This window comes from Candidatus Frackibacter sp. WG13, assembly GCF_900114655.1.
Lineage (GTDB): Bacteria > Bacillota > Halanaerobiia > Halobacteroidales > Acetohalobiaceae > Frackibacter.
Window position 1 is genome coordinate 1 of sequence record NZ_FOTT01000024.1, and the last position, 49557, is coordinate 49557.

General features: G+C 34.2%; 46 protein-coding genes, 7 tRNA genes and 1 other annotated feature. Of the genes, 52 read left to right on the plus strand and 1 reads right to left on the minus strand.

The window, feature by feature from the left end; translation table 11 throughout:
- From BM077_RS11335 to BM077_RS11355, 5 genes are all read left to right on the plus strand, one after another.
- On the plus strand, nucleotides 1-272 hold a 272-nt coding region (locus tag BM077_RS11335; RefSeq protein WP_143079002.1), incomplete at its 5' end, for an IS30 family transposase.
- Nucleotides 273-431: 159 nt separating this feature from the next.
- Nucleotides 432-953 (plus strand): YqeG family HAD IIIA-type phosphatase, encoded by a 522-nt coding sequence (locus tag BM077_RS11340; RefSeq protein ID WP_089750443.1) that lies wholly within the window; start codon nucleotides 432-434, stop codon nucleotides 951-953.
- A gap of 17 nt (nucleotides 954-970) precedes the next feature.
- The gene (locus BM077_RS11345; RefSeq protein WP_089750445.1) at nucleotides 971-1675 is read left to right on the plus strand and encodes a cell wall hydrolase; all 705 of its coding nucleotides are present in this window, start codon (nucleotides 971-973) and stop codon (nucleotides 1673-1675) included.
- A gap of 184 nt (nucleotides 1676-1859) precedes the next feature.
- A complete protein-coding gene (locus tag BM077_RS11350) occupies nucleotides 1860-2270 on the plus strand; it encodes a NusG domain II-containing protein (protein WP_089750447.1) in 411 nt (136 codons plus the stop codon).
- A 24-nt stretch (nucleotides 2271-2294) separates the two neighbouring features.
- Nucleotides 2295-3425 carry a geranylgeranyl reductase family protein gene (locus BM077_RS11355; protein ID WP_089750449.1) on the plus strand — a complete coding sequence of 377 codons (1131 nt, stop codon included), beginning with the start codon at nucleotides 2295-2297 and terminating at the stop codon, nucleotides 3423-3425.
- A gap of 61 nt (nucleotides 3426-3486) precedes the next feature.
- Here the strand turns inward: BM077_RS11355 and BM077_RS11360 are convergent, their stop codons facing one another.
- Nucleotides 3487-3744 (minus strand): AbrB/MazE/SpoVT family DNA-binding domain-containing protein, encoded by a 258-nt coding sequence (locus BM077_RS11360; protein ID WP_089750451.1) that lies wholly within the window; start codon nucleotides 3742-3744, stop codon nucleotides 3487-3489.
- Nucleotides 3745-4257: 513 nt separating this feature from the next.
- On the opposite strand from BM077_RS11360, the gene BM077_RS11365 reads away from it, so the two are divergent.
- From BM077_RS11365 to ltrA, 47 genes are all read left to right on the plus strand, one after another.
- A complete protein-coding gene (locus BM077_RS11365) occupies nucleotides 4258-5211 on the plus strand; it encodes an ABC transporter substrate-binding protein (RefSeq protein WP_089750452.1) in 954 nt (317 codons plus the stop codon).
- Between the two features lie 76 nt (nucleotides 5212-5287).
- Entirely contained in the window at nucleotides 5288-6118 is an 831-nt protein-coding gene (locus tag BM077_RS11370) for an ABC transporter permease (RefSeq protein ID WP_089750454.1), read from the plus strand.
- Nucleotides 6119-6176: 58 nt separating this feature from the next.
- The gene (locus tag BM077_RS11375; RefSeq protein WP_089750456.1) at nucleotides 6177-7358 is read left to right on the plus strand and encodes a quaternary amine ABC transporter ATP-binding protein; all 1182 of its coding nucleotides are present in this window, start codon (nucleotides 6177-6179) and stop codon (nucleotides 7356-7358) included.
- 78 nt (nucleotides 7359-7436) lie between these two features.
- Nucleotides 7437-7512: transfer RNA gene (locus tag BM077_RS11380), tRNA-Cys, on the plus strand.
- A 281-nt stretch (nucleotides 7513-7793) separates the two neighbouring features.
- Complete coding sequence (locus BM077_RS11385) at nucleotides 7794-8573, plus strand: helix-turn-helix transcriptional regulator (protein WP_089750458.1); 780 nt, start codon at nucleotides 7794-7796, stop codon at nucleotides 8571-8573.
- 353 nt (nucleotides 8574-8926) lie between these two features.
- Nucleotides 8927-9337: a methylaspartate mutase subunit S gene (glmS, locus tag BM077_RS11390; protein ID WP_089750461.1), complete on the plus strand. Its 411-nt coding sequence runs from the start codon at nucleotides 8927-8929 to the stop codon at nucleotides 9335-9337.
- Between the two features lie 41 nt (nucleotides 9338-9378).
- Nucleotides 9379-10794, plus strand: a complete 1416-nt coding sequence (gene glmL / locus BM077_RS11395) for a methylaspartate mutase accessory protein GlmL (protein WP_089750463.1) — start codon at nucleotides 9379-9381, stop codon at nucleotides 10792-10794.
- Entirely contained in the window at nucleotides 10778-12226 is a 1449-nt protein-coding gene (locus tag BM077_RS11400; RefSeq protein WP_089750465.1) for a methylaspartate mutase subunit E, read from the plus strand. Before glmL ends, BM077_RS11400 begins: the two co-directional genes overlap by 17 nt.
- 10 nt (nucleotides 12227-12236) lie before the next feature.
- The gene (locus BM077_RS14075) at nucleotides 12237-12365 is read left to right on the plus strand and encodes a hypothetical protein (protein WP_255364349.1); all 129 of its coding nucleotides are present in this window, start codon (nucleotides 12237-12239) and stop codon (nucleotides 12363-12365) included.
- A 232-nt stretch (nucleotides 12366-12597) separates the two neighbouring features.
- Nucleotides 12598-13842, plus strand: a complete 1245-nt coding sequence (locus BM077_RS11405) for a methylaspartate ammonia-lyase (RefSeq protein WP_089750467.1) — start codon at nucleotides 12598-12600, stop codon at nucleotides 13840-13842.
- 96 nt (nucleotides 13843-13938) lie between these two features.
- The gene (locus tag BM077_RS11410) at nucleotides 13939-15300 is read left to right on the plus strand and encodes an acyclic terpene utilization AtuA family protein (protein WP_089750469.1); all 1362 of its coding nucleotides are present in this window, start codon (nucleotides 13939-13941) and stop codon (nucleotides 15298-15300) included.
- A 53-nt stretch (nucleotides 15301-15353) separates the two neighbouring features.
- The gene (locus BM077_RS11415; protein ID WP_089750471.1) at nucleotides 15354-15701 is read left to right on the plus strand and encodes a DUF4387 domain-containing protein; all 348 of its coding nucleotides are present in this window, start codon (nucleotides 15354-15356) and stop codon (nucleotides 15699-15701) included.
- Nucleotides 15688-16656, plus strand: coding sequence for an asparaginase (locus BM077_RS11420; RefSeq protein ID WP_089750473.1), 969 nt, complete (start codon nucleotides 15688-15690; stop codon nucleotides 16654-16656). The genes BM077_RS11415 and BM077_RS11420 overlap by 14 nt, the downstream gene beginning before the upstream one ends.
- A gap of 90 nt (nucleotides 16657-16746) precedes the next feature.
- Nucleotides 16747-17643 carry an alanyl-tRNA editing protein gene (locus BM077_RS11425; protein ID WP_089750475.1) on the plus strand — a complete coding sequence of 299 codons (897 nt, stop codon included), beginning with the start codon at nucleotides 16747-16749 and terminating at the stop codon, nucleotides 17641-17643.
- 19 nt (nucleotides 17644-17662) lie between these two features.
- Nucleotides 17663-18421, plus strand: coding sequence for a ribonuclease PH (rph, locus tag BM077_RS11430; protein WP_089750477.1), 759 nt, complete (start codon nucleotides 17663-17665; stop codon nucleotides 18419-18421).
- Nucleotides 18414-19007 carry an XTP/dITP diphosphatase gene (locus BM077_RS11435; protein ID WP_089750523.1) on the plus strand — a complete coding sequence of 198 codons (594 nt, stop codon included), beginning with the start codon at nucleotides 18414-18416 and terminating at the stop codon, nucleotides 19005-19007. Before rph ends, BM077_RS11435 begins: the two co-directional genes overlap by 8 nt.
- 40 nt (nucleotides 19008-19047) lie before the next feature.
- A complete protein-coding gene (locus BM077_RS11440) occupies nucleotides 19048-19512 on the plus strand; it encodes a YfcE family phosphodiesterase (protein WP_089750479.1) in 465 nt (154 codons plus the stop codon).
- A gap of 164 nt (nucleotides 19513-19676) precedes the next feature.
- Nucleotides 19677-19753: transfer RNA gene (locus BM077_RS11445), tRNA-Gly, on the plus strand.
- A 9-nt stretch (nucleotides 19754-19762) separates the two neighbouring features.
- A tRNA-Arg gene (locus tag BM077_RS11450) sits at nucleotides 19763-19839 on the plus strand.
- A gap of 10 nt (nucleotides 19840-19849) precedes the next feature.
- Nucleotides 19850-19926, plus strand: a tRNA-His gene (locus BM077_RS11455).
- A 3-nt stretch (nucleotides 19927-19929) separates the two neighbouring features.
- Nucleotides 19930-20006: transfer RNA gene (locus BM077_RS11460), tRNA-Arg, on the plus strand.
- A 9-nt stretch (nucleotides 20007-20015) separates the two neighbouring features.
- Nucleotides 20016-20091: transfer RNA gene (locus BM077_RS11465), tRNA-Lys, on the plus strand.
- A 20-nt stretch (nucleotides 20092-20111) separates the two neighbouring features.
- Nucleotides 20112-20186: transfer RNA gene (locus tag BM077_RS11470), tRNA-Gly, on the plus strand.
- 248 nt (nucleotides 20187-20434) lie between these two features.
- Nucleotides 20435-21715, plus strand: a complete 1281-nt coding sequence (tig, locus tag BM077_RS11475) for a trigger factor (protein ID WP_089750481.1) — start codon at nucleotides 20435-20437, stop codon at nucleotides 21713-21715.
- A gap of 70 nt (nucleotides 21716-21785) precedes the next feature.
- Entirely contained in the window at nucleotides 21786-22385 is a 600-nt protein-coding gene (gene clpP / locus BM077_RS11480) for an ATP-dependent Clp endopeptidase proteolytic subunit ClpP (RefSeq protein ID WP_089750483.1), read from the plus strand.
- A 20-nt stretch (nucleotides 22386-22405) separates the two neighbouring features.
- Nucleotides 22406-23659, plus strand: a complete 1254-nt coding sequence (gene clpX / locus BM077_RS11485; RefSeq protein WP_090003542.1) for an ATP-dependent protease ATP-binding subunit ClpX — start codon at nucleotides 22406-22408, stop codon at nucleotides 23657-23659.
- Nucleotides 23660-23761: 102 nt separating this feature from the next.
- Nucleotides 23762-25438 (plus strand): ATP-dependent protease LonB, encoded by a 1677-nt coding sequence (gene lonB, locus BM077_RS11490; protein WP_089750484.1) that lies wholly within the window; start codon nucleotides 23762-23764, stop codon nucleotides 25436-25438.
- Nucleotides 25439-25557: 119 nt separating this feature from the next.
- The gene (lon, locus tag BM077_RS11495; RefSeq protein WP_089750486.1) at nucleotides 25558-27894 is read left to right on the plus strand and encodes an endopeptidase La; all 2337 of its coding nucleotides are present in this window, start codon (nucleotides 25558-25560) and stop codon (nucleotides 27892-27894) included.
- A gap of 5 nt (nucleotides 27895-27899) precedes the next feature.
- Nucleotides 27900-28481, plus strand: coding sequence for a ribosome biogenesis GTP-binding protein YihA/YsxC (gene yihA / locus BM077_RS11500; RefSeq protein WP_089750488.1), 582 nt, complete (start codon nucleotides 27900-27902; stop codon nucleotides 28479-28481).
- A gap of 135 nt (nucleotides 28482-28616) precedes the next feature.
- Entirely contained in the window at nucleotides 28617-29117 is a 501-nt protein-coding gene (locus BM077_RS11505; protein ID WP_177175537.1) for a flavin reductase family protein, read from the plus strand.
- Nucleotides 29118-29299: 182 nt separating this feature from the next.
- Nucleotides 29300-30751 carry a menaquinone biosynthesis decarboxylase gene (locus BM077_RS11510; RefSeq protein ID WP_089750492.1) on the plus strand — a complete coding sequence of 484 codons (1452 nt, stop codon included), beginning with the start codon at nucleotides 29300-29302 and terminating at the stop codon, nucleotides 30749-30751.
- The gene (locus BM077_RS11515; protein ID WP_176941717.1) at nucleotides 30735-31586 is read left to right on the plus strand and encodes a UbiA-like polyprenyltransferase; all 852 of its coding nucleotides are present in this window, start codon (nucleotides 30735-30737) and stop codon (nucleotides 31584-31586) included. The genes BM077_RS11510 and BM077_RS11515 overlap by 17 nt, the downstream gene beginning before the upstream one ends.
- 361 nt (nucleotides 31587-31947) lie before the next feature.
- Nucleotides 31948-33045 (plus strand): aminofutalosine synthase MqnE, encoded by a 1098-nt coding sequence (gene mqnE / locus BM077_RS11520; protein ID WP_089750496.1) that lies wholly within the window; start codon nucleotides 31948-31950, stop codon nucleotides 33043-33045.
- Nucleotides 33045-33887, plus strand: coding sequence for a menaquinone biosynthetic enzyme MqnA/MqnD family protein (locus tag BM077_RS11525; RefSeq protein ID WP_089750498.1), 843 nt, complete (start codon nucleotides 33045-33047; stop codon nucleotides 33885-33887). Before mqnE ends, BM077_RS11525 begins: the two co-directional genes overlap by 1 nt.
- Nucleotides 33880-34959, plus strand: coding sequence for a cyclic dehypoxanthinyl futalosine synthase (mqnC, locus tag BM077_RS11530; protein WP_176941718.1), 1080 nt, complete (start codon nucleotides 33880-33882; stop codon nucleotides 34957-34959). Before BM077_RS11525 ends, mqnC begins: the two co-directional genes overlap by 8 nt.
- 245 nt (nucleotides 34960-35204) lie before the next feature.
- Nucleotides 35205-36545, plus strand: a complete 1341-nt coding sequence (locus BM077_RS11535; RefSeq protein ID WP_089750501.1) for an amidohydrolase family protein — start codon at nucleotides 35205-35207, stop codon at nucleotides 36543-36545.
- A gap of 21 nt (nucleotides 36546-36566) precedes the next feature.
- Nucleotides 36567-37169, plus strand: a complete 603-nt coding sequence (locus tag BM077_RS11540; protein ID WP_089750503.1) for a UbiX family flavin prenyltransferase — start codon at nucleotides 36567-36569, stop codon at nucleotides 37167-37169.
- Between the two features lie 55 nt (nucleotides 37170-37224).
- Nucleotides 37225-37452: a binding site (T-box leader), on the plus strand.
- A gap of 43 nt (nucleotides 37453-37495) precedes the next feature.
- A complete protein-coding gene (locus BM077_RS11545) occupies nucleotides 37496-40147 on the plus strand; it encodes a valine--tRNA ligase (RefSeq protein ID WP_089750505.1) in 2652 nt (883 codons plus the stop codon).
- 391 nt (nucleotides 40148-40538) lie between these two features.
- The gene (gene xerA, locus BM077_RS11550; protein WP_089750507.1) at nucleotides 40539-41621 is read left to right on the plus strand and encodes a site-specific tyrosine recombinase/integron integrase; all 1083 of its coding nucleotides are present in this window, start codon (nucleotides 40539-40541) and stop codon (nucleotides 41619-41621) included.
- 154 nt (nucleotides 41622-41775) lie between these two features.
- Nucleotides 41776-42579, plus strand: a complete 804-nt coding sequence (locus tag BM077_RS11555) for a toll/interleukin-1 receptor domain-containing protein (RefSeq protein WP_089750510.1) — start codon at nucleotides 41776-41778, stop codon at nucleotides 42577-42579.
- 73 nt (nucleotides 42580-42652) lie between these two features.
- Nucleotides 42653-43300: a YecA family protein gene (locus tag BM077_RS13910; RefSeq protein WP_089750511.1), complete on the plus strand. Its 648-nt coding sequence runs from the start codon at nucleotides 42653-42655 to the stop codon at nucleotides 43298-43300.
- 233 nt (nucleotides 43301-43533) lie between these two features.
- On the plus strand, nucleotides 43534-43917 hold the full coding sequence (locus tag BM077_RS11565; RefSeq protein ID WP_089750513.1) for a helix-turn-helix domain-containing protein: 384 nt from the start codon (nucleotides 43534-43536) through the stop codon (nucleotides 43915-43917).
- Nucleotides 43910-44737 carry an HNH endonuclease gene (locus tag BM077_RS11570; protein WP_089750515.1) on the plus strand — a complete coding sequence of 276 codons (828 nt, stop codon included), beginning with the start codon at nucleotides 43910-43912 and terminating at the stop codon, nucleotides 44735-44737. The genes BM077_RS11565 and BM077_RS11570 overlap by 8 nt, the downstream gene beginning before the upstream one ends.
- Nucleotides 44738-44930: 193 nt before the next feature.
- A complete protein-coding gene (locus BM077_RS11575; protein WP_089750517.1) occupies nucleotides 44931-45941 on the plus strand; it encodes a hypothetical protein in 1011 nt (336 codons plus the stop codon).
- A 201-nt stretch (nucleotides 45942-46142) separates the two neighbouring features.
- The gene (locus tag BM077_RS11580; RefSeq protein WP_089750519.1) at nucleotides 46143-47174 is read left to right on the plus strand and encodes a hypothetical protein; all 1032 of its coding nucleotides are present in this window, start codon (nucleotides 46143-46145) and stop codon (nucleotides 47172-47174) included.
- Between the two features lie 13 nt (nucleotides 47175-47187).
- The gene (locus tag BM077_RS11585; protein WP_089750521.1) at nucleotides 47188-47610 is read left to right on the plus strand and encodes a hypothetical protein; all 423 of its coding nucleotides are present in this window, start codon (nucleotides 47188-47190) and stop codon (nucleotides 47608-47610) included.
- 840 nt (nucleotides 47611-48450) lie between these two features.
- On the plus strand, nucleotides 48451-49557 hold a 1107-nt coding region (ltrA, locus tag BM077_RS11590), incomplete at its 3' end, for a group II intron reverse transcriptase/maturase (protein ID WP_090095251.1).

The window sequence follows — 49557 nt, forward strand, 5'->3', positions numbered from 1 at the left end:
GGGATTATAAAAGTGTAGAAACTTCGATTACAAAAAGTAGTATTCCTAGGACAAAACATTACTATGCAGATGCTTACTGCTCATGGCAGAGAGGTAGTAATGAAAATCTTAATAAAATGATAAGAAGGTTTATTCCTAAAGGAAGAAGTTTTAAAGAATATAGCAGAAATGAAATAAAGCGGATACAAAAGTGGATGAATAACTATCCTAGAAAGATATTTGATTTTAAGACTTCAAATGATGTTTATGAAAAGAAATTAGAAGCAGCTTAGAAAGCAATTATATATGTAGGTATAATTTTTCAAAAAACCGTGCATTTAACCTTGCAATTAATAGACTTGTGAAAAAATAAATTTGCAATTTATAGAATTGATGTTATAATTTACAGTGAATAGGTCTATTATTTTTGGAAATGAATAGAGGTAGATAAGATGAGATGGGAAAGATTTATCCTTAAGTATCTATGCCCTGATTTTTATCATACTAATATTTGTGAAATTAATTTAAGATATCTTAAGAAGATAGGAATTAGAGGAATAATCTGTGATTTGGATAATACTTTATTAGCTTGGGATAATCATGAGGTGAGACCAGAATTCAAAGAGTGGATATTAAAAGCTAAAAGACTTGGGATTTCTATCTGTATTTTATCAAATAGCTTACAAGAAAGAGTTAATAGAATAGCAAGAAAATTAGAAGTACCAGCTATTTCTAAAGCTCTAAAACCGAGAAAGAAAGCTTTTAAGTTAGCAATTAATAGATTGGATCTTATTCCTAATAAAGTAGCAGTAGTTGGAGATCAATTATTTACAGATATCTATGGTGGCAATAGATTAAGGTTATTAACTATTTTAGTAGAGCCTATGGGTAAAAAGGAATTCATAAGCACGCAAGTAATCAGGTTAATTGAAAAGAAAGTAAAGAAATATTTAAAAAGTAAGAGTTTAATTTGAAAGGAGCGTGAAATAAAATGAAACAAGCTTCTAAATACAATAAGCTATTATTAATTTTAGTATTAGTATTGTTGTTTTCATTATTTGTAGAGGAAGATCAGGCACAAGCTAATGAAAAATATAATCTTGAGTTAGGAGCTAGAACTTTAAGATATGGTGATGAAGGAGTAGATGTAGCATTCTTGCAGATTCAATTAAAAGTTTTAGGTTTATATCATGGAGAGATTGATGGACTTTTTGGTAGGGCGACATTAAAAGCAGTTAGATTCTTTCAAGCCCGAAACGGTTTGAAACCTGATGGTATTGTAGGAGAAGGTACTTTGCAATATCTTCAAACTGGTAATTATGCTAATTTAAACACCTTTTCGCGAAAGTTAGTTCTAACTTTAGCCCGCGCTATTAATGGCGAAGCCAGGGGTGAGTCATTTAGGGGACAGGTTGCTGTTGGTGCTGTAATTTTAAATAGAGTATTGAGTCATAAATTTCCTAATACCGTTAGAAAAGTAATTTATCAAAAAGGACAATTTACCTCTGTTGCTGATGGACAAGTTAATTTATATCCTACTAAATCTTCAATTATAGCAGCTAAGGCTGCTTTATTAGGATATGACCCAACAGGACATGCTTTATTCTTCTATAATCCGAGAATCGCGACTAAGACAAAATGGATCTCTTCAAGACCGGTGGTAGTTAAGATTGATAACCATATATTTGCTAATTAAAAGGGCCTAATATTGGGCTCTTTTTATTGTGCTAAGAATAAGATTGTCCTTTGTGATAGAATAGATTTTGTAATTTTTTCATTTTGAATCATTAAATAACATATATAAGACTTGCAGGGAAGGCAAATTAATATTACAATATATATAGTGTAATAGAGATATTGTAATAGATAAGGATGGTAATATGTTAAAAACCTTAAGAAATATGCTAACTATCTATGATAAAGGATTAATTGTTTTGATTATACTAATTACTTTAAGTGGTATTGGTTGGTCATTTTTGCATTTTGTTAATTCTGATGCTAAATATGTAGTAATTGAGCATAATAATCAAGTAGTAAGTAAGATTAGATTAGTTGATGGTTTAGAAAAGAAGATACCCTTAGACTTATCTTCAGGCAAGGCGGAGATAGTAATTAAAGAAGGTAAAGTGAGAATTTTAGAGATGCCAAAAGAGGTTTGTCCATTAGGAATATGTTCTGATACAGGATGGATTAGTAGAGCTGGAGAGATGGTTGTTTGTATGCCTAACAAAATAGTGGTTGCTATTAAGAGTAAAGGTGTTTCTCAAGAACCTGATGCTGTGGTTTATTAAATTAATAAGGTGGTGGCGATAGACTTGAAATTTGATGTAATAGTAGTAGGAGCCGGTCCAAGTGGTGCATTTACTGCTTATAATTTAGCAAAGAATGATTATCAAGTATTATTATTAGAAAAGGAGTCTTTACCTAGGTATAAATCATGTGGAGGAGCAGTGTCGTTAAAGGTAAAGGAGATTATAGGAGATATTGATTTAAATAATATAATTGAAGATGAGGTTACTAAAGTAGTCTTTACTCATAACTTCCAGCAACCAATTGATATTGATTTTTATAAGCCTTTTACCTATATGGCAATGCGAGATAAATTCGATAATTTTTTAGTTAAGAAGGCTAAAAAAGCAGGAGCTAAAGTAATAGATAGTAGCCAAGTAGTTGACCTAACAAGGTATGATAATCAGTATCGAGTTAAGACTGAACAAGAAATTTTTACTACAGAATATATTGTAGGTGCCGATGGAGTTAAGAGCCTTATAGCTAAAAAATTAGGTTTGATGAATGATTTAGAGTATGGAGTAGCTTATGAGAAAGAATTAAAGGCTGGTGAAGAAAGGTTAGTAATGCAGCGGGGTATTATTCATTTAGATTATGGTATGATTGCTGATGGTTATGGTTGGGTATTTCCGAAGGGGAATAATTTATCAGTAGGAGTAGGTACTTTTAAAGATGGAATTAGTTTAAAAAAGAAGTTAGATGTATATATAAAAGAAGAGGGTTTAAGTGATAGCCAAGTGATAAGAGCCAAAGGTCATCTCTTACCTATTGGTGGTGACAAACGACAGCTAAATACTGAGCTTGGCTTAGTAGTTGGCGATGCTGCTGGGTTAGTAGATCCATTATCTGGTGAGGGGATATTTTATGCTTTAAAGAGTGGTCTTTTAGCTAGTCAAGTATTAGATTCAGTTCTATCAGGAAGAGGTTCGTTAGATGAATATACTGAATTGGTTAATCAACAGATTTTAACAGAGTTAAAGAAGGCCAAGTTAGTTAGTAAGATATTCTTTCCATTTACAAAGGTTGCTCATAAGCTGTTTAGTAAAAAAGAATGGATTTTGAAGCAGTTAATAAAAATAATTTACGGTGAAGAGAGTTATGATGATTTATATAGTAGTTTTAAAGCAGAGTTGCCATTTTTACGTTTTAAAAGTTAATAAATAAAAAAGTCAGACTTAGGAATCCACCTAAGTCTGACTTACTTAAATAAGTACTTATTTATGCAGATTTCTCTTCTACTTCTTGCATGTTTTCTAAGCATTCAGAACAGATAGTTTTATTTTTAAATTCGATAGTATCTTCTGCACTACCGCAGAAAATGCAAGCCGGTTCATACTTTTTAAAGATAATTTTATCGTTATCTACATAAATTTCTAATGCATCTTTAGTTTCAATTCCTAAAGTTCTACGAAGTTCTACTGGAATTACCATTCTACCTAGATCATCTACTTTTCTAACAATACCTGTTGACTTCATTGTGTTCTTTCCCTCCTTTTACATCTTTCGACAAGATTTCTGTTTTTCTAATATAATTATATATAATATTTTTAAAGCTGTCAAGGAATTTGCCAAATTTTTTCAAGATAATATTGTAATTCTTTTCATTAAAATGTTTTGGATTGATTAAAATATCTAAGTCATCAAGAGTTATGAATCAAATTTCAAATAAAGTTTGACAAACTGACATAAATGTTGTATTATTTATAACGGTTTCAAGGTGTTAGATTGAGAAATTAAGAGTAAACAGATGGAAATTAATAATATTTTAAGCAGAAGTTATTATTTAAATCTTTGAAATGAAAATTAATTTTCTTTCAAAGATTTTTTTATTGAATAATAAAGATAATTAGAGTCAAATTTTATATATTCTAGAGGAGGGGATATTTTAGAATATATGAGGGCATATTTATAATAGTACATATGGTTACTTGATTTGATTAAAAAATGAACTTAATTATTATTAACCTAAAATCAAGGAGGTATTCATTAATGTTTAAAAAGAAAAGTATCTTGTTATTAATTAGTTTTGCGTTAATACTTACTTTAGGAGTAGGTTGTAGTGGACAACCTGAGAATAAGCAGAATTCTACACAGAAAAAAGAGGTTACATTTGGACATGTGAATTGGCCTGGTGTTACTGTTAAGACGGAGGTGGCTAAACAAGTATTAGAAGCTTTAGGTTATAAAGTAAATAAAAAAGCGTTGACCCAAACAGTTTTATTTGAAGGTATGAAGAATGATGAAATAGACGCTTTCTTAGGTAATTGGATGCCGACTATGAAGGTTAACTTTAAGCCTTATAATGAAGAGGGTGTAATAGAAAATGTAACAGTTAACTTAGAAAAAGCTCTCTATCAAACTGCTGTGCCAAAGTATGTTTGGGAAGCAGGGGTAAAATCTATGGCTGATTTGAATAAGTATGCTGATAAATTTGATCACAAAATTATTGGAATTGAACCGGGTAATGATGGTAATCAAATTATTCAAAATGCTATAGAGAATAATAATTATAACTTAAAAGATTGGAAGTTAGTAAGCGGAAGTACAGCGGCGATGTTATCGGCTGTAGGTAGAGCTACTAAAACTAAAGAGTGGATTGCTTTTAATGGCTGGAAGCCTCATTGGATGAATGTTAAGTATGATATTAAGTATTTAGATGACCCTGAAGGCATTTGGGGAGGAAATGATAAAGTTTATACTGCTGCAAGGCCAGAACTTAAGAAAGAAATGCCTAATTTCTATAAATTTTTAGAGCAATTTAAAGTTAATGCTCAAATTCAAAGTAAATGGATTTTAGAGTATCAGAAGAAAGGGCGTCCTGCAGAGGAAGTTGCTCAAGAATGGATTAAGAATAATATAGATTTAGTTAAGAAATGGGTATCAGGTATAAAGACAGTAGATGAAAAAGATGCAGTAGAAGTTATAGAACAAAGATTTAAATAGGACTATTAACGACATTCCATATTTTTTGGAATGTCGTTAAGTTTCTTTTAATTGAATATAGGGAGGTAAAAAGTTGATGTATTTAGTTGATATTTTAACTACTAAGATTCCTTTAGGTAATTGGATAGAAGCTGTAGTTAACTTTATAATTGCCAATTTTAGTGGGCCATTAAATACTTTCTCAGAAATTATTAGTTCGATGATTAGTGGATTTGAGTTTGTTTTAGCTTATGGACACCCACTAGTATTAATCGGTATTCTTACTTTGATAGCTTGGAAGCTTAAAGGTAAAAACTTAGCCGTCTTTGTAGCTTTAGGTTTGCTGTTAGTTTTAAATCTTAGAATGTGGGAACCTTTATTAACTACTATGGCTTCAATTATTACTTCAGTATTAATCTGTCTTGTAATTGGTATTCCTATAGGTGTGCTTAAAGCTCATAATCGTATTGTAGATTTGATTACTAGACCTATGTTGGATTTTATGCAAACGATTCCTCCATTTGTTTATTTGATTCCAGCGCTAATGTTCTTTGGCTTAGGAAATGTTTCAGGAGTTATAGCTACAGTAGTCTTTGCAATTGCGCCCCCAATTCGTTTAACTTATTTAGGAATTAAGCAGGTTTCTGACGAGTTGAAAGAAGCAGGAAGAGCATATGGGTGTAACTTTTGGCAGATGTTATATAAAGTAGAGCTGCCTTTAGCATTACCATCAATCATGTTAGGGATTAATCAATGTATTATGCTTTCATTATCTATGGTAGTAATTGCTGCGATGATCGGTGCAGGAGGTTTAGGGAAGCCTGTACTACGTTCTTTATCGACAGTTGATGTTGGTTTAGGATTTGAAGCTGGATTGGGTGTAGTTATCTTAGCTATGGTATTAGATCGAATTTTTGGAAGAGAGTAAATAATGACTTATTATTTGATATAGATATTGAATAGGAATTAAGTAGGAGGTTGGATTAATGGAAAAGATAGTAGTTAATAATCTTTCAAAGATATTTGGAGACACTCCTAAAAAAGGGATTGAACTGCTTGAAGAAGGTTATTCGAAAGATGAAGTATTAGAAGAAGCTGAACTAACAGTAGGAGTTAATAATGCTAGTTTTAAAGTTAACTCTGAAGAGATATTTGTGATTATGGGGTTATCCGGTAGTGGGAAGTCAACTCTATTAAGATGTTTAAATAGATTAATTGAGCCAACAGCTGGTGAAATAAAGATAGATGGTACAGATTTAATGAGCTTAAATAAAGAAGAATTATTAGAAATTAGAAAAGAGAAGTTTGGAATGGTCTTTCAGAATTTTGGCCTATTTCCACATAGGACTGTGTTAGAAAATGCTGAATTTGGTTTAGAAGTTCAAGGCTCTCCTGAAGAAGAAAGAAGAGAAAAGGCTAAGGAGGCATTAGAATTAGTAGGTTTAGCAGGTTGGGAAGATCAAAAGCCTGCTCAGTTAAGTGGTGGAATGCAGCAGAGAGTGGGTTTAGCGAGAGCTTTAGCTGTTGACCCAGATATTCTATTAATGGACGAGCCATTCAGTGCATTAGATCCATTAATTAAGAAAGATATGCAGGATCAGTTATTAGATTTATATGAGGATTTAAATAAGACTATTTTATTTATTACTCATGATTTAGATGAGGCATTAAAGTTAGGTGATCGGATTGCGATTATGAAAGATGGAGAGATAGTTCAATTAGGGACCCCAGAAGAAATTTTAACGGATGCTGAAAATGATTATGTAAGAGAATTTGTACAAGATGTTAATCGATCACGGATATTAACTGCAGAGGATATTATGACAAAACCTTTGGCTTTACAATACGAACAAGATGGTCCACGAACTGCTATGCATAAGATGAAGAAGAATGAAATTTCTAGTATCTTTGTAGTAGGAAAAGGACGTAAATTTAAAGGAATAATTGAGATTGAAGATGTTATAGAAGTTATTAATCAAGATGAGAAGGAATTATCAGATGTAATTCAAGAGACACCACTAGCAGATCCAAATGAAAGTTTAGATGAATTATTTGCTGATATTGCTGATCTTAATATACCATTACCAGTAGTTAATGATGATGGAAAGTTATTAGGGATTATTGTTAAGAGTACTGTTTTAGCTAATTTAGCTAAAGAAAGCATTTAAGGAAGATGATTTTACCCTCTTGACAAGTGGAGTATTATATAATATACTATATAAGTGCGTTAGGTTAAATGCTTTAAAGGTGGCATAGCCAAGTTGGTAAGGCAGAGGACTGCAAATCCTTTATCCCCCGGTTCGAGTCCGGGTGCCACCTCCAAATTTGAAATTAAATATTTGATATATAGAGTGCTCTATCCTAAAAAATTAGGATGGAGCACTTTTTTTATTAAAAATGCAGGAATTTTGTGTCGACGTGTCTAAATAGTAATCATGATTATAAAATAACTATGATTACTATTTCTTTAAGATAATATTAATTATTCAGTCTAATTAAGAAAGGAGTGGATATATTAATTGTTTATATTTTTCAGAAAATTTATAAGTATTTAAAGAGTTGATAGATTTAGAAAGAATAATAGATAGAGGAGGGAGAAAATTATGAGTGCTACTATGGAGAGTATATTAGAAATGGATGATTTTCAAAAGTTTAAAGAATCAAAGGACAATAAAGAGCTTAAGGTAAATAAAGATGATGATGCAAACTTCAATAATCAAATTAAAGCATTATTTTCAATAGATAAAGAGAAGATACTTATTGATGAAGTTAAGTATGGTAATAAAGAAAAAGTTTTTGAATTATTAGATGAAATATTTACGGAGATGTTAAATAGTAATTTAGATGAAAAGTTAATAAAGACAAGATGTCTAGAGATAGCAATTATGTTATCAAGAGCAGCAGTTGAAGGTGGAGTAAAGCTAGAAACAGCTTTACACATAAATGACCAATTAATTAAAAGAATGGATGAGACTTTAGATTTAGAAGCAAGGTTTAATTTGACTAAAGAATTTATTAAGAAATATATAGATTTAATTCATGAGCACAAGACAACAAAAGATTTAGGGATAGTTCAGCAAGTGAAAACCTATATTTGTGATAATTATTCTAAAAAATTGACTCTAGATGAAATTGCCAGTCATGTTTATTTAAGTTCTTCATATTTAAGTAAGATCTTCAAAGATGTTACGGGAATTACAGTTATAGAATATTTGACACAGATTCGGCTAAGAGAAGCTAAAAGATTACTGAGAAAGACCGAGATGCCATTAAAGAAGATTGCGAAGTTAATTGGGTATTATGATGCTAGTTATTTTAGTAAGGTATTTAAACGAAAAGTAGCAATCACACCAGGTCAGTACAGGTCAAATACGAAAGGATAAAATTGATAATCTTATCTACAATATAATAGCTCTTAATCATATCCCATATTTTGAGAAGGCTCAGAATATGGGTGTTTTATTTTACAGAACAAGCACAAAAATAGAGCACAAGTAATGAAGTAGATTAATAAGAATGATTAATATAAAGATAGGAATATTAAAAATAATAATTAAGAAACTTTTAAATAAAAATTATAATTGTAGACTAATATTTATTAAATATATAGAATATTATTGCAATTTGGTGTATTTAAAAGGTGTTTGTTGATAGATGTCTAAGTTAATTAATGAATTATTAAAAGTTTTTTGTAGGTTATCAATTTTTTCAATAAATTGTGAAAGGCGTGGTGCCAATGGAAGAAAAGACATTAGTATTAGGGGTTATTGGCTCAGATGTGCATGCTGTGGGAAATAGAATATTAGAAGAAGCATTAACTAAAGCGGGCTTCAATGTAGTCAATATTGGTGTGTTAGCTCCACAGGAAGATTTCATTAATGCTGCTATTGAGACTGATGCTGATGCAATCTTAATTTCATCTCTTTATGGACATGGCGAGTTAGATTGCAAAGGTTTTAAAGAAAAGTGTATAGAAGCTGGTTTAGATAATGTTATATTATATCTTGGTGGTAATTTAGTTGTTGGTAAACAAGACTGGAAAAAGACAAAGAATAAATTTTTAAATATGGGATTTGATAGAGTCTATCCACCTGGTACTTTACCAGAAGCACCGATTGCTGATTTGAAAGAGGATTTAGGGTTATAATAATTGACAATTAAAATATTTATTTTAACTGGGGTGAGGCTATGGAATTAGCTTTATTACTTGATATTGGGAGTACATATACTAAAGGGACAGTTGTAGACTTAGATAAAGTAGAAATAAAGGCTACGGCAAAAGCTTTAACGACAGTCAAAGATGATATTAATATTGGTCTTAAAAATCTTTTTAAGCAACTAGAAGGTTTAGGAATTAGCTTAGATTCCATTGAACATCGGTTAGCTTGTAGTAGTGCAGCAGGTGGTTTGGAGATGGTAGCTGTTGGATTAGTACCAGACTTAACTGCTGAAGCTGCTAGAAGAGCGGCTTTAGGAGCAGGAGCAAAAGTAGCTAAGGTCTATTCTTATGAACTAACTGATAGTGAAGTAGAAGAGATTATTAAACAAAATCCTGATGTGGTTCTTTTGGCTGGGGGAACAGATGGTGGAAATCAAGATACTATCTTACATAACGCTAAGATGTTAGCAACTTCAGAGTTAAATGCTCCAATTATAGTAGCTGGTAATAAAGTAGTAGCTGATGATGTGAAAAGTATCATACAGAATAGCAATAAGGAAGCTTATATTACTAAAAATGTCATGCCCAAGCTAGAAGAATTAAATATAGAACCTGCTAGAAAAAGAATAAGAGAACTTTTTTTAGATAAGATTATTTATGCTAAGGGGTTAGCAAGAGTAGAGGAGTATATAGAACGGGTTGTGATGCCAACTCCATCAGCCGTAATGAAAGCAGCAGAGTTGATTGCTGAAGGAACTAATGAAGAAGGCTTAGGAGAATTAATGATTGTTGATATTGGTGGAGCGACAACTGATATTCATTCAGTAGCTGTTGGCCGCCCTACTAAAAGCGGGGTTAATCTTAAAGGATTAGAGGAGCCTTATGTAAAGAGAACAGTCGAAGGAGATTTAGGAATGAGGTATAGTGCATCTTCTTTAATAGAAGCTATTGATAAGCAAGAAATATTAACCTATCTTCCAGATAGAGTAGACGAAGCAGAAGTAGTAAATTATATTAATAAGATTAATGAAGATGTTGATTATATTCCTGATAATGAATTAGAAAGAGAATTAGACGCTGGGCTTGCAAAAGTAGCAACTAAATTAGCAATTGAGAGACACGTAGGAAAGATTGAGGTAGTTTATACTCCTTTCGGAGAAAGTTATGTGCAGTATGGGAAGGATTTAACTGATTTAAATCTAATGATAGGGACTGGTGGTATCCTAGTTCATAGTGAGCAACCGGGAAAGATATTAAAGCAAGGGTTATTTAATGAAGATAATCCTACTAATTTAGCTCCTAAAAAGCCTAAACTAATGTTAGATAAAGAATATATTTTAGCATCCATTGGATTATTAGCTGAAATTTCATTAGATAAAGCTTTTCAATTGGCTAAAAAACACCTTAAAGAGATAGGGGGAGAGATTGATGAAATTAAAGAATAAAAGATGGAATTTAGATAAATTTAAGGAAGTAAGAGAAGAAGTATTAAAGCAGTGGTCTACAGGTGAAGATGTAGACTTAGAAGAAGCAATTGAATATCATAAGGACCTTCCTAAGAAAAAGGTTATGGCGGAGGTATTAGCTATAGCTAAAGAAGAGAAGGCTACATTAATTCAACCTCGCGCCGGGGTGGCTTTGATTGATGAACATATTGAGTTATTAAAATTTTTGCGAAAAGAAGGGCAAGCAGATTTATTGCCTAGTACTATAGATAGTTATACGCGGCAGAATAATTATCAAGAAGCAGAACAAGGAATTAAAGAAAGTAGAAATGAAGGTCGTTCAATGTTAAATGGATTTCCGGCGGTAAATCATGGTGTTGATGGCTGTAGAAAGGTAGTTGAAGCTTTAGATGCCCCGTTACAAGTTAGACATGGAACGCCGGATGCTAGATTATTAGCTGAAATCGCTATTGCTGGTGGCTTTACTGATTATGAAGGTGGTGGAATCTCTTATAATATTCCTTACGCTAAAGATGTCTCAATTAAACAGACTTTATATGATTGGCAGTATGTTGACCGTTTAATAGGTTATTATGAAGAACAGGGAGTGAAAATTAATAGAGAGCCTTTTGGACCATTAACTGGGACTTTAGTTCCACCATCAGTATCTCATAGTATAGCTATTATTGAAGGGTTATTAGCTGCTGAGCAGGGAGTTAAGAGCATTACGTTAGGCTATGGGCAGTGTGGAAATTTAGTTCAAGATGTGGCGGCTATCCATTCTTTGAAAGAATTAGCCGAAGAATATTTAGCAGAATATGATGACATAATGTTAACTACTGTCTTTCATCAATGGATGGGTGGTTTCCCACAAGATGAAGCACAAGCTTTTGGAGTGATTTCGTGGGGAGCGGCAACAGCAGCTTTGGCTAATGCTACAAAAGTTATTGTTAAAACCCCTCACGAAGCATTAGGCGTACCAACCAAAGAAGCCAATGCACAAGGGTTAAGAACGACTAAACAGTTAGTTAATATGTTAAAAGACCAACAATTTGTTGCTAAGGGATTATTAGAAGAAGAGAAGGAAATGATTAGAAAAGAGACCAAGCAAATTCTTAATCGAGTATTAGAATTAGGTGATGGTGATTTAGCTCAGGGCACAGTAAGAGCATTTGAAGCAGGAGTTTTAGATATTCCATTTGCTCCGAGTAAGTATAATGCAGGTAATTTACTTCCGGCTAGAGATAACAATGGAGCAATTCGTTATTTAAATCATGGGAACCTACCATTCTCAGAAGAAGTAATTAAATTTAATAAAGAACGGTTAGAAGAAAGAGGAAGAGACGAAGAAAGAGAACCAAGCTTCCAAATGGTAATTGATGATATCTATGCAATAGGCAAAGGGATGTTGGTGGGAAAGCCTAGGAGTTAACAGTTGACAGTTGACAGTTGACAGTGAAGCCCAGAAAAGAGCTTCCGAATTAGAAGCAGAGTCGATCGGAGGCTTGCGACCAGCTTCGAATTTTAAGCTGGGCGAGATAGTGAAGCCCAGAAAAGAGCTTCCGAATTAGAAGCAGAGTCGATCGGAGGCTTGCGACCAGCTTCGAATTTTAAGCTGGGCGAGACAGTGAAGCCCAGAAAAGAGCTTCCGAATTAGAAGCAGAGTCGATCGGAGGCTTGCGACCAGCCTCGAATTTTAAGCTGGGCGAGACAGTGAAGCCCAGAAAATTATAGGTTAAAGTTGAGGTTGAGACTAAGGTTGAGTCTTAGATTTAGGTTTTTAGGAAGGAGTAGTAGATAGAGATGAAGATAAAAGAGGTACTAACTTCACCAGGATTAACTGGGTTTTATTTTGATGATCAAAAAGCAATTAAAGAAGATGCTGAGCATGATGGCCTTGCTTATGTAGGAGAACCATTAACTGAAGGCTTTAGCTCTGTGCGTCAGGCGGGAGAATCAATCTCTATTATGATTATCCTAGAAGATGGGCAAGTAGCTTATGGTGATTGTGCAGCGGTTCAATATTCAGGGGTGGATGGGCGCGACCCATTATTTTTAGCTGAAGAGTTTATTCCAATAATAGAAAAAAAGATAACTCCTAAATTAGTTGGCAGAGAATTAGATAGTTTTAAAGATTTAGCTGAAGAGTTTGATAACTTTAAGATAGATGGTAAACGTCTACATACTGCTATACGTTACGGGCTTACCCAGGCATTATTAGATGCAGTGGCGAAAGCTAAAAAGAGGACGATGACTGAGATAGTAGCTGAAGAATATAATTTAAAACTCACAACTAGACCTGTTCCTATCTTTACTCAGACTGGTGATGAGAGGTATATGAACGCTGATAAGATGATTATTAAACATGCTGATGTAATGCCTCACGCTTTAATTAATAATGTAAAAGAAAAGTTGGGAGAAGAAGGAGAAAAATTATTAGAATATATTAAATGGTTAAAAGATAGAGTGCAGAAGCTTAAAAATGAAGAAGATTATCAACCTATCTTTCATATTGATGTTTATGGGACTTTAGGTTTAGCTTTTGATAATAATCCAGGAAGAATGGCAGACTATTTAGAAAGACTAGCAGAGGTAGCTAAGCCACATGCCTTGAGAGTAGAGGGGCCTATGGATTCTGGAAGTAGAAAGAAGCAGATTGAGGATATGAAGGTGCTAAAGGCGAAAGTTAAAGAAAGAGGTATAGCCGTAGAACTGGTAGCAGATGAGTGGTGTAATACATTAGAAGATATTAAATTGTTTGTAGATGAAGAAGCAGCAGATGTTATTCAAATTAAGACTCCTGACTTAGGCGGAATTAATAATACAATAGAAGCAGTATTATACTGTAAAAAGAATGGAATTGGGGCTTATCAAGGTGGTACTTGTAATGAAACAGAACGTTCTGCGCAGGTTTGTGTTAATTTAGCATTAGCAACGAGACCAGACCAAATGTTAGCTAAGCCAGGTATGGGAGTTGATGAAGGCTTGATGATAGTTAAAAATGAGATGGAACGGGTCTTGAGTTTGCTTCGTGCGAGACGTGGCTAAGGTTTAGGATGAGGCTTGGTTTGAGGTTGAGGTCTAGGTTTTTTTAATGGTTTTAATTGTCAATTGTCAATTGAACTTTCAACGGAGGTGACATAAATGAAAGAATTGAGAGTCTTATCCCCGACAGCAATTTTGGGTTATGGATTTCCTAAAGAATCGTTTGCACGTGGTTTAGATAAGGACCCAGATTTGATAGCGGTAGATGCTGGTTCTACTGACCCGGGACCTTATTATTTAGGGGCGGGGGTTTCTTTTACTGATAGAGCAGCGGTTAAGAGAGATTTAAAATTAATGATAAATGCTGGTCAGGACAGAGAAATTCCGGTTATTTTAGGAACTGCTGGTGGTGCTGGTGGGGCCCCGCATTTAGAGTGGTGTGTTGAAATAGTGAAGGAGATAGCGAACGAAGATAATTTGAATTTTAAATTAGCTACTATTCAAGCTGAACAGGATAAAGAGTTTATTTTAAATAAATTTAATCAAGGCGATATATCACATTTGCCTTCAGTCGGAGAGATTAATGAAGAGGAATTAAAAGCAAGCACTAGGATTGTAGCGCAGATGGGGGTAGAGCCGATCATTAAAGCATTAGACATGGGAGCAGAAGTAATTGTGGCTGGTCGAGCTTATGACCCGACAGTCTTTGCTAGTCTCTGTATTAAAGAAGGTTACCCAGCAGGATTAGCTCTACATATGGGTAAGATTATGGAATGTGCTTCTATTGCCGCTAATCCTGGTAGTGGTAGTGATTGTATGTTTGGAACTTTGCGAGATGACCACTTTCTTCTAGAACCATTGAATCCTGAGCGGAAATGCACAACGACTTCAGTAGCTGCTCATACCCTTTATGAGAAGGCGAATCCACTCCAGCTACATGGTCCTGGTGGTATAATTGATTTAACAGGAACAGAGTTTGAGCAGTATGATGAGAGAGTGGTTAAAGTGAGTGGTAGTAAATTTATTGAAAGTGATGAATATACAATTAAGCTAGAGGGAGCGAAGAAAGTAGGGTATCGTACTATATCTATTGCTGGGACTAGAGACCCAATTATGATTAAAGAATTAGATCATGTAATAGAAGTAGTTAAAGAGACAGTACGAGATAATTTTGATGAGTTAGATGAAGCTGATTATGAATTGCTCTTTAGGATATATGGTCGTGATGGAGTAATGGGAGATTTAGAGCCTGAACTAGAAGTCTTATCTAACGAAGTAGGGATTACTATTGAAGTTGTAGCTAAGACTCAAGAATTAGCTAATACGATCTGTAGTTTTGCTCGTTCTACTATGCTGCACTACGGCTATCCAGGGCGAGTAGCTACCGCTGGAAATTTAGCATTTCCTTATTCTCCGTCTGATTTAAAAGCTGGTGAGGTGTATGAATTCAACCTTTATCATTTGCTTACAGTGGATGATCCTTGTGAGGTATTTTCGGTAGAGATAACAGATTACAGATAACATGACACAGACACTGACTACTGATAATATATTAGAGAAAGAAGGTGATTCCGATGGCAGAAACTAAAAACATTCGAGAATTAGTAGATGTAATTAGAAGTAAGAACGCAGGTCCTTATGAGATTACCTTTGATTTCATTTTTAAAAGTTTTGATATTTATGAAAAAGTAAAGGCTTCTAAGGTGATTAATGAAAGATTAATAGCTGAGTTATATGATATAGCTATAGAAGATGTAATTTCAGTAATTAATTATGATCAAGCAAAAGCTATTAAAGCTACTATTGTTCGGCCACGTTCCTCGGGGGCAGTTGGTGAGACAGATGTATATGGAGCACAACAACATGCTCCACTTTTGAGTATAGAGGTGCCATGGGAGAGGTCAAAGTATGAAGAAGATTAAGCTGATTTCAACTGGTGGAACTATTGCTATGGCTAAGAATGACGATGGAAAATTAGTACCGGAGTTTTCTGGTGAGGAGTTGCTTAAAGGTGTTCCGAAACTAGATGATCTATGCAGGATAGAGGTTCATGAGTTTTCTAAAGTTGATAGTTCACAAATGACTCCTCAGATGATGTTTGAGTTAGCTCAATTAGTTAAAGAAGAGGTTAATAAGTCAGAAATTGATGGAGTGGTAGTGACTCATGGAACTGATACCTTACAAGAGACAGCATATATGTTAGATTTGATATTAGATACTTCTAAACCTGTAATCTTTACTGGAGCTATGCGTGGAGTTACTGAGCTAGGAAGTGACGGCAGAGCTAATATTTATCAGGCTTTTATAGTTGCTTTAGAGGAAAAGAGTCAAAATCAAGGTGTATTAGTCGTTCTTAATAATGAAATTCATACCGCAAAGCTATTAACTAAGAGTCATACTACTAACTTAGCCTCCTTTAAATCGATAAATGGTGGTAGAGTAGGGGAAGTATCCAAAGAAGAAGTCAATTATTTTTATAATACTATACCCTCTCAGACAATTGATTCGAAATCTATTAATGATAATGTAGCCTATATTAAGATGGTAGCAGGAATCGACCCTGAGATAGTAGATATGATGGTTAATAGTAATAAGTTTGATGGTTTAGTTGTTGAGGCTTTTGGCTCGGGAACTATTCCTAGTAATATTGCATCTTGCCTTGAGAAAGCGATTAGAAGTGGTATAGTGGTAATTTTAACTTCAAGGTGTTTGGAGGGGCGATTACATAATACTTATGCTGCTTCTAATGAAGAAAAGGATTTAGAAAAGCTAGGATTGGTCTTCAGTAATGGGTTAGGTGGTCCTAAGGTGAGAATTAAATTGATGTTATTATTAGGAGGTAATTATGATAAAGAAGAGATCTCTCATGCCTTTTAGAATGAGATAATCTTTATATTTTTAGTTTAAAATGAAGGGAAAAGTTAATAATTATTGAAATAATACAAAGAATAGAAGGGAGAAATCATATTGTTTAATAGTTTTGCCCAGTCAGTATATTTTGCCCCACGGGGTAAAGGGAGAATTATGCATTTAGGAAATGATTTAGCCCAAGCCTATCTAAGTCCTGATGACCAATTAGTAGGATTGGTTGGCGATGCAGGGGCAGGAAAATCATTATTAATTAGAGGTATGTTCCCAGGGGTGACCTTAACTAATGATGATAATGGAATTAATATTAGACCATTACCGGTCTTAGAAGATGCAGAGCACAATGAATTTAACACTCATACATATCATGTTGATGCTAGATTTGAAACTGCTTTTACACAACCGTGGAGGTTAGCAGAGGCAATCGAAGAGGCATTGGTACATGGTCGACGGGTAGTAATCGAACATTTTGACCTATTAGCTGACCATTTAGAGATAGATGCTGACCTTTTGGTTGGGATTGGGGAAGAAGTATTAATTACACGGCCAGGTGTCTTTGGGCCTTCGCCACAAGAGGTAGCAGATATAGTCTTTAAGTCAATTAGATATAGGAGGATGGCACATACAGCTGAAGATTTAATTACTAAAATTTTGTGGGAAGAAGGTTTAGAAAAGCCTACTTATCATAGTGATGTCAAGAGTGGCTTTGTATTACAATTTGAGGATAAACCAGGTTTTGATTTTAGTGAACTTGAAGCCAAGGTTAAAGATATAATTGCTCAAGATATAAGAATAAATTTTCATGATGATAAACATATTAGAGTAGGAGAAAATATCTATTCATGCCAAGGACCAAGGATTCATGTGAAAAGAACAGGCGATATTGAGAACTTTAAATTAGTTAAGGATTTAAAATATGATCCAAATACTAACAGATACCTATTAGCAGGGTTGGTAGGTACTGAAAGAAGCCAATTTGAATTAAGCCACAACTAAATACGTGGGGGGATAAAATATGTCAAGAGTCGATGGAAGAGAAGTTGATGAATTAAGAAAAATTGAAATTACTAGAAACTTTACTAAATATGCAGAGGGTTCTGTGTTAATTGCTACTGGAGATACTAAGGTGATTTGTAATGCTTCAGTTCAAGATAGTGTGCCTCGGTTTTTAAGAGGACAAGATACAGGTTGGGTGACTGGAGAATATTCTATGTTACCACGAGCTACTGAGGATAGAAATATTCGTGAAGCTGCTAGAGGGAAACTGAGTGGGCGAACTACTGAAATCCAGCGTTTAATCGGCCGTGCTTTAAGATCGGTAGTTAATTTAGATAAGTTAGGAGAAAGAACTATTTGGTTAGATTGTGATGTGATTCAAGCTGATGGGGGAACAAGAACGGCTTCGATTACTGGTGCTTTTGTAGCTTTAATTGATGCATTAGCTTATTTAATAGAAGAAGAAGTTATTGAGGAGATGCCGGTAGATTCATTTGTAGCTGCTACTAGTGTGGGGATTGTAGATGGGGAGCCAGTATTAGACCTCTGTTATCAGGAAGATTCGAATGCACAAGTAGATTTAAATTTAGTAATGACCGAAGAAGGTAGAATCATTGAAATTCAAGGTACTGGAGAAGAGAGCCCATTTACTAGAGATGAGATGGATAGATTTCTGGAATTGGGTGAAAAAGGAGTTAAAGATTTAATTCAGTACCAAAAAGATGCTTTAGGTGATAAAGTAGAATTGTTAGAAATTGAGGCAGAGGATGATGAGTAAGTTATATTTAGCAACAGGAAACGCGGGTAAAATTAAAGAGATGAAAGAACTTTTAGCTGGTTTAGATGTTGAGATAGTTACTGCTGATGCATATGATAGTGTACCAGAAGTGATAGAAGATGGCGATACGTTAGAGGAAAATGCTATTAAAAAAGCCCGTGAATTAGCTGATTATACTGGTTTAATGACAGTAGCTGATGATACAGGTCTACTAGTAGATGCTTTAAATGGGAATCCTGGAATCTATTCTGCTCGCTATGCTGGCAAGGATGCTACATATAAAGATAATAATCGAAAGTTATTACAGAAATTAAAAGATGTTTCATTAAATGAGAGAACTGCACGTTTTAAAACTGTAGCTGCTCTAGTCAATCCTGATGGCAAGGTCAAAACTGTTGAAGGAATTTGTGAAGGTCTAATTGGTAAAGAGTTGAAAGGGGAAGAAGGTTTTGGCTATGATCCTTTGTTTATCCCAGAAGGCTATGAAGAGACATTTGCTCAGTTAAGTCCTGAAATTAAGAATGAAATTAGTCATCGCGCTAAAGCTTTAGAAAAATTAAAGGTTTTATTAGTTGACTGGATTTAAACTTTGTTAAAGAATTTTTAAGCTGATAGGTGAGTTATTAATGAAGATATTATGTGTAAGTGATACTCATGGTAGTACATTTAATTTAGAAAAAGCTATCAAGCGAGAAGAAGGGATTGATCTTTTGCTCCATGCCGGGGACCATATAGTAGATATAGAGAATATAGATGCTAATTTTAATATGGTTGCAGTAAAGGGGAATGGAGATAGAAGGTATGAAGGTAATTTAGAGGAAATAATTTCGATAGGAGAGAAGAAGATTCTTTTAACCCATGGACATAAGCATAGAGTAAAGTATGGGTTAACAAATCTTTCTTATAAGGCTATAGAAGCAGAAGTAAATATTGTCGTTTTTGGTCATACTCATCGTAGTCTTAAGTTAGAAGAAGATGGGATACTATTTTTAAATCCTGGTAGTTTGACTTACCCGAGGGATGGTAGTCTATCTTATATAATACTTATAATTGAAGGAGAAGAAGTACAGGTGAAAATAAAAGAACTTTAATTTCGATCATGGCCCTAACTCGTAGAAAAATGGAGTATTGTTAATGATAAGCTATTTAATGTGATTTAAAGTCCTTAAAACGTACTTTTTTCTCTTTGACGGTTAAGAGATTTTAAGTTATACTATTAATTGTCTTGTGACGAGCCAAACTCGTGACAAGTTAAGCGGGAATAGCTCAGTTGGCTAGAGCACCAGCCTTCCAAGCTGGGTGTCGCCGGTTCGAGTCCGGTTTCCCGCTCCATTTTATTGTGCGCCTGTAGCTCAGGTGGATAGAGCAATGGACTTCTAATCCATGAGTCGGGGGTTCGAATCCTCCCAGGCGTACCATTTTGTTATGGTGGGTGTAGCTCAGTTGGTTAGAGCGCAGGATTGTGGCTCCTGAGGCCGTGGGTTCGAATCCCATCACTCACCCCATATGCGCCCGTAGCTCAACTGGATAGAGCGGCAGACTTCGAATCTGTAGGTTAAAGGTTCAAATCCTTTCGGGCGTGCCACTAAATTTTGGGCCATTAGCTCAGCTGGCAGAGCACCTGACTTTTAATCAGGGTGTCGGAGGTTCAACTCCTCCATGGCTCACCATTTTTCAATTGAATCATTGTGCGGAAATAGCTCAGTGGTAGAGCGTCTCGTTGCCAACGAGAAGGTCGCGGGTTCAAATCCCGTTTTCCGCTCCATTTAGAATATCAAACCTCGGAACGGCATAAAATGTCGTGAACCGAGGTATTGTTTTTATTTGGTCAGTTAATAATAAGAAAATAGTGGAATATATAAAAATATGTGGAGTAGATATAATTTGAGGCAGGACATTTAATATATTGTATAGAATAAGTAATAGTGATTAGTTTTTTTATGTTTAATTTAATTAAGAAGGAGCACAAATTAATTTAAATTACATATAATTTTTAATAAGGGGGCAATATAAATGAAAGTAAGTCAAGAAAAGGTCGAAGAAAACAAAGTAGCTTTAGATGTAGAAGTAGATGCAGAAGAAGTTGATAATGCATTAGATCAAGCTTACCAAAAGATAGTAAAAGATGTAGATATTGATGGTTTTAGAAAAGGTAAAGTGCCAAGAGGAGTACTAGAAGCAAAGTATGGGAAAGAAGTATTACACAAGGATGCTCTAGATATTATTATTTCTAAAGCATATCGGGAAGCAGTAGAAGAGACAGAAATCGAACCAATAGCTCAACCAGAGATTATTGATGTATTTATTGAAGAAGGGAAGCCAGCTACTTTTACTGCTGAAGTAGAAGTTAAGCCAGAAGTAGAATTAGGTGAATATACTGGTTTAGATATAGAGCAGGAAGTTAAAGATATTACTGAAGATGATGTAATGGATGAATTAAATAGAAGAAGAGAGAGATTCGCTGAATTAAAAGTGTCTGAACGTGAAGAGGTAGCCGAGGGAGACTTTGCGATTATTGATTTCGATGGTTATCTTGATGGAGAGCCGTTCGAAGGTGGTTCTGGAGAAGAATATACACTAGAGATAGGTTCTGGCACATTTATTCCAGGATTTGAAGAGCAATTAATTGGAGTCAAAGTAGGAGAAGAAGTTGAAGTAGATGTTACCTTCCCAGAAAATTATCAATCTGAAGAGTTAGCTGGTGAAGGTGTTATCTTTAAAGTGAAGGTTAAAGAGATTAAAGAAAAGGTATTACCAGAATTAGATGATGAATTAGCACAAGAATTAGGAGATTTTGAAACATTAGATGAATTAAAAGAAGATATTAGAACAAACTTAAAAGAAGATGCCGAAGCAAAAATAGAGAATAAATTTATCAATGATTTAATAGAAACTGTTGCTGATAATGCAGAAGTTAATATACCAGAGGCCATGGTCGAAGATGAATTAGATACAATGATGAATGGAATGAGACAGCGACTACAGCAGCAAGGAATGGACTTTGAACAGTACTTAGAGATGACTGGAAGTGAAGAAGAGGCTTTCCGTGCTCAGCATAGACCAGATGCTGAAAAGAGAGTTAAATCAAATCTTACTTTAGAAGCTATTGCAGAAAAAGAAGGAATTGAAGTAACGGAAGAAGAAATTGAGAATAAAATAGAAGAAATAGCAGAGCAACAAGATCAAGAACCAGATATGATCAAAGCTCTATTACAGATGCAAGGACAGTATGATTCTATAGTTAATAGTATTCAAATGCAAAAGACTATTGATTTCTTGACTGATAATAACTAAAGAGTTTATCTGTTTATTTTAGTGGGGAGTAATTTTTTAAAGCACAGAGAAATAGAGGAGGATGAAAGATATGAGCAACTTAGTTCCGATGGTTGTAGAACAGACAAATCGTGGTGAAAGATCATATGACATTTATTCTCGTTTGTTAAAGGATAGGATTATCTTTATCGGTAGTCCAATAGATGATAATGTAGCTAATCTAGTAATTGCTCAATTGTTATTTTTAGAAGCAGAAGATCCTGATAAAGATATCTATCTTTACATTAATAGTCCAGGAGGCTCTGTTACAGCAGCCTTAGCTATGTATGATACTATTCAGTATATCAAGCCTGATGTATCTACTATCTGTATGGGATTAGGTGCTAGTGCAGGAGCGTTATTATTAGCTTCTGGTGCAGCAGGTAAGAGATATGCTTTACCTTACGCAAGAATTATGATTCATCAGCCAGCTGGTGGAGCAGAAGGGCGAGCAGCAGATATTGAGATTCAGGCACAGGAGATTTTAAAATTACGAAAGATTCTAAATGATATCTTAGCTGATCATACTGGTCAGCCGTTAGAAAAGATAGAAGAAGATGTAGATCGTGATTTCTTTATGTCAGCAGAAGAAGCTAAAGAGTACGGAATTATTGATGAAGTTATCTCCCGACAAGAAGATTTAGAAGGTTAAAAAAATAGAGAGGTGATAAAATGTTCAAATTTGGCGATGAGAAGGGGCAATTAAAGTGTTCATTCTGTGGAAAAGTACAAGACCAAGTACAGAAGCTTGTAGCCGGCCCAGGTGTATATATCTGTGACGAGTGTATTGAGCTTTGTACTGAAATAATAGAAGAAGAATTAAATGAAGATATGGATTTAGGCCTCAAAAATGTGCCAAAACCCAAGGAGATAAATGAAATTCTTGATCAATATGTTATTGGTCAAGAGGGCGCTAAAAAATCATTATCTGTAGCTGTCTATAATCATTATAAACGAGTTAACTCTGGAATGCAGGTCGATGATGTAGAACTACAAAAGAGTAATATATGTATGATTGGACCAACTGGATGCGGAAAGACTTTATTAGCCCAGACACTTGCTCGAATTCTAGATGTTCCATTTGCTATTGCTGATGCTACCTCTTTAACTGAAGCGGGATATGTAGGTGAAGATGTTGAAAATATCTTATTGAAGTTGATTCAAGCTGCTGACTATGACGTAGAGAAAGCAGAAAAAGGGATTATATATATAGATGAAATTGATAAGATTGCACGCAAATCGGAGAATCCATCAATTACTAGAGATGTTTCCGGTGAGGGTGTTCAGCAAGCATTACTCAAAATTTTAGAAGGAACTGTAGCGAGTGTTCCTCCTCAAGGAGGGAGAAAGCATCCACATCAGGAGTTTATTCAACTTGATACTTCTAATATTTTATTTATCTGTGGAGGAGCTTTTGATGGTTTAGATAAAGTCATTAAGTCTCGACTTAATAATAAAGTAATGGGTTTTGGAGCTGATATCAAGAGTAAAGAAGATGAGGAGCTTGGTGAAATTTTAAAGCATGTTAGGTCACAGGATATATTAAAATACGGTTTGATTCCTGAATTTGTTGGTAGAATTCCAGTTTTAGTTACACTAGAACAATTAGATAAGGACGCCTTAGTTCAGATTTTAACCGAACCAAGAAATGCTTTGGTTAAACAGTATAGTAAATTCTTCGAGTTAGACGATGTCGAATTAGAATTTACTCCAGAAGCGTTAGAAGCGATTGCTGATAAAGCCTTAGAACATGATACTGGAGCACGAGGGTTAAGGTCAATCATTGAATCAGCTATTTTGGATGTAATGTACGATATACCATCTCAAGATGATATTAGCAAGTGTGTGATAACCGAAGATGTAGTTATGGATGGTGCGAACCCTAAATTACTAAGAGTTAATAATGCTCAAGAAGAGACTGCTTAATTAAGCAGTCTTTTTTCTTTTAGGATAAAAAAGAAAATTCCGGATATAATAATTAATGTTGATTAGATCTATTACTTTAAGGAGGGAAGAGATAACTAAATTATGAGTATATTCGGGATTATTCAGTTCTTCTTTGCTGTGGTTATTGGACTTTACTTTTGGAATTTATTAAGAAAGCAAAGAAATAATAAGGTAGCAGTAATTAAAGAGTCTAAAAAAGAGATGGAAAAGTTAAGACGATTAAGGAAACGGTCTTTAACTAAGCCGCTTTCTGAAAAGACTAGACCGAGTAAATTTGATGAAATAGTAGGTCAAGAGGAAGGTTTAAAAGCATTAAAAGCAGCTCTGTGTGGTCCTAATCCGCAACATGTAATAGTTTATGGACCTCCAGGAATTGGGAAGACAGCTGCCGCTCGATTAGTATTAGAAGAAGCAAAGGATAACTCTCATTCACCTTTTGATGCCAAATCAAAATTTGTGGAATTAGATGCAACTACAGCTCGGTTTGATGAGCGGGGTATAGCCGACCCATTAATTGGCTCTGTCCACGACCCTATATATCAAGGTGCGGGAGCGATGGGTACAGCTGGAATTCCTCAACCTAAGCAGGGGGCAGTTACTAAAGCTCATGGTGGTCTATTATTTATTGATGAAATAGGGGAGTTGCATCCTATTCAGATGAATAAATTGTTGAAGGTATTAGAAGACCGAAAGGTATTCTTAGAAAGCTCTTATTATCATGAGGAGGATGAAAATATTCCTCAGTATATTCATGAAATCTTTCAAAAAGGTCTACCGGCTGACTTTAGAATGGTGGGGGCTACGACACGTAAGCCAGAAGAGATTCCACCAGCGATTCGTTCACGGTGTTTAGAAGTCTATTTTAACCCTTTAGTACCACAAGATATTGAAGAAATAGCTAAGAATGCGGCACAAAAAGCGGGTTTTACAATCGAAAGTAAGGCGGTAGAAGTAATTAAAAATTATTCTACTAATGGTAGAGATACAGTTAATATGATTCAGACTGCTGGTGGTTTAATCTTATCTGAAGAAAGAGATGAGAAAGAGATTAAAGCTGCTGATATTGAATGGGTAGTTAATAGTGGGAAGTATACACCACGAATTGATAAGAAGATAAATGATGAACCACAGGTTGGAGTAGTGAATGGTTTAGCAGTACAAGGTTCTAGTTTAGGGATTTTAATTGAATTAGAAGCTATGGCTATTAAAGTAGAAGATGGGACTGGACAGATAAAGGTAACAGGAGTAATTGAAGAAGAGGAAGTAGGTAATCAACAACGGAAAGTTAGAAGAAAGAGTATGGCCAAGGATTCAATCGAAAATGTAATTACTACTTTACGTAAATTTATTGATATTGAACCAAAGAATTATGACCTACATCTTAATTTTCCTGGTGGTATTCCATTAGATGGTCCATCGGCAGGGATTAGTATTGCTACAGCAATCTATTCAGCCTTAAGCGACCAGCCAGTAGATAATTCCTTAGCTATGACCGGTGAAATTTCAATTAGAGGATTAGTAAAACCTGTTGGAGGCGTTGTTGCTAAAATAGAAGCTGCCAAAAGAGCTGGTGCTAAAAGAGTAATGATTCCTAAAGATAATTGGCAGGAGATTTTTAAACAATTTTCAGATATAGAAATCATCAAGGTTGGGAATTTAGAGCAGGTATTGAAGGAAGCAATTATAAATAAAGAAGTAGAAAGTAATTCACAATTGGAGAAAAATATAAATTTATTGACTGCTTCCCCAATAAGTTAGGTTATAATGCAGGAATTTCGTTATATTACTAGAATAATAATTAAGTGTTGATGGAAGTATTAAAGTTATGTAAATATGTTAAGAGAGTTTTAAAGTAAATATTGTGGAGGTGTTAGGCAATGGTTGAAGAGATTAAAGAAGTTAATATTGGGGATGAACTTCCCTTACTAGTTTTGAGAGGATTAGTAGTCTTTCCTCATATGGTAATTCCATTATTAGTTGGGAGAGATAAATCAATAGAAGCCTTAGAAGAAGCTATGGTGGAAGATAGATTAATTCTATTAGCTGCTCAGAAAGATGAAACAGTTGAGGAGCCTGAAGTTGATGAAATTTATAATATGGGGACAATAGCTGAAGTTAAGCAATTGGTTAAGTTACCAGATGGAACGATTAAGATCTTAGTTGAAGGTTTAGCTAGGGCTAAAATTGATGAATTTTTACAAGAAGACCCTCATTTTAAAGTTAAAATAAAAGAGATAGAAGCAGAAGAAGAGAAGACAGACGAGATAGAGGCATTAATGCGAAGTTTAATTAATCTCTTTGAAGATTATGTGAAATTGAACAAAAAATTACCACCAGAGACCATGATGACAATAGTTAATGTAGAAGATCCAGGTCGATTAGTAGATATTATGGTTTCTCATATGTCTTTGAAGGTAAAACAGGAGCAACAAATTTTAGAAGCACTTTCTTATGAGGATAGATTAGAAGAATTATATAAAGTTTTAAGTAAAGAGATAGAGGTTTTGAAGACCGAGGAAAAGATTAGTTCTCGAGTTAGAAGTCAGGTAGAAAAGAGACAGAAAGAGTACTATTTAAAGGAACAATTGAAAGCGATTAAGAAAGAATTAGGCGAAGATAGTGATATTTCGAATGAAATAGAAGAATATAAAGAAAAGATTAAAGAAGCTGAACTACCAGAAGAGGTAGAAAAGAAGGCTTTAAAAGAAGCAGAGCGTCTAGCAAAGATGCCACCTATGGCTAGTGAAGGGGTAGTAGTTAGAAATTACTTAGATTGCATATTAGACCTGCCTTGGAATAATAAATCAGAGGACCGTTTGGTTTTGGATGAAGCAGATGAGGTCTTAGAAAGAGATCATTATGGTTTAGAAGATGTAAAGGATAGAATTTTAGAGTATTTAGCAGTTCGTAAGTTGACTTCAGAGATGAAGAGTCCAATTCTATGTTTAGTTGGGCCGCCTGGAGTAGGTAAGACTTCCTTAGGTAAATCAATCGCAGAGGCTATTGAGCGGGAGTTTGTAAGACTCTCTTTAGGTGGAGTAAGAGATGAAGCGGAAATTCGTGGACATCGTAGAACTTATGTCGGCTCAAGACCAGGCCGGATTATTAATGCTTTGCGCGATGCGGGAACTAAAAACCCACTCTTCCTATTAGATGAGGTAGATAAGATCAGTAGTGACTTTAGAGGAGATCCAGCTTCCGCTTTGTTAGAGGTGTTAGATCCAGAACAGAATGATGAATTTACTGACCACTATTTAGAAGTACCATTTGATTTATCTGATATAATCTTTATTACTACCGCCAATGTGAGCCATACTATTCCGCGGCCTTTATTGGATAGAATGGAGACTATTGAGGTTGCTGGTTATACAGAAGATGAAAAAGTAAAGATTGCCGAAAGACATCTATTACCTAAACAGATAGAGAATCATGGATTAACCGAAGAACAGATTAATATTTCTGAAAATGCAATTAAGAAAGTAATTCGCAACTATACTCGCGAAGCAGGAGTTAGAAATCTTGAAAGAAAACTAGCTAATATCTGTCGTAAAGTAGCTAAAGAAGTAGTCAAAGGTAAGGAAACTTTAAGTAGAGTCACAGTTCAAAATGTAGATAAATATTTAGGTATAGAGAAGTTTAACTACGGAGAAGCGAGTGAAAGACCACAAGTTGGTGTAGCTACTGGATTAGCTTGGACAAAGACCGGTGGTGATATACTAAAGATTGAGGTTTCAGTAGTTCCAGGTAAAGGAAAGTTATTCTTAACTGGTAAATTAGGAGATGTGATGAAAGAATCGGCTCAGGCTGCTTTAAGTTATGCACGTAGTAAAGTGGAAGAATTGGATTTAGAAGAAGACTTCCATGAAAAGTATGATATCCATGTTCATGTACCTAAAGGAGCTATTCCTAAGGATGGTCCATCGGCTGGAATTACAATTGCTACAGCAATTATTTCTGCTTTATCCGGTAAGAAAGTTAATGAAAAGATAGCCATGACTGGTGAAATTACTCTGCGCGGTAGAGTCTTACCAGTTGGCGGAATTAAGAGTAAGGTGTTAGCTGCTCATCGGGCAGGGATTGAAAAAGTAATTCTTTGTGATGAAAATGAGAAGAACCTCGAGGATATTCCTAAGGAGATTAGCAAAGACTTAGAATTTCAGATTGTAGAGCATATGGATGAAGTGATTGCTGCTGCTCTATTAGAGGAGGAGTAACTAGTATGAATTTAAGTAATACTGAATTTATTGCTAGTGCAGTTGAACCTAAAGATTATCCACGTTATGACTTGTCAGAGATTGCTCTAGCTGGCAAGTCTAATGTGGGTAAGTCTTCATTGATTAATAAGCTTTTGAATAGAAAGAAGCTAGCTTTTACTAGTTCAAAACCAGGTAAGACACAGACTTTAAACTTCTATCGAGTCGATAATAAGTTCTGTTTAGTTGATTTGCCTGGTTATGGTTTTGCTAGAGTACCAGATAGTGTAAAAGAAGAATGGTCAGAGATGATAGAAGGCTATCTCTTTCATAGACGTAATTTAAAAGGAGTTATCTTAATTGTAGATGCGAGGCATAAACCTACTGATGAAGATTTAATGATGTATGAATGGTTATTACAGATGCAGATACCTCACTTAGTAGTAGGAACGAAAGTAGACAAGCTATCTAATAGTGAACGGACTCCAAATCGAAAAAGAATATTTGAGAAGTTACAGTTAGAACCGGAAACGCCATTTACATATTTCTCTGCTGAAGATGGTGAAGGGAAGAAGGATGTTTTAAAGTTTATTAAAGAGTTAGTATGAGATTTAAATTAATATAAGACTTATTATTCTTTTTAATGATATTATTAATGACTTATTATAGTTAGTGCTGTTTTAAAAAATATAGCAAATATATTTTAAATATTATAAGTAATAGTTGAGGAAAGGTGAATTGTAGTGAAAGAGACGTATCCTTTAGATGAAGTTAAAGAAGTGATTCCTTATTTTCCAGTAGTATTGACTACGATTGGAGATAACATTGTTACATTAGGTTTTGTTCAGTTTTTCTCTTTTGAACCACCAATTATTGGAGTAGGAATTCATCCTGATAATTATTCAAACCAACTGATTAAAGAAGAAGAAGAGTTTGTAGTTAATATACCTACTGTAGATATGATAAAGGAAGTTAAGTTTTGTGGGAATAATTCTGGGCAAGACTTAAATAAATTTTCAGCAACAGGATTATCGGCTAAAGAAGCTGATATTATTGGTGGGAAATTAATAGAAGAATGTCCGGTGAATATAGAGTGTAAGGTAATTAAGGAAGATAGAATTGGTAGCTGTGATTGGTTCTTTGGCGAAGTAAAGAAGGCTCATGTTGCTAAAGACTATAGTTGTACAGATGCTTTGATTTATAGCCAAGATGAATATCAGAATTTAAGATTAAGGAAACTATAGAGTAAATCCCAAGTATATACTTGGGATTTTTAATTTAAAAAAGAGGAGTTTTGTAGCTTATATAAAATATTATAATGTAGGGTAAATTAAAGCAAATGGATAATATCAATTAATTATGTTTAAGTTTTCTATGACAAGATTATAGAGGGAAAGAGTATATAAAGAAAGAAGGTTGATTAAAGATGGCGTATAAAAGTTTACGTGACTTTGTGAATTTATTAGAGAGTAAAGGTTTATTGAAAAGAATTAAGACGGAAGTAAGTAGTGATTTAGAGATTACGGAGATTACAGACCGGGTTTCAAAAGAAGTAGGACCGGCTTTATTATTTGAGAATGTAAAGGGTGCTGAATTTCCAGTCTTAATTAATGCTTTTGGGTCATATGAGCGTATGGAAATGGCATTAGAAGTAGATGATTTAGATGATATTGGGGAACGAATTATGGAAGTGTTAGAGTTTCCTGATCCTAAAGATCAAGGCTTCTTTAGTAAGTTAAAGGTTTTACCAAAGTTAAAAGAGGTTTCGGATTATTTTCCGAAGACAATTAAGAGAGCCCCATGTCAAGAGGTAGTAAAGATGGAGCCGAATTTATCCGAACTACCGATTTTGAAATGTTGGCCTGAAGACGGAGGGAAGTTTATTACGCTGCCCTTAGTCTTTAGTGAGAATCCAGAAACAGGCATTCCTAATGCAGGTATGTATAGGTTACATGTCTATGATGATCAGACTACAGGTATGCATTGGCATATGCATAAGGATGGTGCTGATACCTATCGGGGCCATGAGTCAAAAGATGAAAGAATGGAAGTGGCTGTAGCTTTAGGTGGAGACCCAGCTACAATCTATTCTGCTACTGCTCCGTTGCCAAAGCAGATTGGTGAAATGTTATTTGCTGGCTTTTTACGTAAGGAACCGGTAGAGATGGTTAAAGGTAAGACGGTAGATATTAAGGTTCCGGCGAATGCTGAAATTGTTATTGAAGGATATGTTGATCCTTATGAACGAAGAATTGAAGGGCCATTTGGAGATCATACCGGTTATTATTCTTTAGCTGATGAGTACCCGGTCTTCCATGTAACCTGCATTACTCATCGTAAGGATGCCATCTATCCAACAACGATCGTTGGTAAGCCGCCAATGGAAGATTGCTATATGGCAAAGGCAACTGAGCGCATATTCTTACCATTACTAAAACTTCAATTGCCAGAAGTAGTAGATATGAACCTTCCGTTAGAAGGTGTCTTCCATAATTGTGCTATTCTTTCTATTGATAAGCAGTATCCTGGACATGCCCAGAAGGTAATGAATGCTGTTTGGGGAATGGGTCAGATGATGTTTACTAAGATGGTAGTGATTGTAGATAAAGATGTAGATGTTCAGAACTTATCAGAGGTTGCTTGGAAAGTCTTTAATAATATAGATGCTGAACGCGATTTAACAGTTGTCAAAGGGCCACTTGATATCTTAGATCATGCCTCACCACGACCAAACTATGGTTCAAAATTAGGAATTGACGCTACCCAAGCTTGGCCGGGTGAAGGTCATAAGCGTGAATGGCCAAATGAGATAGAGATGAGTCAAGAGATTAAAGATTTAGTAGATAAAAAGTGGGAGGAATATGGCCTTGAAGATTAAGTTAATTATGAAATTAGTTAAATTTGAGCATACTATTTTTGCTCTTCCCTTTGCTTACATGGGGGCGGTATTAGCTGCCCAAGGAATTCCAAGTTGGGGAAAGGTCTTATGGATCACTTTAGCTATGGTAGGGGCAAGGAGTGCTGCCATGGCTTGGAATCGCTTAGTAGATTGGGAGATAGATGCAGATAATCCTCGGACCAAGGATAGGGTTTTACCTAAAAATCTCTTATCGAGATTAGAGGTTGTTATCTTTATTATTGCTTCTTTAACATTATTGTTAATTTCGGCTTGGAATTTAAATCCGTTAGCTTTTAAATTGTCGCCTTTGGCTGTTTTCTTATTAATTTTTTATTCTTATACTAAACGTTTTACTTGGCTTTGCCACTTAGTATTAGGTTTTACATTAGGAATGGCACCAGTAGGTAGTTGGATTGGAGTAACCGGTCAAATTTCCTTAGCTCCTTTTTTAGTAGGGATAGCAGTAATGTTCTGGGTAGCAGGTTTTGATATTATTTATGCTATTCAAGATTATGAATTTGACCAGGAGCATGGACTTTATTCCATTCCAGCTAAATTTGGACCGCAGACTTCTTTAAGAGTTACAGTAATCTTTCATACTATTACTTTTTTACTATTAACATTCGTTGGTTTTTATTTAAACTTAAGTTGGTTTTATGCAATTGGGATCTTAATTGTTGGAATTTTACTTTATGTCGAGAATACCTTAGTTAAGTCTGATTTTGAAAAGGTTAAGTTTGCTTTTTTTAATATTAATAGTGTAGTAAGTATTACTATTTTTGTTTTTACATTAGCTGACTATCTTTTTAGTTGACAGTGAAGCCCAGAAAAGAGCTTTCGAATTAGAAGCAGAGTCTATCATAGGCTTGCAGCCAGCCTTGATTTTTAGGCTGGGTGAGATAGTTAAAACCATTAAAACATTAAGGTCATGAAAAAGTAATTAGACACAGACTAACACAGACTAATACAGACTAAAAAATAAGATTAAGGATAAATAAGCTTATGATAGCTATTGCTTCTGATTTGTTAGTCTTTTGTTGAATTTTACTAACACTTATTTTTAAAAATAAAGTCTTGTGTACAGTCTGTGTCAAATAAATTTTATAATTATTTTCATGATAATTTTCAATTTGCCCGATAATATTCGCGGTATTACAAAGGAGTGAAGATAGATTATGGAGGAATTATTTCGTAATACAGAATTAGATGATATTAAGGATAAGATTATGGCTGGTGAAAGATTAAGTAGAGAAGATGGTATTAGATTAATGAAGAGTAATGACCTATTAACTATTGGTTACTTAGCAGACTATGTACGAAAAGAGAAGTGTGGAGATGAAGTTTATTTTATAAATAATCGTCATATTAACCATACTAATGTTTGTGAAGTTCAGTGCAAATTCTGTGCTTTTGGGAAGGAACCGGAGGAAGAAGACGCATATACGATGAATCTTGACCAGATAAAAGAGGCGATTGATAATTCTCCAGAGGGAATTTCGGAATTACATATTGTTGGTGGCTGTCATCATGATCTGCCGTTAGATTATTTTGAAGAGATGTTAGAGATGGCAAAAGAGAAACGCCCTGATACTTATATTCAAGGGTTCACTGCGGTAGAGATAGATTATTTGGCTAAACAGGCTGGATTAACTGTTGAAGAAACTTTAAAAAGATTAAAAAAAGCTGGCTTAGATTCAATTCCTGGCGGTGGAGCTGAAGTATTTAGCCCACGGGTTAGGGAAGAGGTATGTGAAAATAAGATTAGTGGTGAGCAATGGTTGTCAGTTATGGAGACGGCTCATAATTTAGGAATCAGAACTAATGCTACTATGTTATATGGACATATCGAAACGGCTGCCGAAAGAATCGATCATTTACTTCAATTACGAGAGTTACAGGATAAGACTGGAGGTTTTCTAACGTTTATTCCATTAGCTTTTCATCCGGAGAATACTGAATTAGCAGATATTACACCTACTACTGGGTATGATGATCTGAAGGTATTAGCAATTGCTAGATTAATGTTAGATAACTTCAATTATATTAAGGCATTCTGGATTATGTTAGGACCTAAGTTAGCGCAAGTTTCTCTAAATTTTGGTGTTAATGACTTAGATGGTACTGTAATTGAAGAAAAGATTACTCATGCTGCTGGGGCTCAGACAAAGCAAGGACTGACTAAAGAAGAAATAATTAATATGATTAAGAAGGCTGGTCGAATTCCAGTAGAAAGAGACACAGTTTATAACCGAGTTGGGGAAGTGATTGAGTAATGAAAAAGTTACAACTAGGAATTGTAGAGTACATTAATTGTTGGCCGGTACACTATGGCTTAGATTACGAAAAGATAGATGTAGATGCCGATATTATTGCGGGTCCACCAGCAGAATTAAACAAGAAGTTTTTACGTGGTGAAATAGATATTACACCGATATCTGCAATTGAATATGCTCGTAATTTTGATGACTGCTATATTTTGCCTAACTTAGCTATTGCATCAGATGGTCCCGTAGGCAGTCTCTTTCTCTTTAGTGAGTTAGAGATTGAAGAGCTTAATGGCAAGCGAGTAGCTTTGCCTAAAGATTCGCGAACAACAGTAGCATTACTAAAGATACTTTTAAAACGTTATTATCAGGTGGATGTTGACTATATTACGTGTGAACAGGATTTAGACCATATGTTAGATGTAGCAGATGCAGCCTTGCTAATTGGAGACCCTGCTTTAGATGGTTATGTTGAACATGTTGATTCTAATTTGAATATAACTGATTTGGGTAAGGCCTGGAAAGAGTTCACTGGCTTGAAGATGGTCTATGCTATCTGGGTAATTAGAAAAGAATTAGCCGAAAAGAATCCTGGATTAGTTGATGAAATTAGTAAAAAGTTATTAAAATCTAAGAAGTTAGGATTGCAGCAATTTGAGCTATTAGCCAAAAGAGCTGCTAAAGAGATGGAGATACCTTACGACATAGCATTGAGGTACTTTAAAAGTCTACGATATGACTTTGATGAAGGATATCAAGAAGGGGTAATGAAGTATTTTACAGATGCTTATGAGTTAGGATTAGTCGAAGAGATGCCTAAGTTGAACATTTGGGGTGAAGATAATGAGTGAGCTTAAAGAGATACTATTAAAGGCTCAAAGTGGTAAAAGAATTACTCCTGACGAAGGAGTAAAGTTATTAGCTAGTAATCAGTTGTTGCCAATCGGTAAAGTAGCTAATCAGATTCGAGAGCGATTACATCCTGAACTAAAGGTGACCTTCGCTATTGATCGCAATATTAATTATACTAATGTTTGTGAAGCCCAATGTGATTTTTGTGCTTTCTATCGGGAAGAAGACGAGCAAGGGGCTTATATTTTAGATCGTGAAGAAATCTTCCGTAAGATTCAAGAGACGATAGATCTAGGTGGAACTCAAATCTTAATGCAAGGTGGTCTACATCCAAAACTAACCTTGGACTACTATCTAGAACTCTTTAAAGCAATTAAAGAACGGTTCGAGATTCATATCCATTCCTTATCACCACCGGAGATAATACATATTGCACGCCAGTCTGGTTTATCTATCAAGGAAACTTTAGTTGAGCTAAATCAAGCTGGTTTAGCTTCCTTGCCTGGTGGAGGGGCTGAAATTTTAGTTGACCGAGTGAGAGAAAAAGTAAGCCCTAATAAGATAAATAGTGACCAATGGCTAAAAGTAATGCGAGTAGCCCATGAGATTGGGATGAAGAGTACAGCAACTATGATGTTTGGGAGCGTAGAGACCTTAGAAGAGCGAATTGAACATTTGGTTAAGGTCAGAGAACTACAAGATGAAACTGGTGGTTTCACAGCCTTTATTCCGTGGTCTTTCCAGTCATCTAATACTGAATTAGCTGATAAATCAGAAGTAACTTCAGTAACCGGAACTGAATATTTACAGATGGTAGCAGTAGCTAGAATAATGCTAGATAATATACCAAGTATTCAGGCCTCTTGGGTAACCCAAGGAGCAAAGATCGCTCAAATATCATTAGAGTTTGGAGTTAATGATTTTGGTAGTACTATGATTGAAGAAAACGTAGTTAAAGCCGCTGGTGCTTCTTTTCGGGTTCCGTTAGAGAAAATAGTCTCGCTAATAAAGGATACAGGAAGAAAACCAGTGCAGCGTGATACCTTATATAATGAGTTAAAGGAATTTTAGTATATTTTAAAGTGAAACTCGTTCGTATTCATAATCAATTGATACCGCCTGCAAATTCCGCTACGACTTTCATAAAGTTGAGCATGGGCTGTTTCAAACTCCCTTCGGTCAAACATGAAACAGCCTTATTCATGCTCAACTTCATTCCAGTCTGCTCCATTTTTAATGGCTAACATCAATTGATTATGAAAATGTGTAGGTCATAATTTTGTAACCAGCGAATATAATCTAGGAGCGATCAAACAATGATTTTAACTGCTAAATGGGTTATGCCGATAAGCAAAGAACCTTTAAAATATGGTGCGGTAGTTGTTGAGGGCGAAGAGATTAAAGATGTGGGGTATAAGGATGAGATTTTATCTAAATATCCGCAAGATGAAGTGAAAGATTTGGGAGAAGTTATTCTGTTTCCGGGTTTAATTAATATCCACACTCATCTTGATTATACTATTTTAAGAGGAGTAGGAGATAATCTATCATTCTTGCCTTGGATAAGTAAACTAGTTGCTAAGAGTAGAAAGTTATCTTTTGAAGAGATCTTGCTTTCTGCTAAGCTGGGGGCTTTGGAACTCTTATCAGCAGGAGTAACTACTATTGCAGACACTACTGCTACTGGGGCTTCTTTGCAGGCTGCTTCTGAGTTAGGGTTAAGAGGTGTTATCTATCAAGAGGTTTTTGGGATGGATGATGAGAAGATAGGTCTTATTCTTGCTGATGTTGAAGAAAAGTATAATAAATTAAAGTCGCAAGCTAACCTTAAGCTAAAGATTGGACTATCACCTCATGCACCTTATTCGGTTTCTGGAAGATTACTTCAAGAAATAAGTAAGTTCGCTGCAAAGAAGGATGTTCCTCTTTGCATGCATTTAGCAGAAACAGAGGAAGAGATTGAATTTTTATTAAAGGGAACAGGTTCTTTTGCTACTACTTATCGCGAAGCGGTGGGTTGGGGAGATATTCCTTGGCAGGCACCACAAGTATCCGCAGTAAAATACTTAGATGATTTAGGTGTCTTAAATGATAGATTATTAGCAGTACATGTAGTGCAGACTAATGATGAGGATTTAGAACTGTTGAGGGAAAATGGAGTAAAAGTAGCTCACTGTCCCAAAAGTAATGCTAAATTAGGAAATGGAATAGCTAATTTGCCAGCAATGTTAGAGCAAGGATTAGAAGTTGGTTTAGGTACTGATAGTGCGGCTAGTAATAATTCCTTGGGTCTTTTTTCTGAGATGGAGTTTGGTTTGTTATTACATCGAGCTAATCAAAGAGATGCAGAAGTCTTAACTGCTAAGGAAGTAGTAGAGATGGCGACAATTAAAGGAGCAAGGATTTTAGGCTTAGAAGAAGAAGTTGGAACTTTAGAAGTAGGCAAGAAGGCTGATTTAACTGCGGTTAGCATTGATAATCTAGCCAACCAACCGGTTTATGACCCATATTCTACTTTGGTTTATAATGCTTCTAGCCGTGATGTAATCTTAACTATGATTAACGGAGAGCTTATATATAAGAATGAAGAATTTAATGGAAGAATAGAAGAAGTGATAAATGAATTAAAGCAAGTGAAGCAGAAGATAGAAGAATGATAATTAGGAGGAACTTTAAAATTGAAGCCTTATGTGGTAGGAATTACCGGAGCTAGTGGTAGTATTTATGCTAAAAGATTATTAAAAGTATTAATTAATAAAGGACACCAGGTTTATGTGATTATTAGTGAACCAGGGAGACGAGTGTGGAGAGATGAATTAGAAATAGAATTAGGAGATATGACCCGGGAAATAAATGAGCGTATTCGTCAGAGTCTAGGCCTAGATAAAGATGATGAATCTATAATCTATTTAGATAATGATAATATAGGGGCTCCAACCGCTAGTGGTTCTTTTCAAACAGCAGGCATGGTCGTAATTCCGTGCAGCATGTCTACTGTGTCAGGAATAGCTTATGGTCGTTCGACTTCTCTTCTGGAGAGGTCAGCAGATGTAATATTAAAAGAGAAGCGACAGTTAATAGTAGTGCCTAGGGAGACACCTTTAAATACGATTCATTTAGAGAATATGTTAAAATTATCGAAGTTAGGAGTAGATATTATTCCGCCGATGCCTGGTTTTTATAATAATCCCCAAACTATAGATGATTTAATTGATTTTGTAGTGGGGAGAGTTTTAGATCGCTTAGGGATTGAGCATAATATTTATGAGCGATGGGAGTAGAATATAATTTGACAATTCTGTCTAACTATTGTAAGATAATATAAGAATAAAATATTTAACAGCTAAGATGGAGAGGAGTAAATAATTTAAGCTTACAGAGAGAGGTGCCCTTAGGCTGGAAGGTATCTTAAGACCTTAAATTATTGAAGTAGCTTCTGAGCTATTAGACTGAAAGAAAAGTAGGTTTAATCGGTAACTAGCCGTTATCTAGTTTGAGGGTCTAAAGTAATTACTTTAGAAACTAAGGTGGTACCGCGAGAGTAAACTTTCTTTCGTCCTTATTTAAGGATGGAGAAAGTTTTTTTAATTTAAAGGAGGAATTAAAGATGACGCAAGAAAAGATGGCCACAACTTATGATCCAGCTACTGTTGAAGATAAATGGTATGAATTCTGGATGGAGAATGATTATTTTGAAGCAGATGTTGACCAAGAGAAAGAATCGTTTTCGATTGTAATGCCGCCGCCGAATGTAACTGGGCAGCTACATATTGGACATGCTTTAGATAATACTTTACAGGATATTTTAACCCGGTGGAAACGGATGCAAGGTTATACTACTTTATGGGTGCCAGGAACAGACCATGCTAGTATAGCAACCGAAGTTAAAGTAGTTAATAAGATGCGTGATGAAGAAGGTTTAGAAAAGGATGACGTAGGTCGAGAAGGTTTCTTAGAGCGAGCTTGGGAATGGAAAGAAGAGTATGGTGGTCGAATTATAGATCAATTAAAGAAGCTAGGAACTTCTTGTGACTGGGGCCGTGAGCGCTTTACTATGGATGAAGGCTGTTCTAAGGCAGTTCGAGAAGCTTTTATCCAATTATATGAAAAAGATTTAATCTATCGTGGTGATTATATTATTAACTGGTGTCCGGATTGTGGGACTACTTTATCAGATATTGAAGTAGAACATATGGAAATCCCAGGACATTTCTATCATATTAAGTATCAGATCAAAGATAGCGATGAAGAGATTGTAGTTGCTACTACTCGTCCTGAGACGATGTTAGGAGATACTGCGATTGCGGTTAATCCAAGTGATGAAAGATATCAAGACTTGATAGGAAAGACAGTAATCCTACCAATCGTAGGCAGAGAGATTCCAGTAGTTGCTGATGAGTATGTAGATTCAGAGTTTGGAACTGGATTAGTAAAGGTTACTCCAGCTCATGACCCTAATGACTTTGAGATTGGACAGCGACATGACCTAGAAGTAATCAAAGTAATTGATGATAATGCAATAATGACAGCTAAAGCCGGTAAGTATGAAGGAATGGATAGATACGAATGTCGTGAAGAATTAGTAAATGACTTAGATGCAAGTGGTCAACTAGTAGAAAAAGAAGAACATGACCATTCAGTGGGCCATTGTTATCGTTGTGATACAGTAATTGAGCCGTTGGTTTCTAAGCAGTGGTTTGTTAAGATGGAGCCGTTAGCTAAGCCAGCTATTGAAGCGGTTAAAGAAAGTGAGACTAACTTTGTCCCTGAGAGGTTTACTAAGGTTTATCTAAATTGGATGGAGAATATTAGAGATTGGTGTATTTCTCGTCAGTTATGGTGGGGACATCGTATTCCGGTTTGGTATTGTCAGGATTGTGAAGAAGAGATTGTAGCTCGTGAAGAGCCAACAGAATGCTCTGAATGTGGAAGTGAAGATTTAAAGCAGGATGAAGATGTGTTAGACACTTGGTTTAGTTCTGGATTATGGCCATTTTCTACTTTAGGTTGGCCAGAAGAAACAGATGAACTTGGCCTTTATTATCCAACGTCTGTCTTAGTAACAGGAAGAGATATTATTTTCTTCTGGGTAGCGAGAATGATCTTTTCTGGAATGGAATTTATGGAAGAAGCACCATTTGCTGATGTTTATGTTCATGGTTTAGTTAGAGATGCCCAAGGAAGAAAGATGAGTAAGTCCTTAGGTAACGGTGTTGACCCGTTAGAGTTTATTGATGAATACGGTGCAGATACACTACGCTTTACATTGATTACAGGTAATACTCCTGGTAATGATATGAGATTTAGACAGGAGAAAGTAGAAGCTAGTCGTAACTTTGTAAATAAGATTTGGAATGCTTCAAGATTTGTATTAATGAATTTAGAAGACTTTGATCCAAATGAAGTCGAAGAATTAGATTATACTTTAGCTGATAAGTGGATTATGAGTAGAGTTAATAAGGTATCTCAGGAAGTAACAGATGCTTTAGATAAATATCAATTAGGTAATGCAGCGCAGATGTTATATGACTTTATCTGGAATGAATTCTGTGATTGGTATATTGAATTAATTAAGCCTAGATTATATCAAGATGAAGATCAGACAGCGAAAGAAACAGCTCAATATGTAGTTTGGTCAACTTTAGAGCAAACTTTACGTTTATTACATCCATTTATGCCATTCATCACGGAAGAGATTTGGCAGCGTCTATCTCATGAAGGCGAAACGGTTATGTTATCGCAATGGCCTGAGGGAGATGCAGACTTAATTAACGACGATGCAGAAGAGAAGATGGCAGTGATCATGGATGTAATTAGAGCCATCCGAAATATCAGAAATGAAATGAAAGTAAATCCAGGTAGAGAGATAACAGCTATCTTACAGCCGAAGAGTGAGGAAAAGGTAGAAATAATAGCTGCAGGCCAAGACTATATTGTGGATTTAGGTAAGATTTCTGATTTAACAGTAGAACAAGAACTAGATGAAAAGCCAGAGAAAGCGTCGACAGCTATTACTAATGGTGTAGAGGTTATCTTACCACTAGAAGGAATGGTTGACTTAGATAAGGAAATAGCTCGCTTAGAAGATGAAATAGAAGAGATGGAGTTTGAAATTAATCGAGCCGAAGGTAAATTAGCTAATGAAGGGTTTGTTAATAATGCTCCAGAAGAGTTGGTAGAAGAAGAGAAGCAGAAAGCTAAAGAATATAAAGATAAAAAGGAGCAGTTGATAGAACGGTTGGAGATGTTGAAGTTGTAAGAGAAAATTAATTACAAACCTTTAAATGATGATTGGACACAGACTGCCACAGACAAGACACAGACTGAAAGATAAGGCTAAGATTAAGGATAAGACTAAGACTAGAATTAAAACTAATAATTAATACTGATTCTTGAAATTAAGAAGTCTTGTGTTAGATAGTAGTTGTGGGTTTGTGAACTTTTATTAATAAAGAGAGCTGATATCAAATGATATTAGCTCTCTTTTTATATTTCGAAGAAAATTTATTATAGATTAAAAACATAATTTGCTAAAAATAAGTATCTTTTTTAAGTTTTAGACAGGGATGTAGGAAAGATATCTCGTAATAATATATTAGGATATATTTGGATAAAAAGTATTTTTGTGATACTTAAGGAAGGTTGGTAGTATGGGAATACATATTCAAAAAGGAGAAGAGGAAGAACTTATAGTTAAATTCAATTATACGTCAGGGAGGGTTAAAAAGATAAAGTTAATTGATGGCCGGCGTTGGGATCCAGAAGAGAAGTTTTGGACGATTCCTTATACGGAGGAAGCGGTTGAGCAACTATTTAATATTTTTGAAGATGAGGAAATTTTGGTAGATGAATCACTTGATTTAGATATTTACAGAGGAAGTATAGGTGCACAGACTTGGAAGTCTAAGGTTTTAGGTGAAATGAAGGAAGAATTAAAATTACAAGGGTATAGCCCAAATACTATAGATGTATATTTAACACATATTAATCAGTTTATAAAGTTTCATAAGAAAAATCCTGAGACTTTACAACAAGAGGATGTACGTAAATATTTATTATTTTTATTAGAAGAAAAAGAGAGTTCTCATTCGTATGCAAATCAAGCATTGAGTTCACTTAAATTTTTATACAGTGAGGTATTACATAAGCAAGAGGTGGTTTTCAATCTTCCTAGACCAAAGAAAGAAAAGAAATTACCAGTTGTATTAAGTCAGCAAGAAGTTTCTAAAATATTAAATTCTATAGACAATTATAAACATCGTGCAATATTATTTTTGACTTATTCAGCGGGATTACGTGTAAGTGAGGTTGTGGGGTTGAAGATAAATGATATTGATAGTGACCGCATGTTAATTCGGGTAAGGCAAGGTAAAGGCAGAAAGGATCGATATTCTATTCTTTCAGAGGCAGCACTTAAAGCGTTGAGAGAATATGCAAAAAGATATAATTTAGCTAAATGGCTTTTTCCAGGAGGGAAGAAAGGGACTCATTTAACAGAACGAAGTGTGCAAAGAGTTTTTAAAAAAGCATGTAAAAAGGCTAATATAGAAAAAGATGTTTCGATTCATTCTTTTAGACATTCTTTTGCTACTCATTTACTTGAGAAAGGAGTGGATTTAAGATATATTCAGGAATTACTTGGACATAAAAGCTCGAAGACTACGGAGATATATACGCATGTCAGTAAGAAAAAACTTAATAATATAAAAAGCCCGTTAGATGATTTGGTCTAAGCAAATGAGAATAAAGGGTAATTTAGATAAGATATTACCGACGCTAGTGTCGGTAATAAATTGAAATAAGTATGTTATATGACATTCGTTAAGATTCAGTTATATGACAGATGGCACAAGATACTATTACATTAAAAATTCAAGGGGGAAAAACATGTTTTATCATATTTTAATTTCTACAGAAGAAACAGATGAAGTATATGAAATTGATCACGAGGACTTAAATTATATTAAAGAAAATATGGCAAAACCGTATCTTCAAAACAAAGATTTTCAAGTAGATGGATATTTTATTGAGCCATCAAAAGTTAAAAGAATGATAATCACTACCACAGGAAAAGCATCTAATTATCTACGAGAAGCTAAACAAAGTCAAGTATCACCAGGTGTTCTTTATGTTTATAGTAGAAAAGAATGTGTTTTTGAAATAGATGATTATAAAGAGGATATTACAAGAGAAGTATTTGAAGAAATTAAAGAAAATATAACAAAAAATGAAGAAAAAACATTAAAAAAAAGCAATGATGATAGTGCTGATAGTAATGAAGATACAACTATTTTTTTGGCTTATAGTTATAGAGAAGATGATGATGAATTTGTTTCTGGATTTAAAGAGTTGCTCGAGAATAAGGGTTATAAAGTAATTGATGGAAAAGCAGATAGATTGGGTTCAATATCTGATGCAATTATTGAAAAAATTCAAATTTCAGATATAGCAGTTATTGTTATGACAAAAAGAGATAAAAAAGAGAATGGAAAATTTACAACAGCGGCTTGGTTATTAGAAGAGAAAGGGGCAGCAATTGCATTTGATAAAGATGTTGCAATGTTTGTTGAAGAAGGAATAGATGAAACAGATATTGGTGGTTTACAAGGAGATGCTCAAAGATTTCATTTTACAAGAAATAATTTTTTAAAAGTTGTTATGAATTTTGTAAAAATACTTGAAGTAGAATAGATAGATAAATAAATTATAAAAAAGAGGTTTTAATCTAATTGAAATGTAATTAAAAAATTGGAGGAAGATATTAATGTCTAAGAAAATTGGTAGAAATGACCGTTGTCCTTGTGGAAGTGGTAGAAAATATAAAAAGTGTTGTATAAACAAGTTTGTTACTAATAAATTTATTCAATGGGAAATTAATGCCAGAGATATTTTAATTAGTGAACCAAAGAACGATGATATTGTCAAAATATTTTTTAATGTTCTAGATATTATAGACAGAAGAGATTGGAAAGGTGCATGTCATGCAACATGTGCAGTCTTATATGTTTTATTTAGTGAGATAGGATTAAAACCAACTCTTTGTTTAGGTGAGGTTAAATATAGTAACATTGTTTTTGACCATTCTTGGATAGAAATATCTAATAATGTTTATGATGCTGCAATATTTAAAACTATTCATGGGGATATGTTATTTTCTCCTATAATTAATGGAGTATCTGTTGATACTAAGCAACCACCCAAAGCAGAGTATGGTATAGTATCTGGACAAGCTATTAGTGCTTATGCAAAAAAAATTAAAAATACTTCTTTTGAAAAATATATGAGTAATTATCCAGAAAGGAAAAATGGACTTTGGGATTTTGTTAAAATAATCGCAAAAAAGATTTCGCTTGATGTGAATATTCAAGAATTAAAAAGTAAGTATTCTAATGTTAAATGGTCAGATAAATAGTTTTTTATTGTCAATAGAAAAATAGTAGCAGTAACTTTAACATGGGGGAGTGCCATCCATCATATAACAGCACCTTAGCGACATCCCAGTTATGAGCATAAATGAAAGTTAGGCTGACTTATGTGAGATTTAGAGGTTTATCTGAGACTAGGATGGTTAGCGGGGACGTCGCGAAGCTGCGGGACGTTAGACGACATACTATGTTAGTTAATTTATATGGAGGGTAAAAACTAATGAGCATTAATAAAAACGATAACTATTTGAAAAAAGAAATCTACAAAACAGTATCAAAATTAACTAAAGAACATTTAGATAAAACAGGTAAATCTCAAACTCAATTATCAAATGAGATAAATGTAGTTAGATCTTATATAAGCAATATTATAAATGAACATACTTTCTCGATTGCAAGTTTTACGTTACAAAAATTAATGAATGAAATGAATATTCCAATATATAGAATTTTTGAAAATTTAGACTTATCAAATTTTGAAAAAGATGATTATTATTCTTTATTTAATAGAGCATATCAAAATAATATAATGCCTAAAGATTTAGAAAATGCTATATATTTATTTAAAACTTTGAATTTAAATGAGGTTTCTTTAGATGAGTAAAGAAAAAAAGATAACTTTAAATCATAGAGGAGAGGTTCATAAAGACCAAAGGCAAGAATGGGAGAATAAATTAGGAAAGTTCATAAAATATTTTAGAGAAAAAAATGAATTTTCTTTAAAAGAAGTTGTTGATAAATTTGAATTCAATATTAGTCGTGAAGCAATATCAAAATATGAACATGCTAGCTCAGGAATAGGATTAGATAAACTTTTTGAGATAATGAGAGTTTTAAATATTAAACCACAATATTTAGAATTGTTAGGATATTCTCATTTACCTAGCAAACTAAAAAAAAATAATATATCAATGAAACAATTGAAAGTACTTATAGAATTAGTTAAAGAAAATACTTCTTTAACTAATTTTAAAAAAAGATATATTGAAAAGGTTAATGAACATAATCAACATACTAAATATTATATTGAAGATAAAAAAACAGAGATAAATATAAGAAGTGGCCATACTCAGTTTGCAGAGAGAATTAAAGAAAATTACAATTATGAATGTGCTATTTGTGGAATTAATACAAAAGAAATTTTAATTTGTTCTCATATTATTCCTTGGAGTAAAGACAAAGAAAAAAGAATTGATGAAAGTAATGCTATTTGTTTATGTGCTTTACACGATAAGTTATTTGATAAAGGATATATAACTATCAACAATAATTATGAAATTAAATTATCCTCTTTAATAAAAAAAGATAAGAAATTGTATAAAATATTAAGAGAGATAAAAGGAGAAACAATAAAAAAGCCTTCCAAAGGAAAACCCAATAAAGATTATTTAAAATATCATAGAGATAATATATTCAAAAATTAATAATAAAAAAAGGTAATTCAAACTAAACTATGAAATTTAATAATTTTGAAAATAAAAGATTAATTTTATTTATTAGACATAAAAAATGTGTAATAAATAGGGAGGTGGGATTTTAATAGGATTTTGCACTTGTTATACGCTTTTCTATTAAACATAAATCATGAAAAAAGAAGATTATATTGAGTTTGAAAAAATGATGAAGAACAGACCTCATTTAGTAATATTAGGAGCTGGTGCTAGTGTTGCAACGATATTAAATGGTGATGCTAATGGTAGACAAATATCTGTTATGGATGGTTTTATCGATAAGTTAAATATGAAGAATTTAATTGAGGAAGTTGAAATTAATACAGATAGCGATAATTTAGAAGATATTTATTCAGAATTATATGAACGAGATGATTGTAAAGAGGTTTTAGAAACTCTGGAAAGTAGGATATATGATTATCTTTTACAATTTGAAATTCCATCAGAACCAACGATTTATGATTATCTAATTCTGTCACTTAGAAAAAAAGATGTAATTGCAACATTTAATTGGGATCCTTTATTATTACAAGCATATAAGAGAGTAAGTAGGATTACTAATGAATTACCAGAATTATTATTTCTTCATGGTAACGTCTATGTTGGTGTCTGTCATGAACACAAACGTGGTGGTTTTATAGGAAATCGCTGTCCAATATGTGGAGATTTATTTGAGAAAACTAAATTATTATTTCCAGTAAAAAATAAAGATTATGATAGTGACTTGCTTATTAAAGATCATTGGAATGCAATAAGATATTATATGGAAAAAGCTTTTGTAGTAACTATTTTTGGATATAGTGCTCCTAAAACTGATAAAGTTGCTATTGATTTATTAAAAAATTCATGGGGAGAAAAAGAGAAAAGAAATTTTGAAGAAATAGAAATTATTGATATTAAAGATGAAAAAGAATTGGTTGAAACATGGAATGATTTTATTCATACTCATCATTATCAAGTTTGTAATTCTTTTTTTGATTCAATTATTGCACAGTTTCCAAGACGTTCATGTGAAGCAATATTTGATAGATTTTTTAATCTTAAATGGCTTGATGGTAGAAAAGGATTAAAAAATGATATGAATTTTGAAGATTTAAATGATTATTTTGATAAGATTTTACATGATGAAAGAATAGACCAAAAAATATTAACTACTTTTGGAATAGTAGATGATTAAGAATGAATTTGAAAATTAAAATATGTCGTACGTCGTCTAACATCGCGTGGTCGACACCTATCTTAATGCATAAAAGAGAGTTTTGTTTTATTTATGTAAATTTTATTTTTGTTTGAGGAATATGAGTTTTCGTGGGCGTCGGCAACCCGAGGAACGTTAGCCGACATTTTATGTTGAGTTTAGTGCATAGGAGGAATCAATGTGGAGATTTATAATTATGAAGAAAAAGGGCATACATCTGAAGTGATTTTATCTAATGAGAAAGAAACTATTAATCTTTCTCAAGGGATGTTGCAAAGTGCTATATTACATTATAAAGCCAGATTAATTATGTTATCTGGTAAAATACTGGATTATGAAAAAGAGACATTAAAATTAAATAGATGGGCAAGGGAAACTTCTGAATTGAAAACTCATTTAAAGAACTTGCACTTAAAAATAGTTAAAAATGATTGTGTTGTAAGAGAAATTAAAATGAATAATATGTATGTTTTGGACTATACAGAAGAGTATAATAGCCTTACATATACAGTGGTTTTATTACAGCATAATAGAAGAAGTGAATATACATGCGTACCAATCGATTCAAGGTATGGCGGGGGACGACTTTTGATTCAGCCCAAAGATGATAGTACAAGAAAAATTTTGGATAATATTAGATTAGGATTAAATGGAGCGGGAGGTCTTGCAGTAACCAAGACCGGAATAGATGGATTAAGATGGTTATGGACTGAGGGTTTATTAGAATTTAGCGCGGCAAGAAGCGTTTCATTTTTGGCAAGATTTAATTTATATTATTTAGCAACTCATGGAGTAAACTTGATAATTTCTACAAGTGCAGATATATATTTTAAATCAATTGGATATGAAGAGGGAGTAGGAAAGGTAAACCCATTAAGAGATATTTATAAAGAATTAGGTAAAATTGCTGGGGTTACTGTTTCTAAAATGTTTGACGAATATAAATATAATGAAGAATTATGGGAAGAGAGAGGGGAAAACTTATATTATGCTCTTGATTTAACTGGAGCAGCAACAGGTTTATTTAAAACTACTAAAGAAATAATTCACACAGTTAAATATGGTGAAAAGGTCGCATATAAAATTTATTATAGTAAAGGTTTTGTTAGAGGAATTAGAAAATTAAGAAAGTCATATATGTTAATATCTAGTGGGGCAGTCGCAAGAGATGTAAATCCAGTAGTAAAGGACGCTATGGAGTTGATGGATTAGAGAGGTGAAAAATATGAAAAAACAAAGTAAGTTTAAGTTTGTTTTTAAATTGTATTTAATTAGAGGAATTTTATCTGGGATTTTAGCGTATATATATATTGGAATAAAAGATGGTGGATTATTTACAGTATCGTATTATGGATTAGGCAATATTGCAGTAGTTTTAATGTTTTCGTTACCATTATTTTTTCTAGTAACTTTTATGATCTTCGTGTTAGAAAATACAATAATAACAAGTTTTAGAGAAGGTCTTTCTTCAATAATAATTTTTATATTATGTATAAGTTTATTGTTATTAAGAAGTTATTTTACAGGAAGATTGGTAAGAATTTTACCTATATTATCCTTTTTTATAGGTTTTGCAACATTGGCAATAATTTTAGAAAGATTATTTGGTTTGCAACATAATGGTAATTATTATTTTAAAAGTAAATAATGAGTAATTAATACATAAAACATCGGCTAACATGGCATTTACGACACTAAGCAAAGTGCATAATAGTTGTCTTGGTAATGACTTATGCAAGATTGCTCGAGTTATATAATTGTAATTGCTGTGTTAAATTGAAATTGGACGAGCTTTGATGAGCGTCGTAAACACCAGGAACGTTAGTACGCCAAGCAAGTTTGATATTTCTGGCAAGGTGAAGCCGTCTACTAGAGTAGACTTAGGATAATATCGATTATGAGAGATTACAACAGAACCAACGTAAATAGCTCAATGGTAAGAGCTTAAAAGATCGCCGACAGAAGGTCCACCTTTCACTACCTCACTGTCTTTGGTAAAGTGAAGGTCGTTCAATGGTTTGAGTAATATTTTAATTAGTCAATATATCTGATAACAGTCTTTGCTAGGTAAGGACTAACCATCCACCTATATCGAGTGTTGCGCTTTGAATTGGTAACAATTCAGGTGAAGTGTACACAGAGAACTTTTTAGGCCAGAGGGAAGACCGTAATTCCTGAAGCATATTGAGCCCCGTTAGTATCGGGTCCTGGAAACAGGAGAAGAGCAGATGACGACGTAGTTAACGTTGCGGAAGTCAATACGAAGGAATTGTAAAAGGTGAGATTCCGGAGGGTCTGTCGGGGTCAGAGAACCTGGCATGAAGAGAAAGAAATATCAGGAATTTGGGAGGTCCTACAGGTTCCAATGATTATTGGAAGGTCTATCCAATCGAAAAAGAGGACGACCTGCGACTTGTAGGAAGTCGGATTAACTCATAGTACTCTGAGACCAGGAGAGCTGGTTACATGGGGAAGGGGTGACAGAAATATGTACTCATCAAAGGAAACACTAACCGGACGCGCAAGGCCGGAGCAATTAGTGCAAACCTCACTGAAGGGAATAGCAAAGAAAGCAAAACGACTCAAAAAGTATAGATTTCGTGACCTATATAGGCAGATAAACCATAGTGCTTTAAGTAAAGCTTGGGATAACATAAATAAGAAAGCAGCCGCAGGAGTAGATAAAATAACTGCCAAAGAATTTGCTAAAAACTTAAAAGATAATATTGAAAGTATATTAGATAGCTTAATAGGTAAGCGATATCATGCAAAGATGGTACGTAGAGTGAATATAGAAAAGGACAATGGGAAACTTCGTCCACTGGGGATTCCAGTAGTTGCCGATAAAATAGTACAAAGAGCAACAGCCGATATATTAGAAGCAATTTATGAACAAGATTTTATAGATAATAGCTATGGATATAGACCAAACCGTGATTCAAAAGTAGCAATAAAATCTTTAACAAAAGAATTACAGTTTGGCAAATACAGTTACATAGTTGAAGCAGATATCAAAGGATTTTTCGATAACATAGACCATGATTGGTTAATAGAAATGTTAAAACAAAGAGTTAATGATAAAGAATTTATAAGGCTAATCAAGAAATGGTTAAAAGCTGGGATATTAAAAGAAGATGGACAAGTCATTCATCCAGTTACAGGAACTCCTCAAGGTGGCATAATAAGTCCCATTCTAGCAAATATCTATCTACACTACGTATTAGATATCTGGTTTATAGGAAAAGTTAAGAAAGAATGTGCAGGTGAAGCCCATCTATGTCGTTACGCTGATGACTTTGTTTGTGCTTTTAGGTACAAAAGAGATGCAGAACGATTTTATCACATGTTACAAAAGAGACTAAATAAATTTGGTCTAGCACTTTCATTGGAAAAGACAAATATAATCAGTTTCTCTAGATTCCGTAAATATGAAAATAATAGCTTTGAATTTCTAGGGTTCGAGATGCGTTGGGGAACTTCAAGGAAAGGTAAGGACATAATTAAAAGGAGAACTTCACGCAAGAAACTAAGAAAATCACTTAAGAATTTTACTAAGTGGTGCAAAGAAAATAGGAATAAGCGACTCAGAAGTTTG

Bases quoted from the DNA above. Each gene is read 5' to 3' on its own strand.
- BM077_RS11340 (WP_089750443.1), top strand. From the start codon at position 432: ATGAGATGGGAAAGATTTATCCTTAAGTATCTATGCCCTGATTTTTAT.
- BM077_RS11345 (WP_089750445.1), top strand. From the start codon at position 971: ATGAAACAAGCTTCTAAATACAATAAGCTATTATTAATTTTAGTATTA.
- BM077_RS11350 (WP_089750447.1), top strand. From the start codon at position 1,860: ATGTTAAAAACCTTAAGAAATATGCTAACTATCTATGATAAAGGATTA.
- BM077_RS11360 (WP_089750451.1), bottom strand. From the start codon at position 3,744: ATGAAGTCAACAGGTATTGTTAGAAAAGTAGATGATCTAGGTAGAATG.
- BM077_RS11365 (WP_089750452.1), top strand. From the start codon at position 4,258: ATGTTTAAAAAGAAAAGTATCTTGTTATTAATTAGTTTTGCGTTAATA.
- BM077_RS11370 (WP_089750454.1), top strand. From the start codon at position 5,288: ATGTATTTAGTTGATATTTTAACTACTAAGATTCCTTTAGGTAATTGG.
- BM077_RS11375 (WP_089750456.1), top strand. From the start codon at position 6,177: ATGGAAAAGATAGTAGTTAATAATCTTTCAAAGATATTTGGAGACACT.
- BM077_RS11385 (WP_089750458.1), top strand. From the start codon at position 7,794: ATGAGTGCTACTATGGAGAGTATATTAGAAATGGATGATTTTCAAAAG.
- glmS (WP_089750461.1), top strand. From the start codon at position 8,927: ATGGAAGAAAAGACATTAGTATTAGGGGTTATTGGCTCAGATGTGCAT.
- glmL (WP_089750463.1), top strand. From the start codon at position 9,379: ATGGAATTAGCTTTATTACTTGATATTGGGAGTACATATACTAAAGGG.
- BM077_RS11400 (WP_089750465.1), top strand. From the start codon at position 10,778: ATGAAATTAAAGAATAAAAGATGGAATTTAGATAAATTTAAGGAAGTA.
- BM077_RS11405 (WP_089750467.1), top strand. From the start codon at position 12,598: ATGAAGATAAAAGAGGTACTAACTTCACCAGGATTAACTGGGTTTTAT.
- BM077_RS11410 (WP_089750469.1), top strand. From the start codon at position 13,939: ATGAAAGAATTGAGAGTCTTATCCCCGACAGCAATTTTGGGTTATGGA.
- BM077_RS11415 (WP_089750471.1), top strand. From the start codon at position 15,354: ATGGCAGAAACTAAAAACATTCGAGAATTAGTAGATGTAATTAGAAGT.
- BM077_RS11420 (WP_089750473.1), top strand. From the start codon at position 15,688: ATGAAGAAGATTAAGCTGATTTCAACTGGTGGAACTATTGCTATGGCT.
- rph (WP_089750477.1), top strand. From the start codon at position 17,663: ATGTCAAGAGTCGATGGAAGAGAAGTTGATGAATTAAGAAAAATTGAA.
- BM077_RS11435 (WP_089750523.1), top strand. From the start codon at position 18,414: ATGAGTAAGTTATATTTAGCAACAGGAAACGCGGGTAAAATTAAAGAG.
- BM077_RS11440 (WP_089750479.1), top strand. From the start codon at position 19,048: ATGAAGATATTATGTGTAAGTGATACTCATGGTAGTACATTTAATTTA.
- tig (WP_089750481.1), top strand. From the start codon at position 20,435: ATGAAAGTAAGTCAAGAAAAGGTCGAAGAAAACAAAGTAGCTTTAGAT.
- clpP (WP_089750483.1), top strand. From the start codon at position 21,786: ATGAGCAACTTAGTTCCGATGGTTGTAGAACAGACAAATCGTGGTGAA.
- clpX (WP_090003542.1), top strand. From the start codon at position 22,406: ATGTTCAAATTTGGCGATGAGAAGGGGCAATTAAAGTGTTCATTCTGT.
- lonB (WP_089750484.1), top strand. From the start codon at position 23,762: ATGAGTATATTCGGGATTATTCAGTTCTTCTTTGCTGTGGTTATTGGA.
- lon (WP_089750486.1), top strand. From the start codon at position 25,558: ATGGTTGAAGAGATTAAAGAAGTTAATATTGGGGATGAACTTCCCTTA.
- yihA (WP_089750488.1), top strand. From the start codon at position 27,900: ATGAATTTAAGTAATACTGAATTTATTGCTAGTGCAGTTGAACCTAAA.
- BM077_RS11510 (WP_089750492.1), top strand. From the start codon at position 29,300: ATGGCGTATAAAAGTTTACGTGACTTTGTGAATTTATTAGAGAGTAAA.
- BM077_RS11515 (WP_176941717.1), top strand. From the start codon at position 30,735: ATGGCCTTGAAGATTAAGTTAATTATGAAATTAGTTAAATTTGAGCAT.
- mqnE (WP_089750496.1), top strand. From the start codon at position 31,948: ATGGAGGAATTATTTCGTAATACAGAATTAGATGATATTAAGGATAAG.
- BM077_RS11525 (WP_089750498.1), top strand. From the start codon at position 33,045: ATGAAAAAGTTACAACTAGGAATTGTAGAGTACATTAATTGTTGGCCG.
- mqnC (WP_176941718.1), top strand. From the start codon at position 33,880: ATGAGTGAGCTTAAAGAGATACTATTAAAGGCTCAAAGTGGTAAAAGA.
- BM077_RS11535 (WP_089750501.1), top strand. From the start codon at position 35,205: ATGATTTTAACTGCTAAATGGGTTATGCCGATAAGCAAAGAACCTTTA.
- BM077_RS11545 (WP_089750505.1), top strand. From the start codon at position 37,496: ATGACGCAAGAAAAGATGGCCACAACTTATGATCCAGCTACTGTTGAA.
- xerA (WP_089750507.1), top strand. From the start codon at position 40,539: ATGGGAATACATATTCAAAAAGGAGAAGAGGAAGAACTTATAGTTAAA.
- BM077_RS11555 (WP_089750510.1), top strand. From the start codon at position 41,776: ATGTTTTATCATATTTTAATTTCTACAGAAGAAACAGATGAAGTATAT.
- BM077_RS13910 (WP_089750511.1), top strand. From the start codon at position 42,653: ATGTCTAAGAAAATTGGTAGAAATGACCGTTGTCCTTGTGGAAGTGGT.
- BM077_RS11565 (WP_089750513.1), top strand. From the start codon at position 43,534: ATGAGCATTAATAAAAACGATAACTATTTGAAAAAAGAAATCTACAAA.
- BM077_RS11570 (WP_089750515.1), top strand. From the start codon at position 43,910: ATGAGTAAAGAAAAAAAGATAACTTTAAATCATAGAGGAGAGGTTCAT.
- BM077_RS11575 (WP_089750517.1), top strand. From the start codon at position 44,931: ATGATGAAGAACAGACCTCATTTAGTAATATTAGGAGCTGGTGCTAGT.
- BM077_RS11585 (WP_089750521.1), top strand. From the start codon at position 47,188: ATGAAAAAACAAAGTAAGTTTAAGTTTGTTTTTAAATTGTATTTAATT.